This is a genomic window from Bacillus altaicus, assembly GCF_042136375.2.
In the GTDB taxonomy this organism is placed as follows: domain Bacteria; phylum Bacillota; class Bacilli; order Bacillales; family Bacillaceae_G; genus Bacillus_A; species Bacillus_A cereus_U.
In genome coordinates this window covers 4,374,995-4,432,110 of sequence record NZ_CM143394.1, presented here as the reverse complement: position 1 = coordinate 4,432,110, position 57,116 = coordinate 4,374,995, and the positions used below count along the sequence as shown (strand labels likewise).

Below are 57,116 nucleotides of genomic sequence, written 5' to 3'. Positions count from 1 at the left end.
TGTTTCCTACGTTTATGAATTTGAGTTGATGTGAGTCTGTATATTACAACTCGTGAGGGTAATTTTTGTTGCCCAACATAGGCATCTCGAATTTTATAAGTATCTCCTGGTTTTATCTGATGCATGATATCTTCAAGGTCAAGTAAAACATATAAAGATTGCTTTTTAACTGTCCCATCCCGAAAGAATTCGGGCGATTCATTTTTCACATATACTCTATTATTTAATTTCAACCGTGAAACATAGAATACCCCTCGTTGATCCATCTGGTCTAAATCCTTTAGAGAAAAGTATCCTAAATCTCGAATAAATGAAACTCATCTTGAATCGATAGAGTCATACAAAACGCCATCCTTTCTGTATATTTCTACAAAAAGAATAGCGTTTTTTTGATTATATGGATACAAATTTATCTTAGCTTGATAGCGATGTATGGTGACCCCTAATATGTAAAAAACGAAAATGATTGGTATTGGGGAATACTTAATCCAATGTGGGAATGGAGGATAGATGAGATGTACTTGGATGATGATTTTTAACAATCTAATGGAATAAAGCTTTCAGTTTTATAAAAAAATTTGGTCAAAACTCATTTGAAATTCTTTAATTGAAGAGATAAAGCATCGCAACTTTATTCAAAACTTCGCGTCTTTTTTTTAAAAACATCGTGACTCTATTTTAAATTCATAAATTTATCTTAGCTTGATGGGCATGTGTCGGTACCCAATGAGAAGAAGTGATACTTACTTGAATTTGAATATAAAGATAATATTTTGGACTGAAGTTTATTTTTAAGGTCACTGTTTTTTTTATTTTCCTTAGTATCCGTATTGTTGACATTAAGTTTTTTAATGGTCAAGTTCAACGGTGGTCTGAAGAGTAAAAAAACGCTTGACTTGGAGTTGACTCCAAGTTGTATCATAAGCTTGCGCACATCGGAAAGTAGGTGATGATAGGTGGGGGATACATTCTCTATAAAGCAAATAGCGGAACAAACTGGACTGAGTAAGGACACGATTCGTTACTACGAGAAGATTCAATTACTTCCACATGCTAAACGGAAAGCAAATGGTCATCGTGTCTATAGTTCAGCTGACAAAGATACCCTCAGTATGATTACTTGCTTGAAAAAAACAGGTATGTCATTGAACGAGATGAAGCCTTATTTGCAGTTTTCTCTTGAAAGTGACATTAAGTCGGTTTCAAAACTATACGACATGCTTCAGGATTACAAAAAAAATATTAAAAGTCAAATGGAGGAACTGCAAAAAATACTGGATCTTATCGATTATAAATTGGTCCATGGTGAGAAGTTCGGAGTACGAGATAGAGTAGGTCAAAATAATTAATAGGAGGATTACTTGATGATTTCTGAAGGACAAAATAAAATTGCACTGATAACTGGGGCCAACAAAGGAATTGGATTTGAAACAGCTCGACAGTTGGGAGCACAAGGCTTCACCATATTGGTAGGAGCAAGGAATACAGAAAGAGGAACAGAGGCCGCAGCTAAATTGCAAGCTGCAGGATCGGATGCTCACTTCATCAGAATCGAGGTCACGAATCAGGCCTCCATAGACTCCGCTGCCAAGAAAATAGAAGAGCGGTATGGTAAATTAGACGTTTTAATTAATAATGTAGGTGTGGCACTGGACAGAACCTCTACACTTGGTTTGGACATAAGCCTGTTGAAAGAAACCTTCGAAACAAACTTCTTCAGCATGTTTGCTGTATCCAAAGCAATGATCCCGCTCATTCACAAGTCTCATGCCGGCCGAATTGTGAACATGTCCAGCGCGTTGGGGTCATTAACGAAACATAGCGATCCCTCCTTTGAATTTTATAATGCAAAGGCGCTGGCTTACAACTCATCCAAAACTGCGGTTAATCAACTTACCGTTCATTTGGCCCACGAGCTGAAAGACACACCGATTAAAGTAAACTCGGCTTGTCCGGGCTTTACAGCAACGGATTTGAATCATTTTCAAGGAACACGTACGGTAGAAGAAGCCGCAACAGTGGTCGTTCGCCTTGCCACTCTCCCGGATAATGGACCTACGGGGCAATTTTTCGATGATACTGGAGCTTTGCCTTGGTAAACTATTTAACTGTAAGTATCCCCTTTTGTTTGATGTGTTCTGGTATTTGAGATACAATACGAATCATTTTAGGAGTGGATGGTCAGCTAATTATCATTCATTCACTTGTTTAAGCTCTTGGCACACCCATTTTTATGGGGATGCTACCACACATCCATTAACTTAGGTATTTAGGCTATTCTTAAAGTTAAAAGCACGTCTCTCTTTCTCTTATGTTAACGAGAAAGAGAGACGTGCTTTTTATGAATATGCATCAAAAATAAGCTGTTTTTTCGTTATGGGGAAAATTCTTTTTCTTAGCCTGATGGGCATGGGGGACCGTCAGGAAAATGCGGATTTACAACGCTAAGCCCATTTCCAAGACGATTCCCCTATTTTTAACAACGCTAAGAAAATTTCAATGGTCTTAGAGAATCTAATGAGACCACTTTCTCTGAATTAAAATGGTATTCTCCTAGTAAATTGATATGTTCCCAACCTAAAGGTGACATATGATGCAATAAGTTCTCATTAAAACTACCTATCCGTTTTTGATATTTAACTGCTTTTGTTAGATGTAAAGTATTCCAGATACTGATGGCATTGATAATTATGTTTAAGGCACTGGCCCTTTGCAATTGATGCTGTATGGTTCGTTTCCTAAGCTCACCTTGTTTACCGAAGAAAATAGCTCTTGCAAGTCCATTCATGGATTCTCCTTTAATTCGAATGGTGGCAGCACCTTTTATTAGAATTGTCCCCTTGGTTTAACAACTGCTTTTTTGTAAATAATATGTCTGTTAAAAAATTAATTAAGGGGGACTTGTATGCCACAGGATCGAAAAGCAAAAGTTCAAAACGATGCATACGAAGGAAAAGAGATCATGCCAGATAATCCACAATATCTACCGCGTCACGTGCAAATGGAGCTGCCTCACGAATTTTCTGTAAATCCTCTGTTTGCCCGCGAAGGAGAATCAGTCGTTCCGCGCTTTCACATGCCTGATGAAGGCATGTTACCAGAAACAGCGTATCAAATCGTCCATGATGAAATTGCTCTTGATGGCAATGCCCGCTTGAATCTTGCAACATTCGTTAGCACATGGATGGAGCCTGCCGCAGAGCACTTATATGCCAAATCATTCGACAAGAACATGATTGACAAGGATGAATATCCACAGACAGCCGAAATTGAGGAGCGGTGTGTCCGCATTTTAGCCAACCTCTGGCATTCGCCCACCCCCCTTACGACTATGGGCGTTTCAACAACTGGATCGTCGGAAGCATGTATGCTCGGGGGGCTTGCGTTAAAGAGACGCTGGCAAAATGCACGCAAAAGCGAAGGGAAGCCGGTGGATCGGCCCAATATTGTGTTTAGTTCTGCTGTTCAAGTCGTTTGGGAAAAATTCGCGAACTATTGGGAGGTTGAACCACGCTATGTGAAGGTTAGCCCAGAGCATCCCCGCTTGGATCCTCAGGGGGTCCTCGCTGCCGTGGATGAAAATACGATTGGTGTAGTACCGATTCTCGGTGAGACTTATACCGGGCTTTACGAACCGGTTGCCGCCATTGCGAAAGCGTTGGACGATTTACAGGAGAGGACGGGCCTCGACATTCCCATGCATGTGGATGCGGCTTCGGGGGGATTTATAGCACCGTTTCTTCAACCAGATTTAGTCTGGGATTTTCAATTACCGAGGGTGAAGTCCATCAATGTATCCGGACATAAATATGGATTAGTCTATCCTGGGTTGGGTTGGATAATTTGGCGGGAAGCTGAAGATCTCCCTGAGGATCTAATCTTCCGCGTCTCCTATTTGGGCGGGAACATGCCGACTTTTGCCCTGAATTTCTCTCGTCCTGGCGCACAAGTGCTCCTGCAATATTACAATTACCTGCGTTTAGGAAAAAGTGGGTACTATGATGTCCAAAGGGCTTCTCAGAAAGTCGCTCTTTTTCTTAGCAAGGAGATTCAGAAGATGGAACCGTTCGAACTTTTGTCCGATGGTTCGGATATTCCGGTTTTCGCTTGGCGACTGAAAGATGGTTACACATTAAACTGGAATCTTTATGATTTATCTCGACAATTGCGTGTGTTCGGCTGGCAAGTACCCGCCTATCCATTGCCTCCAGATATGGAAGCGGTGACGATTATGCGCGTTGTGGTTCGAAATGGATTTTCCATGGATCTCGCGCATTTATTTTTGAGGAACCTCAAACAGACCGTTGCCTTTCTGGATTCCCTGGACGGGCCTATGCCACATGATACGAAATGTGATAATGGGTTTCATCACTAAATGAAAAAAGCCTAATTTCTTCATATTTAATTGAGAAATTAGGCTTTTTAATATTGAAATTTCCTTAACGTTGTAAATCAGCATTTTTCTGTTGTTGTCCTTTATTAAGACTTTGTCTTATAAATAATTCTGCAATGATTAAATTTGGCACCCACGCTAACCAAGCAATAACAGCATAACTAAGTTCGAAATGCTTCAGTCCAAATAGCAATACAAATAAAGGTAGCCAAATTCTTAATGTAACTGCCGCAAAGGTTAAGGAATAATTTCTGATCATCCAATTCCGATGGTCTTGAATTTTTTTATTCTTAACTCTATTTAATGCTTGATATGCCGATGTTAGCCAAAATACGGATAACAAACCGAAACCAAGCTTTCCTACTAATCCTCCCGTAGCGTAAAAGGATAAATAAAGTCCTGAAACGCCGCCAAATAATACACCAATCATATAGATTTTTCCAATCATTCGATGGCGACTGATATTCTTTTCTCTAAATTTTGTGGATAATGTAAAAGGACCAATTACTAATGCTACTACACTAGTTGCAATATGTATAAATAACATAATGTACCAAAATGCACTCATTTTAGATAGAAACATAAGCTTCATTTGAATAAACCCTGCTTGAAATCCATCCATAATAAAATATTGGAAAACAGCATAACCAGCTACTAAAATAGCTGAAAAAGTAAATATAATCCAAATTTATTTGATTTGAAAATTTACTTCTATACAGATGGAGAAACAGAATTAATGAGAAGGTCTAGCCGTGATATTATTGAAAGAGGAGCCGATATTAATTACTTAAGGAAGTCTCATGAAGAACGTCGGATTCAGTATGAAGTGTTTATGCATCCGTATAGTCAACGTTTTAATATTATTATCAAAAATTCCAATGAAACAATACGTTTAGAAAAAAATACATTTGAGTTTTATAAAGTTTAAATGCAAATACTTTATTTACTAAAATAGCAAGTTAGTGAATAAATTGTTCATATTTTTTCGGAAGGAGGTTAAGCAATGAGAGCACCGTATCAAGTATTGATATTTCCTTATATAAAAACTGACGATTCCATTCAATATGCTATTTTTAATCGAAGTGATTATGGTTATTGGCAAGGAATAGCTGGTGGTGGAGAAGATGGTGAGACTCCTATTGAATCAGCAAAACGGGAAGCGTTTGAAGAGGCTGGTATTATAAGAGAATGTCCATATATAAAACTAGATTCTGTGTCTTCACTACCAGTAGAGGATGTAGTTGGTGGATTTCTTTGGGGAGAAGATGTTTATGTAATAAAAGAATTTTCTTTTGGAGTTAAAGTTCCTACAAAAAATATTGAATTATCCAAAGAACACTTCAATTATAAATGGCTGTGCTTTGAGGAAGCAGTAACACTTTTGAAATGGGATAGTAACAAAACAGCATTGTGGGAATTAAACAAAAGGCTGTTAAAACAATTAAAGTGTTAGTTAACAAAGCCGATAGTGGAGCGAGAATTAAACAACTTAAAAAAGCCTTGCTACATTACCTATGTAGCAAGGCTTTTTTCTTAGCGTACGAAATTGCGTTTTGTTGGCGGCACCCCATGCCCATCAACTTAAGAATTTAGAATTCCCCCAAAAATTATGAGTTTTTTGTTGCAAGTTGTCACAAAATTTCGTTTTTATGGTAGTTTTATTTTCTTAGCTTGATTGCGATGAGCGGTACCCCATAAAGGCCCCTGATACATAATTGATGTTCTGCCATTTGTAGAAAACAATCCACTTATACCATTTTAACAAGAAGAAATATCTCGTCCATGTTGTAATATTGGCTTACGTTAAGCTTGTGAAAAAATCATATTCATGTATAATACAATTGATGTATGATACATTAGTTGTAGGAGGGTGACCTTTTTGAAAAGAGAAGATGCCTTAAAACTAAGAACAGATATTAAGAAAATGATTATAATAACTGGGGTTTTTGAATCTCAAAATTTGCCCAATGGACCATTTGAAAAACCTTTACCAACTTCTCAAATGATGGCGTTAGAGGAACTAGAGGTGGAAAAATTAACTGTTTGGCAACTATCCAATAAACTTAGATTAGAGACTTCAACTGTAAGTAGATTGGTAGATAAGTTAGTAAAAAAGGGGCTTGTTTATCGTGAAGTAAATGAAAAAAATAGAAGAGAACTTTTTCTGCACCTCACAGAAAAAGGTCACATAACTGTTAATTGCTTAAGAGAGCAATCCATTACATTTTATCAAAGTATTCTCAATAATTTATCAGAATCAGAACAAAAAATAGTTGTGGATGGTTTTGAATTATTTATTGATTCTATTTCTAAGCCTTTTGATTAGAGTGAGGTAAATCATAACATTTGGAGGATAAAATGAGTTTGGATTTCGAACGTCCTATTATTGAATTAAAAGAGAAATTTGATGAATTAAAGAAAATTATGAAAGAAAATAATGTAGATTTATCGTCAGAAATTCATGTATTAGAAAAACGTTTAAATAAAATGCAAGATAAAATTTATTCTAATATTACACCTTTTCAACGAGTTCAAATTGCAAGGCTACGTAACCGGCCCACGACATTGGACTATATACCTTTATTGTTTACAAACTTTCTCGAACTTCATGGTGATCGATTATATGGTGATGATAAAGCAATGATAGGTGGTATTGCAAAATTTAAAGGGATGCCCGTTACGGTTATTGGTCATCAAAGAGGTAGAAATACAAAGGAAAGTATAGAAAGAAATTTTGGAATGGCACATCCAGAAGGTTATAGAAAAGCGCTAAGACTTATGAAACAAGCTGATAAATTTAATCGCCCTATTATTACATTTATTGATACAATAGGCGCCTATCCAGGGAAAGGGTCTGAAGAACGTGGAATTTCTGAAGCGATAGCTCGAAATCTATTTGAAATGGCTACACTTAAAGTGCCAATTGTTTGTATTGTAATTGGAGAGGCATCAAGTGGTGGAGCTCTTGGCCTTAGTGTCGGTAACCATATCCATATGTTAGAGTATTCATGGTACTCGGTAATTTCGCCAGAAGGAGCAGCATCTATCCTATGGAAGGACGCTAAGTATGCTCCAGAAGCTGCTGAACATATGAAAATTTCAGCAAAAGATTTAAAACATTTAGGAATTATTGATGAAATCATTCCTGAAATTAAAGGTGGAGCACAAAATGATATAAAATCACAGGCAAAAATGATTGAATCTGTAATCGAATCATCTCTAAAAAAATTGATACTATTATCCTCGGAAGAGCTTATACAACAGCGATATGAAAAGTATAGACAAATAGAGAATTATAAATGAAAATATTTAAAGTCTGTATTATATTTCGGAGGATTCTCACAAAAAAATTCTAAATGTTTTGTAAGTAACCTCTTAAACTGGGATATGCTGATACTATTACTCTACAAAAGATGTGTGATCGGTATGGAAAAGGAAAATTTGTTCAAATGGAAGCATTATCAGCAAGATATTATTTTGTTAACTGTACGTTGGTACGGTACAACTTAATTTTTCGTAATTTAGTAGAAATGATGAGGAACCAGGATTATCCTACCATTATGCTAGAAATATATATGTTATATTTTCTTTTCCATTACCTTTGCACCAGAACCAAAAAATACGCTATTCTTTCTGTAGAATCATAGGAAAGGATGGCGTTTTTGTATGTATCTATCAATTTCTGACGAATTACAATTATTTGCTGAAGAATTATATGAACATCTTACCCCTTCATTTTTGGAAAATCTCGCTAGAGAGCTAGGTTTTGTAAAGCGAAAACGTAAATTTTCAGGGTATGATTTAGCTACTATATGTGTCTGGATTAGTCAACGAGTAGCGAGTGATTCATTAGTCCGATTGTGTAGTCAGCTACATGCATCAACAGGAACTCTTATGAGTCCTGAAGGACTAAATAAGCGCTTTAATAAAAAGGCAGTGTTCTTTTTGAAACATATTTTCTCCACATTATTAAAAAATAAAGTTTGTGAAAAGTCAGCAATTCCAAGTGCTTCACTTACCTATTTTCAGCGAATTCGTATTTTAGATGCAACCATTTTTCACGTACCAAAACACTTGGCCAATGTATATCCTGGATCAGGTGGTTGTGCACAAACAGCGGGTATAAAAATCCAGTTAGAATATGATTTACATAGTGGTCAGTTTTTAAATTTCCAAGTGGAACCAGGGAAAAATAATGATAAAACCTTTGGAACAGAGTGTTTATCAACATTACGCCCTGGTGACCTATGTATCCGGGATTTAGGCTATTATTCACTGGATGATTTAGATCAAATGGATCAACGTGGTGTGTACTATATATCGCGACTCAAATTAAACAATAGGGTATATGTCAAAAATGAATTTCCTGAATACTTTCGAAACGGAACAATAAAAAAACAATCTCAGTACATCAAAGTTGATTTAGAGCACATCATGGATACCTTAAAACCAGGACAGTCCTATGAAATAAAAGAAGCTTATATTGGAAAGGATAAAAAACTATTCACTCGGGTGATTATGTATCGATTAACAGAAAAACAACTTCGTAAGCGTATGAAAAAACAAGTGTACACAGAAAGTAAAAAAGGGATTACATATTCGGAAAAAAGCAAACGATTAGCTGGCATGAACCTATATGTTACCAATACACCTTGGGAGATTGCTCCGATGGAACAAATCCATAATTTTTACTCTCTCCGCTGGCAAATTGAAATCATTTTTAAAACTTGGAAATCCTTATTTCAAATTCATCATTGGCAACATATTAAACAAGAGCGATTAGAATGCCATGTTTATGGAAAACTCATTGCCATTTTTCTATGTTCTTCTACTATGTTTAAGATGCGACAATTAATTTTACAAAAGAAGAAACAAGAATTAAGTGAATATAAAGCAATTGGAATGATTCAAGATCACTTATCAAGTTTGTATCAAGCCATACAACAAAACATCCAAGAAATAACAAAGATCCTAATCAGCCTGTTCCACCTCCTACAGAAGAACGGGAGAAAATCTCATCGATATGAGAAGAAGACTGTTTTTGATATTATGGGTGTTGTTTATGAGTATAATGGGTTGAAAAAACAAAAGAAAGTTGCATAATTTAAAAAAGGAAACCCGTTAGGGTTTATTTGGTATGCATATTATTAAGAGTATGCTTCTATTTTAGGAATGCTTTACCTCCACAAAATGAAAGTACACTTTGTTTTCATTTTTAAGTTGATGGGCATGTGGCGGCACCCCGCTAAGAGCATGCAAGATTTTATACAGTTTTTCGGCTAATCCAATAACAAACGAGAACCCTAAAACCGCGCCAGGATAGGAATGTATAAAAAAATGCATAGATCCATAGAACAAAAAAAGGAGATTTACTTGTGAGATTAGGGGTCCTCCTTATTATTGCTACCGATAATAGGACGTTATGTTAACTACACATGAATCTTTATTCATAAGTCAAATTAAAGAACATCTGAATCCAGATACCTTTTATTATTCAGAATCCTCTATATTTTTTTGAAACATAATTTATTCTGCTAAAGACATTATACCTATTGCATGTGAACCTGACGAAATCATGAATTTTATCAGGTTATTTCTGCATTCTGGCTCTTGTTAAATCAAAGTAATCTAATTAAAAATAAAAATATTTTATACTTTTATATAAGTTTACTTTACTTTTTGTAAAAAATTAGTTTATAATTTAATTCAAGAGGTGATGGTCATGAAGAAAGATTTTGGTGATTCAATATCAAATAAGGTTTATGAATATCGTGTACTTGCCAGAATGTCTCAGCAAGAATTAGCAGAAAAAGTCGGAGTTTCCAAACAAACCATCTTCGTAATGGAAAAAGGAAATTATATTCCAACTCTGCTGTTAGCTTTTCGAATTGCCGAATTTTTTAATGTTGATGTAAACGATATTTTTACTTATCTGAAAGGAAATGATAAAAATGGAAATTAAGTCGATCTCAGATATACCTAATGCAATTTTTTACCCTTTAAAATCCTGGGCTGAACAATCTACAGGAAATTGGAATAGTCTCGTTGGAGTTGGTTTTTTACTGCTCATGGGTAGTTTGATTTTTGCTTATGTATTTTATAAGAAGATTGGAAAAGACGACGAACGAACAAATACAATCTTTTTGAAAAGCAGTTGCTTTATGCTGTGTGCAATTATGCTATGTGACATGATTTTTCCAAAAGACTACATGTGGAACATTTTTTTCTTATTCAAATATACGCTAGCAATTTTAGCTGCTGGAATTTACATGGCTATCCAATATAAAAAGGATTTTTTATAAGGAAAGGTCAATTATTCTTGAATGTGAGTGCATTGATAACCCCTCTTTTTACTAGGTCATTTCCTTTTTTGGGTACGTAGAAAAAATTAATTAACTTCCAATAACGATAATTATGTAAATAAGCTGTCCATATGGGCAGCTTATTTTATTTTTTGTTTAGCAAGGGGATCTTTTCCGATAGTTTTTTAGCAGAAGCAAGCAGCTCCAACGATGATTAATAAAATAAACAATACAACTAATAAAGCAAATCCTCCAGCGAAGCAACAGTCGCCACAACTACCACCAAATCCCATAACAGTTCCTCCTTTAGATAGGAGGGGGAAAACAAAGATTCACTCATGTGTTTTAACGGATTCAATTTACTTTATGCATTTATGAATGGAGCAGGTCCTTTTGAAAATAAAGAAAAGACACCTTATAAGGTGTCTTCCTTCGATTTGAAACATTTTAAGTTTAATAATATACGGTCTCGCCACTGACCTATTAGGCTGGAATTTTATAGTGTTTCTGAACGAAATTTTGTGCTAATTTTGAACCCTTAAGTTGAGGGGGGTTCTTTTTACGTTTTGTCATTTTTAAAGAAATCCTTCATCATTTTAGCGTCTTTAATGTTCAATGTCACACCTTCTACTTTATCTTTCTTCTCATCTTTAGCGATCATAATTTGTTCTTTATTATCAACCCACACAAGAAATTCTTCTTTTGAGTCATCTTTATATGTAACGGTTATAGTAGAATGCGCAGATTGTTTCTTTTTTTGATCTAATGTGATTGTTTTCGGTGTTCCGTTTTGAACTGCTGAAGCGATTGATTGTATCATTTCCTCGTTATCTGTTTGAGATTTGGAACTAGTATTACTTGTTGTTCTAAGTAACTCAATATTTGTAATGTCTGCAGAGTTTAATTGAATGGCATTTTTCGTATTTTCTTGCTTAGTTTTTGGAGTATTATTTGTAGTAGAAGTGCTTGTACAACCTATTAAAGTTAAAGATAGAACACTTAGAGCACATATGTAAGTGATTTTTTTCATTTTATCTCCTCCTCTAATTTAATTATAACAATATTCTGTTAATTTAGGTAGTTATTGTAAGGAAAAGGTAAAATAATATTTCACCCTTACAAAATTGTCACATTCATGTAAGGTAATTCAATAGATTAGATACTTTTTCCATGTCATAATAAAGACATAAGAAAGCTAATTAAAACTACAACTTATTAGGAGAGTGTCAGTCATGATTGTAACAACAACGTCTGGAATTCAAGGTAAAGAAATTATAGAGTATATTGATATTGTAAATGGTGAAGCTATTATGGGTGCAAATATTGTCCGCGATTTATTCGCTTCAGTTCGTGATGTTGTCGGTGGTCGTGCTGGTGCTTATGAAAGCAAGTTAAAAGAAGCTCGTGATATTGCAATGGGAGAAATGAAAGAACTTGCAAAACAAAAAGGTGCGAACGCTATCGTTGGTATTGACGTAGATTATGAAGTTGTTCGTGATGGAATGTTAATGGTTGCTGTAAGTGGTACAGCTGTACGTATATAATTAAATAAAAAACAGGCTCACCCCTCGAAGCTTATGCTTTGAGGGGATTTTTATTGTGCAAATTTCAAAAAGATACATTAATTATGTAGCATTGTATGAATTGTAGAATTGATTTTCTAAATAAGTTATTAGGTACATAGTAATATAATAAAAAGACGCCCTTGTGAGCGTCTTTTTCCAACTTGAGATAGATGTATCATTATTGTTCTGCTAGGGTACATAATTCTCGTTTAAAGCTTTCTCACACAAATGATCTGTGTATCAATTTTTTTGATATACAGATCATTTGTATGATAATTCTTATAGATAATTGCTGAATAATAATTTTACATAAATGCTTTTAAAAGTTCTTGAACCAATGGAATTACTCCACCTACAAATTTTAAAACTGCCATTGCGATTTCCATATGATTGCCTCCTTTTTTTAATAGTAAGATGTAATGAATCTTTATATCCTCATTATAGTAAGCGCTTACAGATACATCAATGCATTTCGATATGCAATATTTCATATTTGTATTTGGTAATGAGGAATCAGTAATTTATCAAAAAGTAAGGCGCATCTTGTATAGTATAATATAATGGTGGAGGTCGAATATGAAAAAAATAAGTTCAAATATAGATTTGGATACAAATGTATTGGAAGCGGTATTTATTCCAAGAAGGTTTATTATTTTATGGATCACACTCGTATATATAGCTTCAATGCTTTTAGAATTTCGTAATAATATTTTCTCTATGGATAGTTTTTTCTTTACAATAGTCATTGTTATTCATACTATTTTTCATTGGTATTCGAGTTCATTAAAAAATAGGCAATTGTTGTACTTCTTTTTTGTACAACTTTTCATTGTGTTTTTGGCTGCATTTATTGCAACAAATGCTTCGATAGCAATTTTTGTTGGATTAACTCCTATTTTAATCGCCCAAAGTTTATATGTTTATCACAATATATTTAAAGTAATGATAGTTTTTACTCTTATGTATGCAATATTTTGTGCTGCAATTAGTATTAATTATGGTGTGAATAAATTAGCTATTCTTATCTCTATGTTTCTTTTAGTGTTAGCAATTATTATTCCTTTTTCTTATATTAATAAGCAGCAATTTGATGCACGTAATCGTATACAGAGCTATATTCAAGAGTTAGAGTCTGCATATATGAGAGTGGAAGAATTGACATTGGCTAATGAAAGGCAGCGTATGGCAAGAGATTTACATGATACGTTAGCGCAAGGTGTAGCGAGCTTAATTATGCAATTGGAAGCAATAGATGCCCATATGCAAAAAGGGAATACAGGACGATCTCAAGAGATTATGAAACAAACTATGGTAAGAGCGAGACAAACTTTACATGATGCAAGGTTGGTTATTGATGATTTGCGTCATACTACTAATTCATTTAATGAAGCAGTAAAGGAAGAGGTTCAACGTTTTTCTGAAGCTACGTCTATACATGTGAGACTTACTATTCAAAGTCCACCGTATATTTCAAGCGTAGTAAAAGAGCACTGTTTATATGTAATTAGTGAATGTTTAACGAATATCGCAAAACATTCGCAGGCAGCAGATGTAAATTTAAATGTTGAATATATCGATGATCTTGAAAAACTTACTATTGAAGTTGAAGATAATGGAATTGGTTTTGACACTGGATATATCGGTAAGAATCCTGGACATTATGGTTTAATTGGTCTAAATGAGCGTGTTCGATTGATTAAGGGAGAAATACATATATTGAGTGAAAAGATGAAAGGTACGAAAGTGTATATTCAAGTGCCTATAAATAAAGAAGGAGATAGCCATGAAGCATAACGTATTAATTGTAGATGATCATTTTGTTGTAAGAGAAGGTCTGAAATTAATAATAGAAACGAGTGATTCATTTCAAATTATAGGTGAGGCTGCAAACGGAGAAGAAGCCCTTTCTTTCATAGAAAAGAAGAAACCTGATGTCATTTTAATGGATTTGAATATGCCAAAAATGAGTGGTTTAGAAACGATTGAGGCTTTGAATGAAAAACAAAACCATACGCCGATTATTATATTAACTACTTATAACGAAGATGAATTAATGTTAAAGGGAATTGAGTTAGGGGCAAAAGGATATTTGCTAAAAGATACGGATCGTGAGAATTTGTTTCGAACATTGGAAGCGGCTATTCGAGGTGAGATTTTACTACAACCAAATATTATGGAAAAGATAGTGAAGTATAAAAGGAAAGAAGTACATGCTGATAAGGTTGCAGAAAATAACTTAACAGATAAAGAATTGTTTGTGTTGAAAGCTATTGCGCGCGGATATAAGAATAAAGAAATTGCATTTGATATGGGGATAGCTGAGCGAACGGTAAAAGCGCATTTAACAAATATATACAATAAATTAGGCGTTAACTCACGGTCAGAAGCAGTAGCTGTGTCTATTGAAAGGAAGTTAATTCATTTTTAAAACATTATATATGCCCAATCGTACATTATAGGCTTGCCCTTTTGTACGATTTTTTTATTTCTTCCTTATGTTATGCTTCAGAAAGTATGAGAGATCTAAGAACAGTACAATTACAGACTTTTTCTTTTATCCCAACATAGAACGTATTGCTGTAAATTCATTCAAAGATTGCAGTTGATAAGAAATGGGGGAGTTAACACAGATGTTTCTACCTATTACTACATTTGATAGGTTTAGTTGGCTGGGAAATGTTGCATTCTCTTCAGAAAAGATTAGCAGGAATCGAGCGCTTTCGAGGGCCGAAGAACTAAATGCTAATTTGTATGAAGAGAAATGTATAGATTCAGTTAGTAATATTCATGAGGAAATAACGATAGATTTTGTGAAATATGGTGATAATTATGTATCGGGTCATGCGGAACCTTATTCAACAATTGTCATAACGAGCGGCGATATGCTTGTTGGAAGTGGACGGGTTAATGAGTATGGAGAATTTAAAATATATACGAATAATCATCTGGAAGAGTATTTGATAATAAAAGTTCAGTCGATATTAGGTGGTTTTTATCAAGAGAGTATAATAGTAAAGGTAGATTGTTAATTTATAATGATTCCAGTTTTTATTTTCTAAATAAAAATGAAAGGAAGCAACAAATTGTTGCTTCCTTTTTCTATTAAGCCGAAGCTTTCTTCATTCTCTCAAGTAAACTAGATAAAATATGTGTACGATAAGATTCTAGTTTTTTACCTTCGTAAGTACGAATCCCTAATTTTTTAAGTTCTTTTACATACCAACCTTTGCTTCCGAAATACATGTGATCGCTCCCCTTCAACTTTGTTTATTTGTCCTGATTGTACTTGGAGGTACGGGTAATATAATGAAGGAAATGAATTTCGCGCGAAAATGGTTAACTTTGTTGCAAAAGACATATATACTAAGGGTAGTATATAACGAGGTGGGCAAGACGTGATTATAGAGAAGCACGAAATTCAAATTGACCAAATTACGAGCGGTAAAGTGAATATCTTTACTTTCTATAGAAATAGAAAGCAAGTTGATGATCATTTTTTACGATTGCAAGAACCATCGCTTACAGCAAACTACTTCTTCCATTTTCATTTTGATGCAGAGAGCTTGCATCTTCTGCAGGAAGAGTTTCCGGGCGTATATCCGTACGACCGTAGTGACACGATTCACGACTGGACGGAAAAGATGAAAGCGGAATTGCAACATCAGATCCAAACAGGTAAATGGAATAAACGCGTACGTATCGGTAATCGCATTCTAGATGTGGTGTTTACGTGGTGTGACGAAGATATAGTAGAGTGAAAAAGAAGCGGATGACGCTTCTTTTTTTAGCGCTGGAATAAAACGAGCTTACCTGCAGAAGATGTGCAGCGATGTGTTTTTTCGTACAATCCTTTTTCTTGTAAAATAGATTCACCTTTTGCTTTCGCTTCTTTTTCAGTTGCTGCCTCGAATGATTCGTCTAATGCTTTTGAACCATCTTTTTCAAAGACTGTTAGAACGTATACTCCCATGAAAATTCCCTCCAATAATTAAAATCAGAATCTTATAACTATTTTGGCATAAATCAATAGAATATGCAAAGAAATATATGACATTGCGTGTTACAATAAGGTGAAACTTTAATCAGTGGGGGATTTTTTATTTCCTGCTTATTACTAGTTTTCAACAATTGAGCATGTATTGTTTGTGTTCATGCGGATAAGATGAAACTTTTGAACTATAGAAAGGATCGTTATTTGTGAAACAAGTGAAGTTTATACATGCGGCTGATTTGCATTTGGATAGTCCGTTTAAAGGGATGGAGATGAATGTACCGCAGTCTGTTTGGGAGAGAATGAAGCAGAGTACGTTTGAATCGTTCGAGCGTATTGTTGATAAAGCGATTCAAGAGCGCGTTGATTTCGTATTACTAGCTGGGGATTTGTATGATGCGGAGACGAGAAGTTTGAGAGCGCAAGTGTTTGTGCGTGAGCAAATGAAGAGACTGTCGCAGTACGATATCCCTGTTTTTATTATTCACGGTAATCACGATCATTTAGGGGGAAGCTGGGCGGCAATTGAGTTTCCGGAAAATGTTCATGTGTTTACGGAGCCTTATGTAGAAGAGAAATCATTTTATAAAAATGGTGAGCTTGTAGCTTCTATTTACGGTTTTAGTTATTTGCAGCAAGCGGTAACGGATAATATGACAGCGCAGTATACGAAAATGAGTGATGCGCCTTTTCATATTGGAATGCTTCACGGAAGTGTGGAAGGGGATGCAGAGCATAATCGCTATGCACCGTTTCAAATTCGTGAGCTGAAGGAAAAGCAGTTTGATTATTGGGCTCTTGGCCATATACATAAACGTGAAATTTTATCAGAAGAGCCGTACATTGTTTATCCAGGTAATATACAAGGGCGTCATCGTAAGGAAACAGGGGACAAGGGTGCGTACCTTATTGAACTCACGAAACAAGGATCGCATTGTTCATTTTTCCATACGGCGGATGTTGTGTGGGATGAGATTGAAGTGAGTATCGATGGACTTGAAACTGTTGATGATCTTATGACGAGCGCGTCAAGTGCGATGAATGAATGCCGAAGAGAAGAGGAAGGCACGCTTTTAACTGTTGTATTTATAGGGCAGGGACCACTTTCTCCTTATTTACGTGAAGACAAGCGCGTGGAAGAGATTTTTCATATTTTAGCAGCGGGAGAAGAGCGGAAAGACTTTGTATATGCGATGAAGTGGAAAAACGAGACGGTTTCTTTTGCGGAAATCGAGCGTTTGAAAGAAGAAAATCATTTTGTCGGTAGTGTGCTGAAGGAGTTAGAAGCTTTCACAAATATGGACGGAGTGTTGCGCACGATTTGGACATCTCCTGTAGCGCGTAATAGTATTGAAGCTTTTACGGAAGAAGAGAAGAAAGAGATTCAAAAGGAAGCGGAAAATATTATTTTAGAGCAATTATTCCAGCAAGAGAGGGATAAAAAATGAGAATTGAAAAACTCCATATTTATGGCTATGGAAAACTAGAAAATGTGGAAATGGATCTTTCATTGCTGACGGTGTTGTACGGTGAAAATGAAGCGGGTAAATCGACAATTCGCTCGTTTATGAAAAGTATATTATTTGGTTTTCCGACGAGAGGACAGCGCCGTTATGAGCCGAAAGAAGGCGGGAAGTACGGCGGGGCGATGACTGTTCAAACAGAGAAGTACGGCCGTTTGAAAATTGAACGATTGCCAAAGACGGCAGTTGGTGAAGTGACCGTTTATTTTGAAGACGGGAAAACTGGCGGCGAAGATATTTTAAACGATATATTAAGCGGTGTGAATGAAAGCTTATTTGATTCAGTCTTTTCATTTGATATGCATGGTCTTCAAAATATTCATCAGCTCGGCGAAGCGGATATCGGTAATTATTTATTTTCGGCAAGTGCAGTCGGAAGTGATGCGTTATTGCAGTTAGATAAAAAGTTAGAAAAAGAAATGAATCAGCGTTTTAAGCCGAGTGGTCGTAATCCTGAAATTAACGTGTCACTGCAAGAGATGAAGAAAATTGAGGAAAAGATGAAAGAGTGGCAAGGGAAGATTGGCACGTATGAAAAACAAGTCGAGCAGTTAAAAGAAAGTGAAGAGAAACTTGCTGCTGTTCGTGCGGAAAAAGAGTCAGCCGAAAAACGAAAGCAAGACTATGAAATATTAGCAGCGCTTGAGCCTCTCGTTATTGAAAAGAGTGCGCACGAGAAAGTGTTAGCAAACGAGAACGGGCAGTTTCCTGTAAACGGAACGGCGCGCTATGAAGCGGTAAAGGCAAAGATGGAGCCGCTGCAAGTACAAGTAGATTCACTTCAAAAAAAGATAGAAACAGTCCAATCAGAAATTGATTCCATAGAAATAGATGAAGCATTTTTACAAAAAGAAAGTTACGTAGAAGAACTTCGTATGCAGCACATGTCTTATGAAAATGCACGCCAAGAAATGCGTGATATGACGGGAAGTATTGCGAATATAAAAGAAGAAATCGCAGAACTACAGCAACAAATTGGAGCCACTTTTGAACAAGAGACGGTTCTTTCATTTGATATAAGTTTAGCGACGAAAGAATTAATTACGCAAACTGTGCAAAAGGCGAGAGAGTTAGAAACGCAAAAAACGCAGCTTGATGATCGTTTCAAAACGGCTCAGGAGCAATTAGAAGAGCAAGAAGAAAATCTAAGACAAATAAGTCAGCAAATGTTAGCTGATGAAGAACGAAATACGTTAGTTGAGAGAGAAAAATCATTTCAAGATGCGGCATTTATCGGTATGGGCGCAGAGAGAATGAAGCGCAAGTATGAGGAAAAAGCAGGAGCGGCTATGCAAAAGAAAAAACAGTGGCAAAGAATTTGTCTTCTGTTACTTCTTATTAATACGCTTGTTTTATTCACGAGTTTATTTATAGATAACCGCGTGCTGTTATTTATTAGTGTTATTGTTTTTGTAGGGATTGTCCTTGCTCTCGTTTTATATAAAGATCCATCAGGTGGATTACAAGAAGAGCTTCTTACTCTTCAGCAAAGTGCTGGCGGGCGTCAAAGTGAAGAGGCGATGTCGGTTCGCTATCAGTTAGAAAAGGATGAAGAGATTCGAAAGTTATTTGAGCGAGAGTCTTATAAATTACAGCAAATGGAACGTGCTTATGATAAAGTCGTTTCATCTTATGAAGAATGGGAGAGAGAAACTTTCCGTACGGGAGAACAAGTAGATGTGTATAAAACGCGCTATATGTTCCCTGAATTTTATACGTATGCGCACATATTGCCGGCGTTTGAGCGTATTGAAAAAATGCATTCATTATATCGTGATTTAGAGAAGCAAAGCACGCGGAAATCTTCATTGTATGAAATGATTTCGCACTTTGAGCATAAACTAGAAACTGTTATCGGTAGTAAAGAGTATAGTAAATTGCATGAGGCGAAAAGTCGTATGCAAAATGAGAAAGAGAAGCGCCAAACTTGTAAGCAGCTGAAAGAGAAGCTGGCGGAATGGCAAGAAGAATATGAGTTCATGCAAGAGCAATTAAAGCAACTGTTAGTAGAGCGAGATGGGTTATGGAATATCGCAGATTCTACTGATGAAGAGATGTTTTTAGAAGCAGGAAAATTGGCGGAGAAACGTGAAGATGCGGATAAGCAAGTGGGGCGTTTATTACCTCAAATTAATCTTTTAGAACAGCGCTTAACGAGTTTGTCATTAGCTGAGCATTATGAAGCTGACGGTTATGATGAAAAATTAAAGCAAGAAATTACAGCCGCGCAAAACTGTCTTACACAAGAGAAAGAACTGACAGAGCGTATTGCGAAGCATCGAATAGAAATTGCGAATTTAGAAGAAGGCAGTACGTATGGTGATTTACTACATGAGTGGGAAATGAAAAAATCACAAGTGCGTGAACAAGTGAAGAAGTGGGCTGCATATGCGGCCGCGAAGACGGTGTTAACGAAAACGAAGCAGTATTACCATGAAGTGCATCTTCCGCGTATTTTACAAAAATCCGAAGAGTATTTCGTGTATTTAACAGGCGGACGATATAGTAAAATATTCTCACCGTCAGAGGCGGAACCTTTCATTGTCGAACGTAACGATGGTATGCGTTTTTACAGTCATGAACTAAGCCAAGCGACAGCGGAGCAGTTATATTTATCGTTACGATTTGCACTAGCGAAAACGTTTGAGCATGATTATCCATTTATTATTGATGATAGTTTCGTGCACTTTGATGCGGTAAGGACGAATCGAACGATTGAACTAATAAAGGAAATTGCGAAAGATAGACAAGTAATCTTTTTTACATGTCATGCGCATCTACTCACATATTTTACAGAAAATGAGATTATAAAATTAAAACGTAAGCGTAAAGAAAATGAGTTGTAGTATGCTATACTAAAAGTAACTGATTTGGTGGAGGAATTCGAATGAAAAAGAAAATTGTAGAATATGAAGTTGGTGAACAAGTCGATGTTTTCTTGTTAATTAAAACATCGACAAAAGGTCTCGCAAGCAATGGTAAGCCGTTTTTAACAGTAATCTTACAAGATCCAAGTGGAGATATTGAAGCGAAGCTATGGGATGTATCACCAGAAGTTGAGAAACAATATGTAGCGGAAACAATCGTTAAAGTAGCTGGAGATATTCTAAACTATAAAGGACGTATTCAATTACGTGTGAAACAAATCCGTGTTGCGAATGAGAATGAAGTAACGGACATTTCAGACTTTGTAGAAAAAGCTCCAATCAAAAAAGAAGATATGGTCGAGAAAATTACGCAATACATATTTGAAATGAGAAACCCGAACATTCAGCGTCTAACAAGACATTTGTTAAATAAGCACCAAAACGAATTTTTAGAATATCCAGCAGCGACGAAAAATCATCATGAGTTCGTATCTGGACTAGCTTACCATGTTGTATCAATGTTAGATTTAGCGAAAGCAATTTCTGAACTGTACCCATCTTTAGATAAAGACTTACTATATGCAGGCGTTATTTTACACGACCTTGGTAAAGTATTTGAGCTATCTGGCCCAATTTCTACGACGTATACGTTAGAAGGAAATTTACTTGGCCACATTTCAATTATGGTGAACGAAATTGGTAAAGCAGCAGAGGAACTACAAATCGATGCAGAAGAAGTATTAATCCTTCAGCACATCGTCCTTTCCCACCACGGAAAAGCAGAATGGGGTAGTCCAAAACCACCATTAGTAAAAGAAGCAGAAATTCTGCACTACATCGATAACTTAGATGCAAAAATGAACATGATGGACCGTGCATTAGGACGCACAAAACCAGGTGAATATACAGAGCGTGTATTTGCACTTGATAATCGTTCGTTCTATAAACCGACGTTCCATAATTAAGATTGTAAATAGGATGGTCTCATTAAGTGTTAATAAGCTTGATGAGGCTGTTTTTGTATGAATAACATATTAAAAAATATCTCGAATTCGAGATAAATCACTTGCTTTTTAATCACTTGAGTTGTAAAGTGATAGTAACGAAAGGAAATGAGTCATATGAGAAAGGTACACTTCGTTCTCTAAATTACTTTCGTATGAATTATTTTTTAGCTATCACTTGACTAGTAAAACGAAGTGATTACTTTAATAAATACGTGCCTCGTTAACCAGCGAGCAGAAATATAATCCTAAAAGATAAATTAAAACTATTGGAGGAATATATAATGAACCAATTAAAAGGAATACACCATGTTACAGCGATTACAAGTAGTGCAGAAAAGAACTATGAATTTTTCACTTATGTGTTAGGAATGCGTCTCGTTAAGAAAACGGTAAATCAAGATGATATTCAAACTTATCATTTATTCTTTGCAGATGATAAAGGTAGTGCAGGAACGGATATGACATTCTTTGACTTCCCGGGCGTTCCGAAAGGTGTACACGGTACAAATGAAATTTCAAAGACTTCATTCCGCGTTCCAAGCGATGCAGCATTAGCATATTGGGTGAAACGTTTTGACCGTCTTGAAGTGGAACATACAGGAATTAAAGAGCAATTCGGTAAGAAAACTCTTTCTTTCGTTGACTTTGATGATCAACACTATCAATTAATCTCAGATGAATTGGATAAAGGGGTGGAATCAGGTACACCGTGGCAAAACGGACCAGTTCCATTAGAATACGCAATTACTGGATTAGGACCTGTATTTATTCGTATCGCGAACTTTAGTTATTTCAAAGAAGTACTAAAAAAAGTTCTATTATTTAAAGAGATTGCTCAAGAAGGAGAATTCTACTTATTTGAAGTAAACGAAGGTGGAAATGGTGCATCTGCCATTGTAGAACATAATACGGTTCTTCCTGAAGCACAACAAGGTTTTGGTACAGTGCACCATGCAGCATTCCGCGTAGAGGATCGCGCTGTATTAGAAGAGTGGATTGAGCGACTAAGTCGAGTTGGACTCCCTTCATCTGGTTATGTAAATCGCCACTTCTTTGAGTCATTATACGCAAGAGTTGCACCGCAAATTTTATTTGAGTTTGCGACAGATGGCCCAGGTTTTATGGGAGATGAGCCATACGAAACACTTGGAGAAAAATTATCGTTACCTCCGTTCTTAGAGCCAAAGCGTGAAGAAATCGAAAAATTAGTTCGTCCGATTGATACAGTGAGAAGTACTAAGGAATTTATTAAAGAATAAAAATAGAGATAATAAGTAGAAGAGCAAGTAGTTTTAGCGAATAGCTGGAATTGCTTGCTTTTTTATTTGATCTGTAAAGTTTTCTGATAAATGTTTCTCAAGTTTTACAAAAGGGAATGTTTGGTATAATTCATTTAAATCATAAATTTTCTGACAATTATTTTTCAATACATATAAAAGGGTTGGTAATATACAATTTGGATAATTATATAAATATCCTAATTTTGTAAGTTTGGAGAAAAGGAGATGCGAGTGTATGGGAGCAGATGTAGTAACGAGGGAGCAAATGAAACATTCTTTAGATGATTGGTATTGTGTAATATTGCAGCAAGATTTTACGCAATCAAAATCTTTGAAAGAAGAAATTGAATCCAAAATTAATGATTTCAAAGAGGAAAAGAATATATCCTTTTTCTATTCTTTATTAAAATTTCGTTATCAAGTATTAGTTGATAGTCTAAGTGTTACAAATAGTAGCTTTGATAGAATTGATTCTTTATATATTGTTGATGATAATGTTTTAACATATTATTATCATTTCTTTAAAGCGATTAAAGAAACATTAGTGACGAATTATAAAGCTGCAAGTGAAGAATTTGAGAAAGCAAAATTAATGCTAGGGGATATTACAAATCCAGTAGAGCGTGCTGAGTTTTATTATCGACTGGGCTATTATTACTATCAATCATATCAACCAATTTTAGGAATTGATAATGTGAATAAGGCGAGGGAAGAGTTTGAAAGATATAGTGGGTACGAACTAAGTGTAGCGCTTTGTAAAAATATATATGGGTTGTGTAGTGTAGACTTAAAGCAATTTTCGCTGGCAGAAGAAAGTTTTGATTCTGCATTAAATATTTTCCAACATCAACAAGCAGAACGATACATTTTAATGGTGAAAAGTAATTTAGGATGGTTATATGGAAGTCAAAATCTTTCGGAATTATCAATCCGTCATATTTCTGAAGTTGTTGAAAAATCACCTAAGCATTATAAAGGGGTATTTACTTTAGCTGAAGAGAATTACAAACTAAACAGAGTAGAATTAGCGAATGAGTTTATCGAATTAGGATTAAAAGTTTGTAATGAATTGAAAAATCAAGAATTTCAATATCGTTTTATGATTTTAAAAGAATTGAATAAAAAATCCAATACAGCAGAATTAGAAAGAGTGGTCCTAGAAGGAATCTCATATTTTGAAAAGGAATCATTATGGGACTGTGTAGAAGAATATACTGAAAAGTTAGCAATACGATTTTATGAGGAATCAAATGATTCTAAAGCTAGTGAATATTTTTATATGAGTAATAAAGCGAGTAAAAAATACTTAGAAAAAGGAGCTTTGAAATAATGAAAAAATTAGGTGTGATAGTAACAGGATTAATAACAACGACTGTTTTAGCATTTGGTTTAAGTAGTTTGGGTGATCAGAGCCAGGCTTTAAATCGTGGTGACGGAGGGGCACCAGCAAGACCAGACTACGTTAGCTTTAATAAAGGCGATGGTGGCGGGGCACCAGCTAACTTCAATAAAGGAGATGGCGGAGCACCAGCAGATAATAGAGGCGACGGCGGTGGAGTAAGCCGACTATAATAACAAAGAAAGGGACTTCAACATGAAGTCCCTTTCTTTGTTATTAGGCCATGCAGAGAAAAGAATTGACTTACTTTAAATGTGTAACTATAATAGTTACAAAATAACCATCAGTAATAGAAGTGAGTAATATTTTTTTAAGATAATTGTAACTAACTTAGTTACAATTAAAATTAATCATAAAACAACCAAATAATGTAAAAACTTTAAATAGCAACATGAGAAAGGAGACGGGGATTTTGAAACGGTTTAAGTTTTATATGATTAGCGGTATTGTTCTTGTTTTATTAATAGTATGTAACTTCGTTGATAAGCCGATTGCGAAGGTTGAAGAAGTGAAGGATACTGTTATGATGAAGATAAATACGAAAGAGAGTATGGCGCAGATTGATGGGCAGACGATTTATTTTAAGCAAATTGGTGAGGGGAAGCCGCCGTTACTTATGCTTCACGGATTTGGTGGTTCTTCAGATGGATTTAATGATATTTATCCGGAACTTGTAAAGGACCACACGATTATAGCGGTTGATATTTTAGGATTTGGACGTTCTTCGAAGCCGGTTGATTTTCAGTATTCGTTCCCTGCGCAAGTGAATTTATATTATAAGTTAATGAAGCAACTTGGATATGATCAATTTGCGGTACTTGGTCATTCGATGGGTGGAGAGATGTCCCTTAATTTAGCGTATTTATATCCGGACGCGGTTACCCATCTCATTTTAGCGGATTCTACAGGGATTGAATCTTTCCAGCAACAAGAAAGTTATGAAATGCCGCCACTATCGACGGACTTACAAACTGTAACAGAGATTACGGATTATAATAAAAATGAAGTGAAAAATAGTCACGATGATAAAAAGCATTATGATGAGCTTACGAAAATGAGAGAGCGCCGTATTGCGATGGAAGCGGATAAAATTAAGGTGCCAACTTTAATTATTTGGGGTAGGCACGATAAGAGCGTTTCTTGGAAAAATGGTGAACTGTATCATCAGTTATTTGCCAATAGTACGTTTCATATTATTGAAAAAGGATACCACGCACCGTTCCGTCAAGAGCCAATCGAGTTTATGGAATATGTACAAGCGTTTTTTGCGAAGCATCCACAATAAAATTTCAAGCATAAATCCACTTCTTTCCTCATAAAGTGAAACTAATAAGGCTTGTCTAAGGAAAGGGATGAACGAAAGTGGAAATTTTACCATGGTGGATTTATCTTGTAATCATTGGGATTGTATTGAGTGGCTACATGGTTTTATATACTTCGAAAAAAGAGCAAGAGATGGATAACGATTTTATCGAAAAAGAAGGCGAAGTATATATGAAGCGCTTAGAAGAAGAACGAGAGAAACGTAATCAGGATAGTGATAAAGATTCGGTTTTATTGTAATTATGGGAGAGTGGATAACATGTAGTTATCCACTTTTTTATTTCCTGAAATATATCAACGATTTTTCAAATATATCTATCATAACTTCAAATATATCAACGATTTTTTCAATATATCAACGATTCGACATGGAATATCGACTTACCGACACAAAGCGACAATGTTAAGAGGTACGATTATTGTTCGGGAAATTATTATAGAAGAAAAGCATATGAAATCCACATGCTACATAGCGTACCTTAAGGTGTAACGAACAAGTTGCACAGGTTACGCAACGATAACTAGCTTTACTCTTCAGCATTTATTTGACCATACTAGACGTAGAGAGGTGATAAACACAGTATGATTTTTAGCGAACGCTTAAAAGAAGAAAGGGAAAAAAGAAATTGGTCGCAAAATGATTTGGCTGAAAAAATTCATGTGAGCAGGCAGTCTGTTTCGAAATGGGAGACGGGAAAGAACTATCCGAGCATTGAAATTATTATTCATTTAAGTGATCTGTTCGGTATTACAATTGATGAGTTATTGAGGAGTGATGAAGAGTTGACGCAGAAAGTAATTGAGGATAGTAAGCAATTAGCGTATCCAAAATGGAAGGTGTTTTTTGATAGTCTATTCATGCTGGGGGTATTTTTGTTTATTACAAAAATCGTTGTATGGATGTTAAATAAGTTTGCAGGAGCAAGTATTACAATTGTCGCAGATGCACCATATGTAATGAATTTTTTACCCCTCCTATTAATGATTATAGGTGGGACGGCTTCTGATAAGTTGAAGAAAATATATAGATAGAGGAAAGAAATTCCCCACACTAGCTGTTCTTTCTATTCAAATTGTGTACTATAAAGGATAGGTAGGAAGGGGACGTTTAGAATGGAATTTCATGAGCAAAAGATTTTGCCGGCAGTGAGGCAAATTAAAGATTTGGAAAAGCTATTACATAGTTCGTATGAGTATATTGTTATTTTAGATATTCATGTCGGTCAATTGAAGAGTGTTGTGTCACTTGCGAAGCAGCATAATAAAAAAGTATTTTTACATGTTGATTTGATCCATGGATTACAAAGTGATGGGCATGCGACGGAGTTTTTATGTCAGGAATATAAACCGTACGGGTTATTGTCGACAAAGGCGAGCGTAATTATGAAGGCGAAGCAAAAAGGTGTCGTCTCCATTCAACGCATCTTTTTAATTGATTCTAGCGCGATGGAAAAGAGCTGTAATTTGCTAGAAAAGACGAAGCCGGATTATATAGAGGTGCTTCCTGGTGCGTTAACGGGTGTCATTGCTGAGGTGAAAGAGCGTACAGGTGTACCGATTTTAGCAGGTGGTTTTATTCGAACTGTAGAAGACGTTGAAAGAGCGTTAAATGCTGGTGCGACAGCAATTACGACATCGAAAAAAGAATTATGGAAACATTACCAAAAAAAGTGACGAAAATGTGAAAAAATTCTGTTGACACCGCTTTCATTAGAGGTTAACATTATAGACAAGTTAATAAACGTGACGGAGAAAAGAAGAGATCCACATTTTATTGTTTCTATATATATTATATAGAAGCATGTAAGCTGTGGATCTTTTTCTTTTGAAAAAAAACGAATGGCCATTCATTTTACCTCTATCACTTTTCGAAAGCATTTAAATTGATTGTGGAGGGATTTTATGTCAGCATTTTTAGGGGAATTAATAGGGACAGCGTTGTTAATCTTACTTGGTGGCGGCGTTTGCGCTGGTGTAAGTTTAAAGAAATCGTTTGCGAAAGATTCTGGTTGGATTGTAATTACAATGGGTTGGGGTCTAGCGGTTGCTATGGCAGCGTATGCAGTTGGATCAATTAGTGGGGCACATTTGAATCCGGCTTTAACGATAGGACTTGCGTTTAAGGGAGCGTTCCCATGGAGTGACGTACCTATGTATATCGCAGCACAAATGATTGGGGCAATTATCGGGGCAGTTCTCGTATATTTACATTACTTACCACACTGGAAAGAAACAGAAGATCCAGGAACAAAGTTAGGTGTATTTGCAACAGGTCCAGCAATTCCGAATACATTTACAAACCTTTTAAGTGAAATGATTGGAACATTCGTTTTAGTATTTGGTATATTAGCAATTGGAGCAAATAAATTTGCAGATGGTTTAAATCCATTTATCGTAGGTTTCTTAATTGTAAGTATTGGTTTATCATTAGGTGGAACAACAGGATACGCAATCAACCCGGCTCGTGATTTAGGTCCGCGTATTGCACACTTCTTCCTTCCGATTGCAGGAAAGGGCGGTTCAAACTGGAAGTATGCATGGATTCCAGTAGTTGGTCCAATTCTAGGTGGATCACTTGCAGGATTATTCCATCAAGTTGTATTTGAAGGAAAACAAAATTCAGCACTTATTTATGTGATTATTACAACTGTGATTGTACTAACAATCTCTTATATGACAAGTAAAAAAAGTGAAACTACTACAAATAGTAGAAAAGTAGCATAGGGGGAAACTGATATGAAAAAATATATTCTTTCATTAGACCAAGGAACAACAAGCTCACGCGCAATTCTTTTCAATAAAGAAGGAAAAATCGTTCATTCAGCTCAAAAAGAGTTTACACAACATTTTCCAAAGCCAGGCTGGGTTGAGCATAATGCACAAGAAATTTGGGGATCTATTTTAGCAGTTATCGCAACTTGTTTAAGCGAAGCAGATGTGAAGCCAGAACAAATCGCTGGTATCGGTATTACGAACCAACGTGAAACAGCGGTTGTATGGGATAAAACGACTGGAAAACCAATTTATAACGCAATCGTATGGCAATCTCGTCAAACAGTTGAAATTTGTGATGAGTTAAAAGAAAAAGGTTATAGCGAGATGGTTCGCGAAAAAACAGGTCTTTTAATTGATGCATACTTCTCTGGTACGAAAGTAAAATGGATTTTAGATAACGTTGAAGGTGCAAGAGAAAAAGCGGAAAACGGCGAGTTGTTATTCGGAACAATTGATACATGGCTTGTATGGAAATTGTCTGGCGGGAAAGCGCACGTAACAGACTACTCAAATGCATCACGTACATTAATGTTTAACATTCACGATTTACAGTGGGATGATCAACTTCTAGACATGTTAACAGTACCAAAGAGCATGCTTCCAGAAGTACGTCAATCATCTGAAATATATGGAGAAACAATTGATTACCACTTCTTCGGTCAAAATGTACCGATCGCAGGTGTAGCTGGTGACCAGCAAGCAGCATTATTTGGACAAGCTTGTTTCGGTGAAGGTATGGCGAAGAACACTTACGGAACTGGTTGCTTCATGTTAATGAACACAGGCGAAAAAGCAGTAGCTTCTGAGCATGGCCTATTAACAACAATTGCATGGGGTTTAGATGGTAAAGTGAATTACGCATTAGAAGGAAGTATTTTCGTAGCAGGTTCTGCAATTCAGTGGTTACGTGACGGAATGCGCATGTTTAAAGATGCGAGTGAGAGTGAAGTGTATGCTAGCCGTGTTGAGTCAACTGAAGGTGTATACATAGTACCAGCATTCGTAGGATTAGGTACACCGTACTGGGATAGTGAAGTACGCGGCGCTATGTTTGGTGTAACACGCGGTACGACGAAGGAGCACTTCATTCGTGCGACGCTAGAATCTTTAGCATACCAAACGAAAGATGTACTATGCGCGATGGAAGCTGATTCAGGTATTAAACTGAATACATTACGTGTTGATGGCGGGGCAGTTAAGAATAACTTCTTAATGCAGTTCCAAAGCGATATGTTAGACGTTCCCGTAGAGCGTCCAGTGATCAGTGAAACGACAGCTTTAGGTGCAGCATACTTAGCTGGTCTTGCGGTTGGATATTGGAAAAATCAAGACGAAATTAAAGCGCAGTGGAATATGGATAAACGCTTTACACCAGCAATGGAAGCGGAAACAAGCGAAGAGCTATATGCTGGATGGAAAAAGGCAATTGAAGCAACTAAAGCTTTCAAATAATCATAAACAGTGTTATAATGATGACAAGTTAATAATTCGGTAGGAGATTTGGAGAGACCACAACACGCTATAGAGGCGAAATCTATAGCGGAGTTCGTGGTCTCTTTTTTCGTTATCAAAGGGAGGAATTACCATGAAATTTTCAAGTAAACAACGTAAAGACGTATTAAACGGAGTAAATAAACAAGAGTTAGATGTGATCGTAATTGGTGGAGGTATTACTGGTTCTGGTATTGCATTAGATGGGGCAACACGCGGTTTATCAACAATTGTGTTTGAAATGCAGGACTTTGCAGCAGGTACATCAAGTCGTTCAACGAAACTTGTACACGGCGGTTTACGTTATTTAAAACAACTTGAAGTGAAAATGGTAGCAGAGGTGGGGAAAGAGCGTGCGATCGTATATGAGAACGGTCCCCATGTAACAACACCAGAGTGGATGTTACTTCCGTTCCATACAGGCGGCACGTTCGGATCATTCAGTACATCAATTGGTCTTCGTGTATACGACTTCCTAGCAGGTGTAAAACGAAGCGAGCGCAGAAAGATGTTTAACCGTGAAGAAACGCTAAATAAAGAGCCTCTTGTAAAACAAGAAGGATTAAAGGGCGGCGGTTACTACGTAGAATATCGTACAGACGATGCGCGTCTTACAATTGAAGTAATGAAAGAAGCAATTGAACACGGTGCGAAAGCTGTTAACTACGCAAAAGTAGACAATTTCTTATATAAAGATGGAAAAGTATGCGGTGTACGTGTAATCGATTTACTAGACGGAGAAGTGTACGAAGTTTACGGTAAGAAAATTGTAAACGCAGCTGGACCTTGGGTAGATACACTTCGTGAAAAAGATAACTCGAAAAAAGGGAAAGTACTTCAGTTATCAAAAGGTGTGCATTTAGTAATTGATCAAAAACGTTTCCCATTAGGTCAAGCGATTTACTTTGATACACCAGATAAACGTATGGTGTTCGCGATTCCTCGCGAAGGAAAAACGTACGTAGGTACAACAGATACGTTCTATGATAAAGACGCAGCTGTACCGCACATGACAACAGAAGATCGCACATATATCATTAATGCGATTAACTACATGTTCCCAAGCGTGAAAATTACAGAAAAAGATGTGGAATCAAGCTGGGCTGGTGTACGTCCGTTAATTTATGAAGAAGGTAAGAATGCATCTGAAATTTCTCGTAAAGATGAAATTTGGACTTCTGAATCTGGTTTAATTACAATCGCAGGCGGTAAATTAACAGGATACCGCAAAATGGCTGAAATGGTAGTAGACTACGTAACGAATCTATTACAAAAAGAAGGTCATAGCGCATATCCGAAGAGCGATACGAAACATATGCCAATCTCTGGTGGTCATGTAAGTGGTTCACACGGATTCCCGGCATTTATCGCGAAAAAAGCAGGCGAAGGTACGAAATACGGTTTAACGACAGCGCAAGCGGAAAAATTCGCTAAATTCTACGGCTCTAACGTTGATGTACTGTTTGACTTAGCGAAAAAACATAAAGACGAAGCGAAAGAATACAACATGCCGCTAGACGTTCTTATCCCGCTTGTATACGCGATGGATTACGAAATGACAGCGAAACCAGTTGACTTCTTCGTACGCCGCAGAGGCGCTGTATTCTTCAACATCCACTGGGTATACGAGTGGAAAGAAGCAGTAATCAACTACATGGCTGCGAAACTAGGCTGGAGCAAAGAAGAGCAAATGAAATACACAGCTGAGCTAGAAAAAGCGTTAAGCGATGCTGTAATTCCTGTAGATCAACAAGAGCAAGCAGCTGCTTTAGCGTAAAATAGAGAACCACCTGAAGGAGGAGCCTTTAGGTGGTTTTTTGTTTATTATGCATGCATTAAAACTTTAACGATAATGTGTTTTAATTATAATAAAAGGTGATAATTTGAAAAAAATCCATCGTGTAGAATTTTTCCGATGAGAAAGTCCTATTAAATGAACGTTGGTAAAATAAAAGATTTACTCTCGGTAAAGAAAAATTAAGGTTTCAAAAAGCGGTATGGACATTACCAACCGTATTTTTTTATGGATTTATAAAACTTTTCCATGGCGTACGTCGTCTAATAAATGGGAAGGAGGAAATGATGTGGATGAATTAACGGTAGAAGCGTTTGAAATAGAAGATAAGGAAATCCTTATCGATGAAATAATGAACAAGTATGGACAGAAAATCTTACAGCTTGTTTATTCATATGTGAATAATAAAGAGGTTGCGGAGGGTTTAACGCAAGATATATTTGTGAAATGTTATAAGTCTCTTCATACATACAAAGGGAAATCAAATGTAAAAACGTGGTTGTGGAGAATTGCCATTAATCATTGTAAGGACTATATAAAAAGTTGGTATAACAAAAAGGTAATCGTGACAGAGGATGAATCTACGTATATTGGGAGTCAAAAAGAAAGTGTTGAACAAACTGTCATTCAAAATGCAGAAGACCGTAGGCTGGCTTCTGCAGTAATGAATTTACCGATAAAATATCGAGAAGTCATTTATCTATTTTATTATGAAGAATTATCAATTAAAGAGATTGCTATGGTAATAGAAGTGAAGGAAAACACGATAAAAACGAGACTGAAAAAAGCGAAGGAGCTTTTGAAGAAAGGATTGGAGGAATAATCAAATGGAAGATCGATTAAAAGGCCTACGAAAATCAATGGAGAATACAACGTTTAAACATTTGAGTTTTTCTGATCAACATCGAAAGCAGGTGCGCGAAAAAATCAATGCATCATACGAAAATGAAGAAGACATCCTTTTAGCAGTCTTACAACTTCTCATGAATGAAAAAACAGGGTACGAACTGATGCAGTTATTACGGGGGAGAGGGATTCAAAAATTCGAAGGAAATGAAGGGTTTTTATACACCGTATTACATCGTTTAGAACAGAATCGTTTTATCCAATCAAGCTGGGATCATTCAGGAGCTAAATATTATCAATTAAATGATAAGGGAAGAAAGATGCTACGAAAGGCAGAAAAAGATTCTACGAAGGCGCGATTTATATTAAAAGGATTAGTACAGGAGTGAGGCGGAATTGAACAAAAAAGGGGAGCGTTTTTTAAGCGAAGTTACCAATCATATTAAATCAAAAGAAGCAAAGAGCTTTGTGGCAACTGAACTAAATTTTCATATGAAACAGGCGAAGAATATGTGGATAGAAAAAGGGTTAAGTGAGGAAGTTGCTGAAGACAAAGCTGTTGAACAAATGGGAAGTCCAATCAAGCTTGGTCAGGAACTTAATAAACTTCATAAGCCAAAGATTGATTGGTTCCTAATTATTTTGTTAGTGGCTGCTATGGGATTAGGCTTTTTGCCACTAGTAGCTCTTGGTCATACGAATGATTTATTAATGAACAAAGTAATTTTTGTGATTCTAGGCATTGCAACAGCTCTTGGGATGATGCTGATTGATTATCGGAAATTAGAAAGACTCGGATGGTTGTTTTATACAATTGGCGTACTCATCCTGTTAATACTATACTGTTTTTCAAACGCTTCGATGACTGGAGAACCGTTAATGAAAATTGGTCCCATTGCAATTGACTGTTTAATGGCAGTGCCGTTCTTTTTTCTAGCCTGGGCTTCTTTTTTCAATAATAGTAGGTTAAAGGTTATGCATCTTGTAATTTTATATTTATTTTCTTTGTATTTATTTTTAATTGTATCAACCCTTTCAACAATTTTCATCTATATCACGATGGTATTCGTTATGCTTTGGTGGAGTAAGTTAGGAAAGAAAACGGCATTGATTATTACAATTGTACCAATTTGTTTATTGATTATAAGGGTATCCTTTTCCTGGTCCTCAGTAAAAGGATACCACTTGGATAGATTTCTAGGGTATTTAAATCCACAGCGTGATGCAGGTGGCTCAGGGTTTATGTATATACGTTTAAAAGAGGTAATGTCGTCAGCAGGTTGGTTTGGTGCATCTGAAAATATAAAGCCCATACCTGATCCAGATACTGATTTTGTGTTTGCAAGTTTGACTTACTATTATGGGTATTTGCTTGCACTGGTCCTGGTTTTAATTCTTTCTCTTTTTGTAGCAAGGATAATGGTCATATCTTATAAAATAAATGATCGGTATGGTAAATTGCTTCTCGTTGGAGGAATGACTCTTTTTGTAGTCCAGTTTATTTATAACGTTGGTATGATCATAGGTTTATTACCGATTGCTTCTATATCTTTACCCTTTATTAGCTATGGATTGATACCAACTCTGTTTCACGCATTTTTAATGGGTATTGTGTTAAGTGTGTATCGACGTAAAGATATTTCATTTAGAATGAGAAAAACACCTTAATACTTATATAAGTTGTATATAAAGGAATTCATTATTATGATCAAGTACAAACGTAGATAGATAGTAGAAGAGGGTTATGATAAAATAACCCTCTTTTCGTGTTTAAATAAAAGGATGTGCTTTCTGTTACTTTGTATGTATTTTTGCGTTTTAAGAAATTTAAGTAAGTGCTTGTTTGCATGCGTATCACTATTTTATGTACAATAAAAGAAAAACCTCTTATGAGATGGGGAGAGGAAAACCCATGTCCAGCCAACAATTAGTGAATTTACGCATTGATTTTGCTTTTAAACAATTATTTGGCACAAGTGGAAATGAAGATATTTTAAGTGCTTTTTTAAATGCGATGTTACAGGATTCTTTAGAATCACCCATTGTTTCGTTACAATTAGCAGATCCACATTTACACAGGGAACATGAAGAAGATAAGTTATCTATTTTAGATATTTCAGCTACATTAGACACAGGAACAAAAGTCAACGTAGAAATACAGCTCAATAATAATCATGATATGATTAAACGCAGTTTATATTATTGGGGAAGGCTATACGCATCTCAACTTCAAAAAGGAATGCCATACAGCTCTCTTCATAAAACAATTACAATCAATTTGTTAAATTTCGTTATGTTTCCTGAATACGAGGCATTCCATACAACAGGAGTCTTATGGAATCGACAACAACAGAAAATATTGAGTAGTGATATCGAAGTTCACATCGTAGAGATTCCGAAACTCATGCAACAGTGGCGGAATGAACAAGTAAATCCCTGGGAAGATTTGTTTGTTCGTTGGTTATTATTACTTCCGGCAAACGAGGATGAACAACTAACCCAAACATTGGAGGACATTGCGATGAACCAAGACCCGATTTTACAAAAAGCGATGAATAAGTGGGAGCGTATGAGTCAAGATTCTTCTTTCCGACAAGCATATGAAGCAAGAGAGAAAGCTTTGATGGATGAAGCCGCAAAGTTCGCTCATGCTCGTAATGAAGGAAAGAAAGAGGGGATTGAAGAAGGTAAGATTCAATTAATTCGTGGAATGCATAAAAATGGAATGCCGATCGAAGATATTGCAAAGTTTACAAATTTACGCTTAGAAGAAATACGAAGCATTTTACAAGTCTAAATGATAAAAAACACCTCCATTGAATTTGCATACTTAGTATGCGAATTCAGGAGGTGTTTTTTCATGTACAACTCTTTGGGTTCACTTCAAATTATCAAGGTGTTTTAGTTATTAACTCAAAACTTTCCAAATCAGCCCCCGTCACAAAAGGACTAACCTCACCAACGCTATAAAGCTGTAAATCATGCATTGCGCGTGTACAAGCAGTGTAGAACAATCTACGTAAGCTTCCATCACTGTACACATCTTTAGAGGCATTGTAAATAATGACAGCATCAAATTCGATACCCTTCGCTAAATAAGCAGGGATAATGACGATGCCTTGTTCATACTCAGCAGAGCTACTTTTCACAAGTTTAATATTCTCGATATGACTAAGTGCTTCGTAGGCAGCGGCACTTTCGGCTGCGGATTTACATATAATTGCGATCGTATTGTGCTGTTGTTTTTGTAGTTCTGCGACTTTGGAAGTGATACGATCATGCAGTTCGTTGTAATCAGAAACTTTAGTCACTGTAGGTTTCTCGCCGTCACGTTCAAAGGCGTTAATGTTCTTTCCTTCAGGTACGAGGTCCCGCGTAAATTCAATAATCGGTTTTGTTGATCGATAGCTACGAGTTAAGTTGATGCCGTTCGTTTCATCTGGTCCGTATAAGCTAGTAAGTGTATTGAAATTCACTGCTTCACTCGCATGGGCAAATATCGCTTGGTTAAAGTCCCCGAGTACGGTCATTTTTGCGGCAGGGAATAAGCGTTTTAAAAACTCAAATTGAAACGGCGAATAATCTTGCGCTTCATCTACGAGTACGTGTTTAATGGATCTGTTTGTTTGGAAGCCTTCAATTAATTCTTTTAAAAGTAAAAATGGAGTCGCATCTTCGTAATGTAGCTTTCCTTCATCTAACATGTTCAAAGTTAGTGAACAAATGTCGTCCCATTCTTTCGGTTTTTCTCCAGTAACCCATGATGCATCTGTGAAGAGCTGTTTATATATTCCTGTGAAATTGATGAAGCGCAATGTTTGAATACCTTTACGAAGCGGCTTCAATTTTTTACGGACAATCATCCGTCCGAGTACTTTCGTTTCTTTCTCATAATCATTAAAGGAATTGTCGTCAAACTCGCCTTTTTTCTGTAAGTATTTATAAGCTTTTTGGTATTCATCTTTACTAAGTAATTCAATTTCTTCTTCTACCCAAGGTTTTTTCAGTTCTGTTTTTTCGATTGTATCTATTTGTTTATTTAGCCAATCCGTTAACTTCTCGATTCTATTATGGAAGCGGAGGGAGGAATCAGTATTATAAAATTGCTCTGTAATTTCTTTAGCAGAGGCAATCAGTTTTCCTCTAAATTTCATTCCTCTAAATAGCATGCCTGAAGATTCAAGAGATTGTCTGTACGTTCTAATCATATCGAAAAATTGAGTAGATGCTTTAAATCGAATGCTCGCATTTCGAGTTTTATAGGCAGGACTATTCGTTTCCGTTAGCATATATTCTAATTGTTCATAAGGATCTTCAACGTCAAATGAATTGCTTAGTCTATGGTTTAAATATTCCTGGAATGTAACTTGCTGCATATTCTCTTCACCGAGTTCTGGCAATACGTTAGATACGTAGCTGTTGAACATGGAGTTAGGGGAGAAGAGAATGATTTGATCTGCTTTTAACCATTCGCGATATTTATATAGTAAGTAGGCGATTCGCTGCAGGGCAGCTGATGTTTTACCGCTACCAGCAGCTCCTTGAACGATAAGTAGTCGCCCTTCATCGTGACGAATAATTTCATTTTGCTCGCGCTGGATAGTAGCAACGATACTTTGCATATGTTTGTTTGTACCTTTTCCAAGCGCTTGTTGCAGGATTTCATCGCCAATTGTGAGGCTCGTATCGAACATGGAATCAATCTCGCCATTTTGAATAATATATTGTAATTTTTTCTCCACATTACCGCGGATTACGCCTCCTGGTGTACTGTACTCAGCCGGTCCTGGCGGATAATCGTAGTAAACACTTGAAATGGGTGCGCGCCAATCGTATATAAGAAAGTTTTCTCCACTTGCATCGGTAAGTGTAGCAACGCCGATATAAATTTGTTCCGCGCCAACTTCTCCTTCTTCTTTGAAATCGATTCGTCCGAAGTAAGGTGCTTTATGCATACGTCGTAGTGCGGCAAGTCGATTAAAGGTGTGCTTATGGGTAATTTGTGTTACGGCTAGTGACTGAGCTTGTTGTCTTAAGTTGATAACTGTTTCAAGATAATCGTCAAAAGTATCAGTGTTAACTTTTACATCATCCCAGAAGTGTTTACGAATGTTGATTACTTCTGCCCGGCGTCTGCCAGTGTCGCTTTCCAGTTTATCAATTTGCTCCGTAATAGTTTCTATTACGCTATCCAATCGTTGTTGCTCTTGATCAAGTTTTTTGTTCATACGATAGCACTCCTTTAAAAGTGAAAAATAGAGGTTGACTGAAGATGTGTTTTGGTGTACAATTAAGATACGGATAAATACATTCTCTTGTTTTTTAAGAATGCGTTTCTGTACTAATTTAACATAGTTTTTTAATTTAATCAATGATAATAAGATAAACCTTGGTTCCGTGTGTGATGGAACTGAGGTTTTTTTGTTGTCTTTTAAGAGGGAAGAGCGATCATTGTCAGTTTTTGTCGGTAAGTCGATATAATTGAAAAATCGCTGATATAATTAGATCCGGAGAACGGATCATATAATTTCATTTACCGAATCTGAACGTAATTTACCGCAAAGAGAGGGCATACAAAAAAAGCTCGGGCCTAAGCCCAAGCTTTTTTCACTTCATTATTTCTTTTCGTCTTTTTTAGCGTCAGCTTTTGGTTCTTCGAAAAGATCTTTCAAATCTTTATCGTCAACTTTTACGTCAGCTTTTTTGATTTCTTTCATCATAAGATCGTTCATAAATTGAGCATCTTGTGCTTTCTTTTGAACAAGGTCTTTTTTGATGTCGCCTTTTACTTCATCAAATGGTTTTTGTTCTTTAATATCTGTTACTTTAATGATGTGGTAACCGAATTGTGATTTTACAGGTTCGCTTACTTCATCTTTTTTCATTTTAAAAGCTGCGTCTTCGAATTCTTTAACCATTTTACCAGCTGTAAAGTAGCCAAGGTCTCCGCCTTTTTCTTTTGAACCAGTATCGTCAGAGTATTGTTTCGCTAACTCTTCGAAAGATTTACCTTGTCCAAGCTCTTCTTTAACCTTTTTCGCAGTAGCTTCATCTTTTACAAGAATGTGGCTTGCTTTAATTTCAGGCTTGTAGTTTTCTTTTAGTTCTTTATCAGTAATTGTTTTTTCAATCGCTTGTTCTTGAGCTAATGAAGCGCGAACGCCATTTTTAACTGTTTCTTCTTTAAGACCTTGTTGTTTCATTAGTGTATCGAATTGGTCACCGACTTGCTTTTTCATTTCATCGAACTTTTTGTCCACTTCTTTGTCATCGACTTTGTAGTTTTTAATAAGTACTTTTTCCATAACCATGTTATTTAGTACTTGTTTACCAGCTTGTGTCTTCATTTGAGTGTAGAACTCTTCTTTAGTGATGTCACCAGCTTTAGATGTAACAATTTTGTCTGATGATGATGGTGTTCCACATGCTGATAATGCGATTACACTTGTTGCGGCTAAGGCAAGCATAGCTTTCTTCATTCAATAAACACTCCTACTATTATGTATTTTTAATTTATCCCGTACAAATGAAGAAACGCCTTATGATAGGTTATTTTCGTTCATAAGAACCTGATTAAGTCTCACTGATGTCTTTGCTTTTTTTATATGTAAAAGCACGCTTAACAGGGCTTACCGAGGCTTTAGGATAAAGTTTAGATGCGTGTCGTTTATTTCATAGTATAAGCAATATGTACAAAATTTAATATATCATATTTCGACGAGTTTTCCTATTGATAAAGAAATTTTAACCAGTTTGTGTCAGATTTTGAAAGGGTACCATATTGGGCACATGTCGCATATACAGAAAAGAGGAGGGGATGGGGGATGAATTCAAAACTTATTTTATTACTTGTACTATTTATTTTATTAGTTATAGTAGGTATAATTTGCTTATAGAGGAAAAAATGAGGAAGGACTTCCTTCCTCACTTTCCATGAAATATAATTTCTACATAACTAGAAATTAATAGAATGGTAATACATACGTTAATAACTCGAAAGACACCGGGCTGGCGGCTCGCAGATATTTGTTTTCGCTCACACAGTGTATGTGTCATGAAATTCGTGTAAAATATAACAAGAAGTGCGAATGCGACAAAGACAACGGTTATAAGAGTCATGAGGCGAGACCTCCTTTTGGCTAAAATACATATACTTTATATATTGTATCATACGATATTTTGTTCGTGTTACAAAATTCAGAAATAGAAGACTTTGTGTTAGGAAGCGAGGGAGAAAATGGACGTTGTAAGAAGACTAGAACAAGCTGAATACTACGTAGACCTACTATTTAAAATGATTGATGAAGAAAAGTGTCCATTTTATTCTTTAATCATAAAGAAAAAAGCTCGTAAAAAAGACATTGAACGTATACTAAAACTTTGTGAAAAGCTGAACGAACAATATGTAGTGGAGAAAGCAGAAGGCCTTCTATTGTTTGATGCGCTATTAGATCAATTTGAAAAAGCGCTTCCACATCAGCTCGAAGTACACGAAACTGCGGAAGCGCTAGCAAAACAAGGTTTATTTAAGCCACTTATGAACGAATTCTTAAGCGTGATTGCGAAAAAATAAATAGATTATTTCTTAACTAACTTTTGATCGGATTCCGTAAAGTTCTCCTCGATATCTTCTAATGATTTCTCAAAAATATCGATGAAGTCTTGTCCATAAATATTACGCAGGATTGCAATCAGTTCGATATTTTCTGGGAATTTACCGTAAAAATTACGAAGTTCAAGTGCTCCATTAAAAACAGAATTATTTTCAGGATCATACTCCTCCATTAAGCGAAGTAGTAATTCTTCCCCTTTGTCTGTAATTTCAATGTACGTATTTCGTTTATCATCTTCTTTTTTTGAGAATATAAGATAGCCGCGTTCTTCAAGCTTTTTAGAGAAGTTAAACGCCGTTGATACGTGCATAACTCCAAACTTAGCAATCTCAGAAATAGAAGCCCCTTTTAAATGATAAGCGATGGTTAAAATATGATGCTCGTTAATGTTTAAATCGTAAGGTTTAATCCACTGTTGCCAATCTTTCTCTACGCATTTCCATAACGCTTTCGATAATTGAGCAATACGTTGGCTGAAAATCATCGCTTCTTTTACCGAGTAATTTTTTTCTCCACTTTTCATTTACTCACCCACTTTAACATTCTTTTTCATTATTATCTATTATGCCAGTAAAATAAAAATTAATAAAGTCTTTTTGTGAGAATTGTGAAAATTTTTCGGAAAAACAACATTCTATACAAATCATGCATAACTATGGAAGCGTTTTACGAGTCGAGAATACATGTGTTGTCTTTACATGTTAAGGGATAACATATATTGTAAATGCATAAAAACACGACATATCTATGTGATATGCCGTGTTAAGGTCAATTCGTATGAAAAATATTTGTTATATGCAAAAAACTAAGCAGGAATATGTTTACGCTTTTTCTGGAACGGCTTCTTGTAGTTTCTCAATTGACTTTTGAATGTCTAAAATTTCTTTTTCAATATGTCGTTTGTTTTGAGAAATATCGTGTTTCCAGTTAGAAAGCGTGTCATGCATATCGTCTTTTAGTTCTTGGAATACTTCTTTACCTTCTGAAGCAGTTTCAACGATTTGACGCTTTAATAACTTTGTATCAGCTGTAATATCAGCTAAAGTCTTTTTAATATCAGTTCCTTTTTCTTTCAGCTTACCGCGCATAGCTTTACCAGAAGAAGGAGTTGAGAAAAGAACGGCTAGCCCAGCAACTGCTCCGCCGCAAAGTACACCTGTAATAAAGGATTTAGCTTTTGACATAAAAGGAAACCTCCTTATTTTTCGTTCGTATTCATGATGTATAAAAGTGTGCATATCTTTAAGACAAGGGGAAGAAAAGTAAGCTTTTCTCTCTTGTACATGCTATGCACAAAAAATCATATCCCCGGCATTTTTTATGAAGAAATAAGCCATTCAATAAATGCCAGAGGAATCGGCTTGATATGTATTACTTCTTATTATAGTGGCACTATTTCACACTATTTGCAATTGTACTTGCGATGTTTTGTAAATTTTCCATTGTATATTCATTTTGGTGTGATTTCCAAACAGCACCGAAACCATCGTTTTCACCGTAGCGTGGAATTAAATGAAGGTGGAAGTGGAATACAGTTTGTCCAGCTTTCTCGCCGTTATTGTTAAGTAGGTTGAAGCCAACTGGATTAAATTCTGCTTTCATTGCATTTGCGATTTTTGGAACGACAGCAAAAATATGTGATGCAATTTCTGGCGTTAACGCAAAAATGTCTTGTTTGTGAACTTTCGGAATAACAAGAGTATGTCCTTTTGTTACTTGACTAATATCTAAAAATGCAAGTACATGTTCATCTTCGTATACTTTTGAGCAAGGGATTTGCCCGTCAATGATTTTACAAAAAATACAATTGTCCGCTGTATGATTCATCGATCTCATCCTTTCAAATAGTCTTAGCCGTATTTTACCATAATTACATAGGAGAACAAACACGAAAAACAGGAAGCTGACTCAGCTTCCTGTTTTCTGAAGAGGGATTGAAAAAACATTTTTTATAATTTACGGTTCGCAGACACCTCATTTATATAAGAAATACATGGTAAATCGGCTGAAATATCTACCGTAGACACCCCATTTTCAAGTGAAATGAAATTGCAATCTTTTATTAAATGAAATTGTTAGTGTTTAAAACAGTATATGCTCTTTCACAGACACCTCATTTATATAAGAAATACACGGTAAATCGGCTAAAGTCTCTGCCGTAGACACCCCATTTTCAAGTGAAATGAATTGCAATCTTTTTATAAAATGAAATTGTTTATTTTATAAAACAGTATATGCTCTTTCGGAGACACCCCGTTTCGAAAATGAAACAAATTATCTGGTTATGTGTAAATTTCATTGTCCAATTTGGACACCCCATTTCATGATGACTTCACTATGTTGTTGTACTCATCAATTGGTGGTTGCTTTTTCAAGTGTGTTCCTTCTTCCCTAATTATGATGTCCGCTTTCGTAAAAATATATGCGAAGAAATTTAAATTTTTTTTGGAGACATCGATACTATGTAGTACAGCGCAATTTTTGGTAAGATGAATATAGAATGAATATCAATGAAGAAAGTGGTGTCGTATGAGCGAGTTATTGCGTGTAGAAAATGTTACAGGAGGATATACGAAACGACCTGTACTGCAAAATGTTTCGTTTTCTGTTAATAAAGGCGAACTTGTCGGCTTAATCGGTTTAAATGGAGCCGGGAAGAGTACGACAATTAAACATATCATCGGTTTAATGGAACCGAAAAAAGGAACTGTCACAATTAACGGGAAAACAATTCGTGATGATATGACAGCGTACCGTTCTAGTTTCTCCTTCATTCCAGAAACGCCAGTATTATATGATGAGTTAACGTTAGAAGAGCATTTGAAATTAACAGCGATGGCGTACGGTGTAGATGAAAAACAATATGAAGAACGCGTAGGACAATTATTACAAGAATTTCGCATGAAAAATCGCTTGAAATGGTTTCCGTCTCATTTCTCAAAAGGGATGAAACAAAAAGTGATGATTATGAGTGCATTTTTAGTTGAACCATCACTGTACATTGTGGACGAACCTTTCGTTGGGCTTGATCCGTTAGCGATTCAATCACTTCTTCAAATGATGGATCAAATGAAAAAGAGTGGTGCGGGCATTTTAATGAGTACACATATTTTAGCGACAGCAGAGCGCTATTGTGATTCATTTATTATTTTGCATCAAGGTGAAGTGAGAGCGATGGGAACATTATCAGAACTGCAATCACAATTTAATATGCCTGGTGCAACGTTAGATGATATTTACATTGCATTAACAAAGGAAGAAGATTATGAATAGCACAGCGTTATGGAAAGAACGATTTCGGCAATTTCTAAAAGAAGTTCGTACATATAGTAAATACGTATTTAATGATCATTTGAAATTTATTTTCGTATTTATCATCGGCGCAGGAGCGTATTATTACCAGCAATGGTTACAAACGTTAACACCTTCGTTTCCGACAGCGATTGTTATGGCAGTCTTACTTGGCCTTGTATTAACAGCTGGATCCATACAAACGTTATTAAAAGAAGCGGACCTCGTTTATTTACTGCCAGTTGAAGAAAAGTTAAAGCCTTATTTTACGAAGGCATTTCTCTTTACGTTTATGATTCAGTTATACATAATCGCAATGGTAGCAGCTGCGCTTGCCCCGTTATACTTCCAGCAAATGAAACAAACAGGAGCGGCTTACATATGGATTGTAATCGCGTTTGTCATTGTAAAGGCGTGGAATTTATTCGTAGCGTGGGAAAAATCATTTTTAACAGATCAAAGCGTTCAAAAAGCAGATTGGTTCATTCGCTTTATCTTAAACGGCGTATTTGTGTACGTCCTTGTAGAACGTACTTCAGTCATTTTTACCGGTGTGATTGTCTTTTTAATGGCGCTATACCTTGCTGTTATGCATCAAAAGGTGAAGGGAAAGCCGCTAAACTGGGAGTATTTAATTTCTGAAGAAGGTAAAAAAATGATGCTGCTGTACCGCATTGCGAATATGTTCGTTGATGTACCAGCGTTAAAAGAGAGAGTATCACGCAGGAAATGGCTTGATTTCATTCTTTCGATAATTGGTGAGAACCGTACATATTTATACTTATATACGAGAACGTTTTTAAGATCAGGTAACTATTTCGGCTTATATATGCGTTTACTCGTTCTTGGTGGAGTCATTCTTTACTTCATCCCATTTTTATATGGACGCTTTATCGTAAGTCTTATTTTCTTATACTTAATCGGTTACCAGCTATTAACCCTTTGGAAACATCACCGCATGAAAATTTGGCTTGATTTATATCCAGTAGGTGGAGACGAGAAGAAGAGAGATTTTCTTACTTTATTAAATGCGATTCTTATCATTGGTAGCGTTGTATTTACAATTATATTTGCACTTGCGACGAAAGATTTCATAATGACCGGCATTTTATTTGTCGTAAGTATAATATTTAGTATCGGTTTCGTTTACCAGTACGGGGCGAAACGAATTGAGCGTTTAAACTGAAAGGAATGAACCTATGATTACATATGAAGAGAAGGTTATAAAAGAATTGGAGCAGTGGAAAGCTACATTCATGAAAGATTCTTCTATGATGACACGGTTCTCTAAAAAAGTGCAGGTGAAAGTGCAACAACTAGTGCCCGCGAAAGTGCAAAAGGTACTAACAGAAACGATTCGGATGATGGTGCAAACAATTAGCGCTGGATCAAACTTCATAAAACCGAAGCTAAAAGAAACGAACTGGTCACTGCAAAGAAGAGATGATGAAGTACGTAAAAAAATGGATGAGTACAAAAAAGTTGCAGCGGCAGAAGGGGCAGGAACAGGAGCAGGTGGTATTCTCCTTGGCCTTGCCGATTTCCCGTTATTACTTACTATTAAAATAAAATTTTTATTTGATGCAGCAACATTGTACGGGTTTGATACGAGTAAAAAAGAAGAGCGTCTTTTTATTCTTCACGTTTTCCAGCTTGCTTTTTCGAGTGATGACTATAGAAAAGAAGTATGGAAAGCAATTGAAACGTGGGATACAGAAGAAGAAAATCATATGGACTGGGAAAAGTTCCAAACAGAATACCGAGACTATATCGATTTAGCAAAAATGCTTCAGCTCGTCCCAATCATCGGCGCCCCGGTCGGAGCATACGCAAATTATCAATTATTGCAAAGGCTTGGGGAAGTGACGATGAATTGTTATCGTATGCGCTTGCTTAATAGAAATTAATTTGTTTTACAAAAAGCATCCTAAATTACACATTTAGGATGCTTTTTTTATTTTTATTCATATTTTTAATTTTTTTACCAATAATATACAAATAAAGTTACTTGAGCTTACTTTACTGTATTTAGGGGTGCAAAATATGAAAGTATCAATATTTATTACTTGTGTTGCAGATGTTTTTTATCCAGAAGTAGGGAAAGATGTTGTGGAAATTCTTGAAGATTTAGGGTGTGAAGTTGATTTTCCAAAAACTCAAACTTGCTGCGGACAACCTGCTTATAATAGCGGGTATGTTAAAGAAACAAAAACAGCTGCAAAACATATGATTGAAGCCTTTTCCAGTTCAGAATATGTTGTGGCACCATCGGGGTCTTGCGCTATGATGGTTCACGAGTTTTCTAGCTTATTTTCTGAAAGTGAAGCGGAGTGGAAGAAAAAAGCTACTAAACTTGCCAATAAAACGTATGAATTCACACAATTTCTCGTTGAAGTATTAGGGAAAGAAGACTTAGGTGCGGAGCTTCATAAAAAAGCAACGGTTCATACATCTTGTCATATGAGCCGATTAATGGGGATTAAGGAACCGCCGCAAAAATTATTAAAATGTGTAAAGGGACTGGAAGTTGTTTCACTGCCGCATAATTATGATTGCTGCGGATTTGGAGGGACATTCTCAGTGAAAATGCCAGAAATTTCTGAGCAAATGGTTGAGGAAAAAGTAAAGTATATTATGGAAACCGGTGCGGAAGTGTTAATTGGGATGGATTGTAGCTGTTTAATGAATATAAAAGGATGTTTAACACGCAATGGTTATCAGATTGATGTAAAACATATTGCTCAAGTATTAAATGAAGATCGAAAACAAGGGGGGATATAGAGATGGGAATGAAAATTGGGAACGATCCCTTTCATAAGCGCACTAAAACAGGCATTGGGGATCCATTTATGCGACAGGCTGTCAGGAAAGCGCAAGATGGTCTGAGAATCAAGAAATTAAAAGCTACTGAGAGTCTTGGAAACTGGGAAGAATGGCGAGCTTTAGGAGAAGAAATTCGAAAGCATACATTAGAAAACCTTGATTATTATTTATATGAGCTGAGTGAAAATATTGAGAAAAACGGTGGTTTTGTTTATTTCGCAAAGACTGCAGAAGACGCAAGGGAATATGTAAAAGGGATTGTAAAAAAGAAAAACGCGAAAAAAATTGTGAAATCAAAATCGATGGTAACGGAAGAGATTAGTTTAAATGAAGCGATTGAAGAAGCTGGAGCGGAAGTGTTAGAAACAGATCTTGCTGAATTTATTCTACAAGTGAACGACCACGATCCTCCATCACACATTGTTGTTCCGTGTCTTCACAAGGATAAAGAACACATTTGTGAAATATTTAAAACAAAGTTAAATTATACTGGAACATCTGATCCTACGGAAATGGCGAGGTTTGTAAGATCATATTTACGGGATGATTTTTTTGCAGCGGATATAGGGGTGACTGGATGTAACTTTGCTGTTGCAGAGTCGGGGTCAATTTCTATCGTAGCAAACGAAGGAAATGCAAGGCTTACTACGACACTTCCGAAAACGTTGATTACAGTTATGGGGATGGAACGTATTGTTCCGACATGGGAAGAGCTTGATGTTTTAGTAACACTGCTCTGCCGAAGTTCTGTAGGACAAAAGTTAACAAGTTATATTACAGGGTTAACTGAGCCTGGCGGGACAGATGGACCTGAGGAATTTCATTTAGTCGTTGTTGATAATGGTCGTTCCGATATTGTAGGAACAGAATTCCAAAGTGTCCTTCAGTGCATTCGTTGCGCGGCATGTATTAATGTGTGTCCTGTATACAGGCATATTGGTGGACATGCATATGGCTCTATTTATCCAGGACCAATTGGAGCTGTGTTAACACCGCTTTTAGGGGGATATGATGAATATAAGGATTTACCTTATGCATCTAGTCTTTGTGGTGCTTGTACAGAAGCGTGTCCAGTGAAAATCCCGTTACACGACTTATTAATTAAACATCGCAGCCGCATTGTAGAAGAAAAACAATCACCTGTAGCTTGGAACGTGGCTATGAAAGGTTTTGAAAAAGTGGTGAAGAGTCCTAGACTATTTTCTTTTGCTGCGAAGAGCGCTCCGTATGCATTAAAACCGCTCGCAAAAGGAGATAAGATTGAGCGCGGCATTGGACCGTTAAAAGCTTGGACGGACGCGAGAGATTTCCCAGTTCCGAAAAAACAACCGTTTCGAGAGTGGTTTGAAAAACACGTAAAGGAGAACGATGATGGCCATCCAAAATCGTGAGGAATTTTTACTCCAATTATCAGAAAAGCTTGGTAGGAAACGTCCAGAAGCAGTGGAAAAACCGAAATGGTCTTTTTCCCCGCAGTGGAATGTTTTTGACGGACTGGCGCAAGACGAACTTGTATTAAAGTTAATAGAGCACTGCGAAGTAATTCATACAGAAGTAAAGCGAACAACAAAGGAAAATCTTGTTGAAACATTGGGGTCTTTTATAAAAGAATGGAATATCAAATCTGTTATATGTTCGAATGATGAGCGCTTTAATGAGTATGGTCTTACGCCATGTTTCAGCAATGAAGGTACAACACATTTTCGTACATGGGGATTAGATCATAAAGAAGAGGACATAAAATTTGCGAAAGCTGCTGACCTTGGCATTACGTTCAGTGATATGACTTTGGCAGAATCAGGAACCGTTGTACTATTTAATGACGGGTTAAAAGGAAGACATGTGAGTCTTCTTCCGGAGTCATATATTGCAATCGTTCCTAAAAGTACGATTGTACCAAGATTAACCCAAGCTACAAAACTGATTCATAATCAAAATAAAGCGGGAGAAAACTTGCCGGCTTGTGTGAACTTCGTTTCTGGTCCGTCAAATAGTGCGGATATTGAAATGAACCTTGTCGTAGGTGTGCATGGGCCAATTAGAACAGCGTATATTATTGTGGATGATCAATAATGATTTACGTGTGCGAGTTGGAAATATAGATGAAGCATTATAAGAATACTGAAAATAGAAAGCGCTGGCTGTTAAATATAACCGGGGCTTTCTATTTTGTGTGCCCTTACTGGTGAAGAAATCTTAAGAAGGAAAATTTTAATCTCTGTTTCAGTTTTCTACGCTACTATAACTAACTGAATTGTGTCTTTTCTTAGAAGCTAAACACACTATAACTAGCTCCAATTATAATGAATACGATAAAGAGCAGAATGATTGACACTCCCACCCCTAAAGGGGCCAGCTGACTAACGTCAGTGGGATTCTTGCTACCAAAGGCGAAGTCCATTTCTGGTATCGCTGACGTGCAAGATTGCGGTGTGCCATCACCACTCCCACAACAGACCATATAGGTTCGTGGGCTACGGTACTGTGACCATACCGTACAGATTGTAGGTTCTCAAATGTTTTTACGTCTTTTGCATGACGACTTAATACATTTTACGGAGTAGAAAAATTGGCTACCCCAACCTCATATGTATTCTGTTTTCAGAGAACAGTCGTTTTAGAGTCTTTTGCATGACTATGGGTAAAGTATACCATGTTTTGCTATGCAAAAACGATGCTTTCATCCCACGTCTAAAGACGGACTAAAGTCCTGCGTGGGCTTTCCCGTATCGTAAATTCTGTAATAAAAGCCCACTACTACCACTCTTACCATCTTCACCGCCGCCGCTATCACCTTTACCGCCAGATCCCATATGAAAATCCTCCTTATCGTTATACATTGTTTTTACTTTATATTTTTCTAGGTTCATCAAGAAGTTCCTTTTAAAACTCTAATTAACTTGCAAATCATTCCTTTTCATTTTACAATTTATTTACCGACCGGTAAGTAAAAATAGAAGAGGTACAGTATGACAAAAAATTTACAAACATCGCAGCACATTGTAGAGGCATCATTTAAACTAATGGCCGAGCATGGCATTGAGAAGATGAGTCTTTCAATGATTGCGAAAGAAGTAGGCATATCAAAGCCAGCTATTTATTATCATTTTCCGTCTAAAGAAGCTCTAGTTGACTTTTTATTTGAAGAAATATTTTCTGGATATTATTTCGTCAATTACTTCGATAAAGAACAATATACGAAAGAAAACTTTGCAGAAAAGTTAATTGCAGATGGTTTACATATGTTGTCTGAGTATAAAGGTCAAGAAGGCATATTACGCGTCATAAATGAATTCATCGTAACTGCGACGCGAAATGAAAAGTACCAGAAACGCTTATTTGAAATACAAAAAGATTTCTTAAATGGATTCCACGATTTATTAAAGCAAGGTGTGGAACTTGGTGTTGTGTCACAACATGCAACAGAAGAAAACGCGCATACGTTAGCGCTCGTTATTGATAATATGAGTAATTACATATTAATAGGATTCCAGTTAAAGTATAAAGAAATTTGGATTCAAAATGTGAAAAACGTAATGAAGGGGGGATAAAGGTGAAAATGCAAAAAAACTGGTGGCTCGGTTTTCTGGGATTTGTGGGAGTGTATAAAATTCCAGGTATGATTGAAGCTTTTCAAGCGGATAAAGGTTGGTTCGCATTAATTAGTTTAGTTTGGCTACTTTGGTTCGGATATTTTATTCCTGAGAAAAAAGAGGGTAAACAATAAAATTTCAATTTTATGTAAAGTTATGTAAAATGTAGATTAAGAGAATTCATATATTAGATTACTAGACTTGGAGTGGTTATATGGAGGCATTGAAAAATGAAATTCACCCTGACATGATCAAGGTGTGGAAAGTTCGGGCATTAATTGAAGAAGGGATAGGTATTCTCGTCATTTTAGTATACCTTTTCCTCATGATAAAGTTTGATTGGTGGGCGTGGATTTTGTATGTGATGGTTGGATTAACAGTTGCGCTAGTACCATTTTCGTACTTCGTATTCCCGAAACTACGTCAGCGTTATTATAGCTATCAATTAAATGAAGAAGAGCTTGAAATTCAGCACGGTCTTTTCGTCGTAAAGCGCGTATTAGTACCGATGATTCGTGTACAGCACGTTACAATTGAACAAGGACCAATTATGAGAAAACATGGATTAGCAGAATTACATATTGCAACGGCAGCAACTTCTCATAGCATTCCCGGCTTAACGATGTATGAAGCAGAAATGTTGAAAACGAGAATCGCAGAATTAGCGAAAGTGAGTGATGAGGATGTATAAGAGACAGCATCCAATCACGATGTTATTAGAATTGAAATTAACAGATTTTATACCATTAATTATTTTCATGTTTAGTTTAAACGGAAAGTTCCCATTTTGGTATTTAATTCCCGCTGGATTCGGTTTACTCACCGTTTTTTCAGCGTTTGAAAAATGGTATTACACAACATACTGGGTTGAAAATAACGTATTACATGTTAAACAAGGGCTCTTTGTGAAGAAGGAGAGCTACTTAAATAAAGAACGTGTCCAAACGATTAATACGAGTTCAGGCATGCTGTATCAAGTGTTAGGACTAAAGAAAATTAAAATCGAAACAGCTGGCGGAGGCGATGATGCAGAAGTTAGCTTAGCTGGTATTACAGTAGAAGAGGCGACTGAGCTTATTGCAATGCTAAATGGGCCAACTCCAGAAGTGAAAGCAGAAGAAACATTAGAAGAAGTAGTAGAAACAGAAATTATTACAGAGGAAAAACAAGCGACAGAGTACAAGTTAACGTGGAAAGAAATTTTATTAGCGTCTATTACATCTGGTCAATTTGGATTATTATTCTCTTTAATATTTGTCGTTTATAACCAAGTGGATGAGTACATTCCGAAATGGATAAAAAATAGCGTAGAGTCGTATGTAATGGATCATGATATATATGGCTGGATTTACATGGTAGCCATTTTGCTCGTCGTTTCTTGGATTATATCCACAATTGGATATGCGTTAAAACATGGTAATTTCACAGTAAATCGAAAAAATGATGAAGTTCGTATTTCGCAAGGATTACTTGAAAGGAAAGAACTTGTACTAAAATTGCACCGTATTCAAGGGATTACGATAAAAGAAAGTATTTTACGTCAACCATTCGGTTATTGTGCTGTGCAAGTGGAAGTCATTCAAAGTAAGGGAATGGGAGAAGAGAATGACAAAGTTACACTGCATCCGATTATTCGAAAGAGTCGTGTGCAACAGTTACTCGCACATTTACAGTTACCATATGAACTGAATACAAACATTACATCATTACCAAAAGCAGCGCTGCGTCGTTACTTAATTGATAGTTTCATTTTCTTCGCAATGCTAGCAATCCCGCTTACAGGAATAAGCATATACTTTGAAAAGTATTACATCATGTGGGCTTTACTACCACTCGCTATCCTTATCTTTACACTTGGATACGCAACATTTAAAACAAATGGTTATGGTGTAACCGGAGAGCAAATTACAATGGTACATCGTAGTATTGGGAAACATACAGGACTTGTAAGAAGAAGACACGTCCAATCAATTGAAAAAACACAATCATATTTCCAGCGCCGAGCGGATTTATGTACGTATACGTTTTCTAGTGCATCATCGAATTATAAACTAGAGCATACGAGAGTAGAAGATGCGGAGAGAATGCAGGATTGGTATAAGAAGAGAATAAGTGAGAATTAATTGAAATGGCTTGCCTAGTATGAAGGGCAGGCTTTTTTGTTATAGAGAAATGAGTAGTTTGCAATTGGACTAGTTTTAGTACGCTTCTATTTCAGGGGAATTCGTGAAATTCCTGATATAAATGGTATACTAATATAGAGTAATTTTAGGAGGTTATATATGATAAGTCAGTTAAAAAGAGAAGCACTTGATGCATTAAGAGGAAAATGGGGATTAGCGGTAGGTGCAACGCTATTACTTGGAATCCTTATTGGAGCTGTTGAATTTCTAATCACAGGTGTTTTCTCAATGTTTTGGGGTTGGAAAGAAGCAAGTGATTCGCTTACAGTAAGTATTATTGCAATGCTTGTTATAGGTCCGTTAACACTGGGCGCCTATTATCTTGTTTTAAATGCAATCCGCGGGACTAGTGTTCGCATTGGTCATATATTTAGATGGTTTAGCGATGGAAGTAAGCTTCTGAAGTCGTTTTCAACATATTTATTAATGTATGTATACTTGATTCTATGGACATTACTTCTTATTATTCCGGGTATAATTAAATCATTTTCTTATGCTATGACGTATTTTATTTTGAATGATCATCCAGAATACACAGCGAATCAAGCAATTACCGAAAGTCGCCGTATGATGAATGGACATAAAATGGATTACTTTTTACTATGCTTAAGTTTCCTTGGCTGGTTCCTTTTAAGTATTCTTACGTTAGGAATCGGTTTCTTATGGTTAGCACCTTATTTCTACGCGACATCGGCAGCATTTTATGAAGAGATTTCAAAAGAATATTATAAAAAAGAAGGTACTACCTTCTAATAAACCACCTAAACCACTTATCCCCCTAAAGAATATAGGGAACAGATGGTTTAGGTGTTTTGATATGTGTTCTGTTTTCGGGTTCACTTCAGGATAAGGTATAGGTTTTTATCCCGAATTAACGGGCAGTAAAACTCCCACCTCAAAATTCAGGAGGGAGATCAACTGCCCGTAAAAGCCCGATTGGTGAAGGCTAATAATCAGTGGGGGATGAACAAAACCCCCACTGATTAAAGTTTCACTTTATATAGAAATTCTTCCCTCTATGTTTTATCATAGAGGGTTATTTTTTCATGTGAAAATGATAGAAAATAATGAATAATATATGTAAAGGAAAAAGTGAGGTGAATGAGAGTGAGCAAATTTTTAATTCCATATTCCCATTCTTTATTAAGCTTATTTATTTCAATGACGATGGTTCAAATATACGATGAGAAGGGGATTTTCGAAGGAGGGCTATTTTCTATTTTTACGAGTCTTTTTATTGCTATGGCCAACATGTTGGCTGCTACTTTGATAATTGGAATCCCTGTTGTTTTAGTTGGCTGTCTTCTTGGGGAGATATTGTTTAGGTGTGTTATTTTACCTGTAAAGCTACATTTTATTCCATCCTTAATTTTATATATTCTCTTAGCTATAAGTATTGTTTTTGGTTATGAAGTTATATCTGACGGGTTACCTACAATATATGAAAATACGCGTATTGTTGTAATGATGTACTTTATGGGACTAACTGTCATTTGCTCTATTACATTTTTAGTAAGCAGGACTACATATGAAGAGAAATAAGGTGATTATATGAAATACACGTGTCTATGCTGCGGATATAAAACATTAGAAGAAGAACCACCAGGTACATATGAAATTTGTAATATATGTTATTGGGAAGATGATCCTGTTCAGTTTAACGATCCTGACTATGAAGGCGGAGCAAATGAAGTTTCGCTAAGGCAAGCGCAGAAAAATTTCATTGCATTTGGTGCTTGCGAGGAATGTTGTGTTGGATCAGTTAGAAAGCCGGCTAGCGAAGATGTGAAGGATGCTAGTTGGAAGCAAATTTGTTAAGTGGTTTATAAGTAAAAATGATATAAAAAAAAGCATCTAGCAAAAGTACTAGATGCAAATAAAAAACACAAGGGAAGATAAATGTATTCCCTTTTCCCGTAAGTAATTATATCAAAAAAATTATAAAAAACTAGCTTTATTTTTAATATAATGAATGTGTGAAGCTATGAAAGTAAAAGATTACACTATTTTCGTAGTGTTTTATCCCGCATTAACTGCCCGTAAAAGCCCGATTGGTGAAGGCTAATAATCAGTGGGGGATGAACAAAACCCCCACTGATTATAGTTTCACTTTATTAAGAAAAGGAGTTGTGTCCATGGTTAATTTCAAACCAGAAAATTTAAACCGACTATTAAAAGTGATGCTGATTAGTGCGAATAAGTCTTATGATGCGATTAAAGAGTATGAATTTACAGGCGAAGCGGTAGTATTCCGTATAGATTTTGAGTATATAGATGTTGCTCTTATGGTTACGGATATGTTAGGAAGATCAGCTTCCAAATTTAATATTTTGCCATTTGCTCGTCCTAATACGAATGAACTAGATTACATTCAGTTTCAAGTGTATTCCATTAATGAAGGGAATTTTAAAGAAATGCTCGATACGATGTGATAACTATAATTTTACAAAACTGTATATAAAGCCTTATTTTCTGCTAATATATAATTAATAAATTCATATAATTGGAGTGATGAGATGCAGCCGTTAGAAAAGGAGATTCATTCTAATATGCTAAAAGTGTGGAGGATTCATGCTTTAATTGGGGCAGCGGTTATACTAGCAGTCGTAATTGCGTATTTCTTTTTTATGATTAACTTTAACTGGTGGGGCTGGTTGTTTGGATTGTTAGTAACGGGCGCTATTATATTTATCCCACTTGATTATTTTTTGTTTCAAAATTTACGTCAACGTTATTATAGTTACAGATTAAATGAAGAAGAGATTGAGATTCAAAAGGGAATGTTCGTTGTGAAGCGCGTACTTATTCCGATGATCCGCGTGCAGCATGTAACGATTGAACAAGGACCGATTATGAGAAAGTATAATTTAGCAGAATTACATATTTCAACAGCGGCAACTTCTCATAGTATTCCAGGTTTAACGAAAGAAGAAGCAGAGCAGTTGAAAAGCCAAATTGGAGAGCTTGCGAAAGTGAGTGATGAGGATGTATAAGAGGCAGCATCCAATCACGATTTTATTAGGTATTAGAATTGCGACTTTGTTGCCTTTTATTTTTCTTGTTCTATTTCGTTCAGATGGTGAAGTAGAGCCTTGGTATTTCTTACATCTTGTTCTTTTGGCTATATTATTTATTATGGCTATTTTTTCAGCTGTAAAATGGTATTTCAAAGTGTACTGGATTGAGAGTAATATTTTACATATAAAACACGGTGTTTTTGTGAAGAAGGAAAGTTATTTAAATAAAGACCGTGTGCAAAATATTAGTACATCTTCTAATATCATTTATCAAATGCTTGGACTTACAAAATTAAATATAGAAGTAGCGGGCGGCGGTAGTGAGCCAGAAGTGATGTTAGCTGGTATTAGAGAAGATAAAGCGAAGGAACTGATTGCTTTATTACATAAAGAGAGAAGCGTTGTGAGTGAAGAGGCGCCCGCAGAAGAAGAAAGTAAGACAGTGTATCAGTTAACAGCGAAAGAAATTTTATTCGCATCTATTACATCTGGCAGATTTGGATTAGTGTTTTCTATGTTAGTAATCCTTTACACAGAGTTTAATGAATTTCTTCCAAAATGGCTCATAAATAAAGTGGAAGCGTATGTGATGGATAACGGTGTATATGAATTAATCGTTATGGCCGCGATTTTAATGGCGGTTTCGTGGGTCGTTTCGACAGCTGGTTATGCGTTAAAATATGCTAATTTTAAAATAGAGCGAAAAGGAAATGAAGTTCGCATTGTACAAGGATTATTTGATAAGAAAGAGTTTGTTTTAAAACTACACCGCATTCAAGCGATTACTGTGAAAGAAGGAATTCTCCGCCAGCCTTTCGGTTATTGTTCTGTCGAAGTGGAAGTCATTCAAAGTATAGAATCTGCCGGGAATGAAGTGATGTTACATCCTTTTATGAAGAAGAAAGATGTACAGCAGTTACTTGCCTATTTACAGTTGCCGTATGAAATAGAAGAAGAAATCGTTCATTTCCCGAAGGCTGCATTGCGCCGTTATGTCGTAATGGGCTGGATTACAAGTGCTGTGCTCGCTGTGCCGATCGCCGGTGCGAGTATATATTTTAAACAACATACTGCGTTGTTCGTTCTTATACCGCTATTTATTGTATTTACGTTACTTGCATATGCTAAGTATAAAAGTGGTGGATATATGATACGAGAAAATCAGTTAGTAATGGTGTACCGAGGCCTTGCGAAATATACAGGAATCATGCGAAGAAGGCATGTTCAAGTAGTAGGATACAATCAGTCGCATTTTCAAAAGAAAGACGAGCTATGTACAGCTGCGGTATCGGTAGCGGGGCATAGGTATAAAGTGAAGCATATGCGAAAAGAAGACGCGCTTCACGTATATAATTGGTACAAAGAAAAAGGAAACACCGTGTAATGGTGTTTCCTTTATTTGTGTCATGATTTGTCGATAAGTCGATATATTCGAAAAATCGCCGATATAATTTCATGTACCGCGGTCTCTAAACCAAGAAACCTAAACTAACACATCAAAAGTAGTCACGAACGACGGGCGAGAGAAAATGCTTTTTTGCTGTTCTGCATGTGGATGCGCTTGTGCTTGTCCTTCTGCTTGTGCAGGATGTTTTTTATGAGCGTTTTCGAATGAACGTGATTCTGTCCAGTCTTTAAAGTTTTGCTCTGTTTCCCACATCGTTAAAATGACATATGTATCATTACTTAATGGGCGAAGAACGCGGATTGCTTGGAAACCTGGTTCGTTTTCAATAAGGCCAGCGCGGTTTTTAAAGCGGTTTTCAAATACAGGGCGACCTTCGTCTGTTACAGAAATGTTGTTACAAACGATGTAGCCAGGTTGTCCTTTAAATTCTCCAACAGCGTCTAATACGTCATACTGAAGTGCGGATTCTACAGATTCTTCAGTATTTTCTTTATAAAACATACCTTTTTCGTTATTTTTTGCAGTGAAATGTGCTTGTTCTAGAGGTGTTTCGTATGAAATAATAGCCTTCATTTTAATGCCCCCTTTATGATTTGTCTCTATTATATCAATTCTTGTGAAAAACTTCGAA

62 protein-coding genes and 4 pseudogenes (1 of these 66 cut by a window edge) are annotated in these 57,116 nt (G+C 36.2%); 50 read left to right on the top strand and 16 right to left on the bottom strand.

Features of this window, described 5'->3' with window-relative positions; genetic code table 11:
• Positions 1-308 (bottom strand): annotated as a pseudogene (locus tag ACE38F_RS23010) (transposase) (its annotated part extends 28 nt beyond the left edge of the window); the annotation flags it as partial.
• Positions 309-956: 648 nt separating this feature from the next.
• Between ACE38F_RS23010 and ACE38F_RS23005 the strand changes: the two are divergent.
• Together ACE38F_RS23005 and ACE38F_RS23000 are read left to right on the top strand one after the other, a co-directional pair.
• Positions 957-1,349, top strand: a complete 393-nt coding sequence (locus ACE38F_RS23005) for a MerR family transcriptional regulator (RefSeq protein ID WP_375370334.1) — start codon at positions 957-959, stop codon at positions 1,347-1,349.
• A 15-nt stretch (positions 1,350-1,364) separates the two neighbouring features.
• Positions 1,365-2,099 carry an SDR family oxidoreductase gene (locus ACE38F_RS23000; protein WP_375370333.1) on the top strand — a complete coding sequence of 245 codons (735 nt, stop codon included), beginning with the start codon at positions 1,365-1,367 and terminating at the stop codon, positions 2,097-2,099.
• Positions 2,100-2,485: 386 nt separating this feature from the next.
• Here ACE38F_RS23000 and ACE38F_RS22995 read toward each other — a convergent pair.
• Positions 2,486-2,800, bottom strand: a pseudogene (locus ACE38F_RS22995) (Tn3 family transposase); the annotation flags it as partial.
• 105 nt (positions 2,801-2,905) lie between these two features.
• Between ACE38F_RS22995 and ACE38F_RS22990 the strand changes: the two are divergent.
• A complete protein-coding gene (locus tag ACE38F_RS22990; protein ID WP_375370332.1) occupies positions 2,906-4,375 on the top strand; it encodes a glutamate decarboxylase in 1,470 nt (489 codons plus the stop codon).
• Positions 4,376-4,439: 64 nt separating this feature from the next.
• Here the strand turns inward: ACE38F_RS22990 and ACE38F_RS22985 are convergent, their stop codons facing one another.
• Entirely contained in the window at positions 4,440-5,015 is a 576-nt protein-coding gene (locus tag ACE38F_RS22985; protein ID WP_375370331.1) for a DUF2306 domain-containing protein, read from the bottom strand.
• A gap of 57 nt (positions 5,016-5,072) precedes the next feature.
• Here ACE38F_RS22985 and ACE38F_RS22980 point away from each other — a divergent pair.
• The 8 genes and pseudogenes from ACE38F_RS22980 to ACE38F_RS22945 all read left to right on the top strand — a co-directional run.
• Positions 5,073-5,321, top strand: a pseudogene (locus tag ACE38F_RS22980) (phosphoribulokinase); the annotation flags it as partial.
• Between the two features lie 75 nt (positions 5,322-5,396).
• Positions 5,397-5,846: an NUDIX hydrolase gene (locus tag ACE38F_RS22975; protein WP_199675584.1), complete on the top strand. Its 450-nt coding sequence runs from the start codon at positions 5,397-5,399 to the stop codon at positions 5,844-5,846.
• A gap of 426 nt (positions 5,847-6,272) precedes the next feature.
• On the top strand, positions 6,273-6,719 hold the full coding sequence (locus ACE38F_RS22970; RefSeq protein ID WP_002095873.1) for a MarR family winged helix-turn-helix transcriptional regulator: 447 nt from the start codon (positions 6,273-6,275) through the stop codon (positions 6,717-6,719).
• 32 nt (positions 6,720-6,751) lie between these two features.
• Positions 6,752-7,696, top strand: coding sequence for an acetyl-CoA carboxylase carboxyltransferase subunit alpha (locus ACE38F_RS22965; protein ID WP_002162311.1), 945 nt, complete (start codon positions 6,752-6,754; stop codon positions 7,694-7,696).
• Positions 7,697-7,819: 123 nt separating this feature from the next.
• Positions 7,820-7,938: pseudogene (locus ACE38F_RS22960) on the top strand (IS6 family transposase); the annotation flags it as partial.
• Positions 7,939-8,059: 121 nt separating this feature from the next.
• Positions 8,060-9,496 (top strand): IS4 family transposase, encoded by a 1,437-nt coding sequence (locus ACE38F_RS22955; protein WP_375370330.1) that lies wholly within the window; start codon positions 8,060-8,062, stop codon positions 9,494-9,496.
• Between the two features lie 619 nt (positions 9,497-10,115).
• Positions 10,116-10,355, top strand: coding sequence for a helix-turn-helix transcriptional regulator (locus ACE38F_RS22950; RefSeq protein WP_215571514.1), 240 nt, complete (start codon positions 10,116-10,118; stop codon positions 10,353-10,355).
• Positions 10,345-10,695, top strand: coding sequence for a DUF2178 domain-containing protein (locus tag ACE38F_RS22945; protein ID WP_375370329.1), 351 nt, complete (start codon positions 10,345-10,347; stop codon positions 10,693-10,695). Before ACE38F_RS22950 ends, ACE38F_RS22945 begins: the two co-directional genes overlap by 11 nt.
• A gap of 185 nt (positions 10,696-10,880) precedes the next feature.
• On the opposite strand, the gene ACE38F_RS22940 is transcribed toward ACE38F_RS22945, so the two are convergent.
• Both ACE38F_RS22940 and ACE38F_RS22935 read right to left on the bottom strand, forming a co-directional pair.
• Positions 10,881-10,988 carry a YjcZ family sporulation protein gene (locus ACE38F_RS22940; RefSeq protein WP_375370328.1) on the bottom strand — a complete coding sequence of 36 codons (108 nt, stop codon included), beginning with the start codon at positions 10,986-10,988 and terminating at the stop codon, positions 10,881-10,883.
• A gap of 266 nt (positions 10,989-11,254) precedes the next feature.
• Positions 11,255-11,725 (bottom strand): hypothetical protein, encoded by a 471-nt coding sequence (locus tag ACE38F_RS22935; protein ID WP_375370327.1) that lies wholly within the window; start codon positions 11,723-11,725, stop codon positions 11,255-11,257.
• Between the two features lie 202 nt (positions 11,726-11,927).
• Here ACE38F_RS22935 and ACE38F_RS22930 point away from each other — a divergent pair, with 202 nt between their 5' ends.
• Positions 11,928-12,239, top strand: coding sequence for a heavy metal-binding domain-containing protein (locus ACE38F_RS22930; protein WP_000637508.1), 312 nt, complete (start codon positions 11,928-11,930; stop codon positions 12,237-12,239).
• 326 nt (positions 12,240-12,565) lie between these two features.
• On the opposite strand, the gene ACE38F_RS22925 is transcribed toward ACE38F_RS22930, so the two are convergent.
• Positions 12,566-12,751, bottom strand: coding sequence for a hypothetical protein (locus ACE38F_RS22925; RefSeq protein WP_375370326.1), 186 nt, complete (start codon positions 12,749-12,751; stop codon positions 12,566-12,568).
• 85 nt (positions 12,752-12,836) lie between these two features.
• On the opposite strand from ACE38F_RS22925, the gene ACE38F_RS22920 reads away from it, so the two are divergent.
• The 3 genes from ACE38F_RS22920 (at position 12,837) to ACE38F_RS22910 (ending at position 15,289) form a co-directional block, all read left to right on the top strand.
• The gene (locus tag ACE38F_RS22920; RefSeq protein WP_375370325.1) at positions 12,837-14,054 is read left to right on the top strand and encodes a sensor histidine kinase; all 1,218 of its coding nucleotides are present in this window, start codon (positions 12,837-12,839) and stop codon (positions 14,052-14,054) included.
• Entirely contained in the window at positions 14,044-14,688 is a 645-nt protein-coding gene (locus tag ACE38F_RS22915) for a response regulator (RefSeq protein ID WP_375370324.1), read from the top strand. The genes ACE38F_RS22920 and ACE38F_RS22915 overlap by 11 nt, the downstream gene beginning before the upstream one ends.
• Positions 14,689-14,890: 202 nt before the next feature.
• Entirely contained in the window at positions 14,891-15,289 is a 399-nt protein-coding gene (locus ACE38F_RS22910) for an Ig-like domain-containing protein (RefSeq protein WP_375370323.1), read from the top strand.
• 73 nt (positions 15,290-15,362) lie between these two features.
• Here the strand turns inward: ACE38F_RS22910 and ACE38F_RS22905 are convergent, their stop codons facing one another.
• Positions 15,363-15,503, bottom strand: coding sequence for a YflJ family protein (locus tag ACE38F_RS22905; protein WP_000273535.1), 141 nt, complete (start codon positions 15,501-15,503; stop codon positions 15,363-15,365).
• 152 nt (positions 15,504-15,655) lie between these two features.
• Here ACE38F_RS22905 and ACE38F_RS22900 point away from each other — a divergent pair, with 152 nt between their 5' ends.
• Positions 15,656-16,018, top strand: coding sequence for a hypothetical protein (locus ACE38F_RS22900; protein ID WP_002064091.1), 363 nt, complete (start codon positions 15,656-15,658; stop codon positions 16,016-16,018).
• A gap of 26 nt (positions 16,019-16,044) precedes the next feature.
• On the opposite strand, the gene ACE38F_RS22895 is transcribed toward ACE38F_RS22900, so the two are convergent.
• On the bottom strand, positions 16,045-16,230 hold the full coding sequence (locus ACE38F_RS22895; protein WP_000539551.1) for a YhzD family protein: 186 nt from the start codon (positions 16,228-16,230) through the stop codon (positions 16,045-16,047).
• A gap of 227 nt (positions 16,231-16,457) precedes the next feature.
• On the opposite strand from ACE38F_RS22895, the gene ACE38F_RS22890 reads away from it, so the two are divergent.
• The 17 genes from ACE38F_RS22890 to ACE38F_RS22810 all read left to right on the top strand — a co-directional run bounded on the left by ACE38F_RS22890 (position 16,458) and on the right by ACE38F_RS22810 (position 35,354).
• The gene (locus ACE38F_RS22890) at positions 16,458-17,699 is read left to right on the top strand and encodes a metallophosphoesterase family protein (RefSeq protein WP_375370322.1); all 1,242 of its coding nucleotides are present in this window, start codon (positions 16,458-16,460) and stop codon (positions 17,697-17,699) included.
• On the top strand, positions 17,696-20,620 hold the full coding sequence (locus ACE38F_RS22885; protein ID WP_375370321.1) for an ATP-binding protein: 2,925 nt from the start codon (positions 17,696-17,698) through the stop codon (positions 20,618-20,620). The genes ACE38F_RS22890 and ACE38F_RS22885 overlap by 4 nt, the downstream gene beginning before the upstream one ends.
• 41 nt (positions 20,621-20,661) lie before the next feature.
• Complete coding sequence (gene yhaM, locus ACE38F_RS22880; RefSeq protein WP_375370320.1) at positions 20,662-21,606, top strand: 3'-5' exoribonuclease YhaM; 945 nt, start codon at positions 20,662-20,664, stop codon at positions 21,604-21,606.
• 323 nt (positions 21,607-21,929) lie between these two features.
• Entirely contained in the window at positions 21,930-22,907 is a 978-nt protein-coding gene (locus ACE38F_RS22875) for a ring-cleaving dioxygenase (protein ID WP_375370319.1), read from the top strand.
• A gap of 256 nt (positions 22,908-23,163) precedes the next feature.
• Positions 23,164-24,258, top strand: coding sequence for a response regulator aspartate phosphatase (locus ACE38F_RS22870; RefSeq protein WP_375370318.1), 1,095 nt, complete (start codon positions 23,164-23,166; stop codon positions 24,256-24,258).
• Positions 24,258-24,500, top strand: coding sequence for a Phr family secreted Rap phosphatase inhibitor (locus ACE38F_RS22865; protein ID WP_375370317.1), 243 nt, complete (start codon positions 24,258-24,260; stop codon positions 24,498-24,500). The genes ACE38F_RS22870 and ACE38F_RS22865 overlap by 1 nt, the downstream gene beginning before the upstream one ends.
• A gap of 239 nt (positions 24,501-24,739) precedes the next feature.
• The gene (locus tag ACE38F_RS22860; RefSeq protein ID WP_375370316.1) at positions 24,740-25,612 is read left to right on the top strand and encodes an alpha/beta fold hydrolase; all 873 of its coding nucleotides are present in this window, start codon (positions 24,740-24,742) and stop codon (positions 25,610-25,612) included.
• Between the two features lie 77 nt (positions 25,613-25,689).
• Positions 25,690-25,890, top strand: coding sequence for a sporulation YhaL family protein (locus tag ACE38F_RS22855; protein ID WP_002064098.1), 201 nt, complete (start codon positions 25,690-25,692; stop codon positions 25,888-25,890).
• 342 nt (positions 25,891-26,232) lie between these two features.
• On the top strand, positions 26,233-26,682 hold the full coding sequence (locus ACE38F_RS22850; RefSeq protein WP_215555467.1) for a helix-turn-helix domain-containing protein: 450 nt from the start codon (positions 26,233-26,235) through the stop codon (positions 26,680-26,682).
• An 81-nt stretch (positions 26,683-26,763) separates the two neighbouring features.
• A complete protein-coding gene (glpP, locus tag ACE38F_RS22845) occupies positions 26,764-27,324 on the top strand; it encodes a glycerol uptake operon antiterminator GlpP (RefSeq protein WP_000394293.1) in 561 nt (186 codons plus the stop codon).
• Between the two features lie 228 nt (positions 27,325-27,552).
• Entirely contained in the window at positions 27,553-28,374 is an 822-nt protein-coding gene (gene glpF, locus ACE38F_RS22840; protein WP_002087184.1) for a glycerol uptake facilitator protein GlpF, read from the top strand.
• Between the two features lie 12 nt (positions 28,375-28,386).
• Positions 28,387-29,877, top strand: coding sequence for a glycerol kinase GlpK (glpK, locus tag ACE38F_RS22835; protein WP_375370315.1), 1,491 nt, complete (start codon positions 28,387-28,389; stop codon positions 29,875-29,877).
• A gap of 133 nt (positions 29,878-30,010) precedes the next feature.
• Complete coding sequence (gene glpD, locus ACE38F_RS22830) at positions 30,011-31,693, top strand: aerobic glycerol-3-phosphate dehydrogenase (RefSeq protein WP_375370314.1); 1,683 nt, start codon at positions 30,011-30,013, stop codon at positions 31,691-31,693.
• A 307-nt stretch (positions 31,694-32,000) separates the two neighbouring features.
• On the top strand, positions 32,001-32,534 hold the full coding sequence (locus tag ACE38F_RS22825; RefSeq protein ID WP_375370313.1) for a sigma-70 family RNA polymerase sigma factor: 534 nt from the start codon (positions 32,001-32,003) through the stop codon (positions 32,532-32,534).
• Between the two features lie 4 nt (positions 32,535-32,538).
• Positions 32,539-32,946 (top strand): PadR family transcriptional regulator, encoded by a 408-nt coding sequence (locus ACE38F_RS22820; protein WP_375370312.1) that lies wholly within the window; start codon positions 32,539-32,541, stop codon positions 32,944-32,946.
• 7 nt (positions 32,947-32,953) lie between these two features.
• Positions 32,954-34,225 (top strand): FtsW/RodA/SpoVE family cell cycle protein, encoded by a 1,272-nt coding sequence (locus tag ACE38F_RS22815; protein WP_375370311.1) that lies wholly within the window; start codon positions 32,954-32,956, stop codon positions 34,223-34,225.
• A gap of 244 nt (positions 34,226-34,469) precedes the next feature.
• A complete protein-coding gene (locus ACE38F_RS22810; protein ID WP_375370310.1) occupies positions 34,470-35,354 on the top strand; it encodes an Rpn family recombination-promoting nuclease/putative transposase in 885 nt (294 codons plus the stop codon).
• Between the two features lie 94 nt (positions 35,355-35,448).
• Here ACE38F_RS22810 and helD read toward each other — a convergent pair whose 3' ends face one another.
• The 3 genes from helD to ACE38F_RS22795 all read right to left on the bottom strand — a co-directional run bounded on the left by helD (position 35,449) and on the right by ACE38F_RS22795 (position 39,676).
• Complete coding sequence (gene helD / locus ACE38F_RS22805; RefSeq protein ID WP_375370309.1) at positions 35,449-37,785, bottom strand: RNA polymerase recycling motor HelD; 2,337 nt, start codon at positions 37,783-37,785, stop codon at positions 35,449-35,451.
• 387 nt (positions 37,786-38,172) lie between these two features.
• Complete coding sequence (prsA, locus tag ACE38F_RS22800) at positions 38,173-39,036, bottom strand: peptidylprolyl isomerase PrsA (RefSeq protein WP_375370308.1); 864 nt, start codon at positions 39,034-39,036, stop codon at positions 38,173-38,175.
• 445 nt (positions 39,037-39,481) lie between these two features.
• Complete coding sequence (locus ACE38F_RS22795; RefSeq protein ID WP_000172693.1) at positions 39,482-39,676, bottom strand: hypothetical protein; 195 nt, start codon at positions 39,674-39,676, stop codon at positions 39,482-39,484.
• Positions 39,677-39,794: 118 nt separating this feature from the next.
• On the opposite strand from ACE38F_RS22795, the gene ACE38F_RS22790 reads away from it, so the two are divergent.
• Positions 39,795-40,130, top strand: a complete 336-nt coding sequence (locus ACE38F_RS22790; RefSeq protein ID WP_375370307.1) for a DUF1878 family protein — start codon at positions 39,795-39,797, stop codon at positions 40,128-40,130.
• Positions 40,131-40,135: 5 nt separating this feature from the next.
• Here the strand turns inward: ACE38F_RS22790 and ACE38F_RS22785 are convergent, their stop codons facing one another.
• The 3 genes from ACE38F_RS22785 to ACE38F_RS22775 form a co-directional block, all read right to left on the bottom strand.
• Complete coding sequence (locus ACE38F_RS22785; RefSeq protein WP_002134805.1) at positions 40,136-40,693, bottom strand: HTH-type transcriptional regulator Hpr; 558 nt, start codon at positions 40,691-40,693, stop codon at positions 40,136-40,138.
• Positions 40,694-40,991: 298 nt separating this feature from the next.
• Positions 40,992-41,354: a YtxH domain-containing protein gene (locus tag ACE38F_RS22780; RefSeq protein WP_375370306.1), complete on the bottom strand. Its 363-nt coding sequence runs from the start codon at positions 41,352-41,354 to the stop codon at positions 40,992-40,994.
• A gap of 208 nt (positions 41,355-41,562) precedes the next feature.
• Positions 41,563-41,997: an HIT family protein gene (locus ACE38F_RS22775; protein WP_001016832.1), complete on the bottom strand. Its 435-nt coding sequence runs from the start codon at positions 41,995-41,997 to the stop codon at positions 41,563-41,565.
• A 702-nt stretch (positions 41,998-42,699) separates the two neighbouring features.
• On the opposite strand from ACE38F_RS22775, the gene ecsA reads away from it, so the two are divergent.
• From ecsA to ACE38F_RS22745, 6 genes are all read left to right on the top strand, one after another.
• A complete protein-coding gene (gene ecsA, locus ACE38F_RS22770) occupies positions 42,700-43,443 on the top strand; it encodes an ABC transporter ATP-binding protein EcsA (RefSeq protein ID WP_105586545.1) in 744 nt (247 codons plus the stop codon).
• The gene (locus ACE38F_RS22765; RefSeq protein ID WP_375370305.1) at positions 43,436-44,647 is read left to right on the top strand and encodes an ABC transporter permease; all 1,212 of its coding nucleotides are present in this window, start codon (positions 43,436-43,438) and stop codon (positions 44,645-44,647) included. Before ecsA ends, ACE38F_RS22765 begins: the two co-directional genes overlap by 8 nt.
• 13 nt (positions 44,648-44,660) lie before the next feature.
• On the top strand, positions 44,661-45,368 hold the full coding sequence (gene ecsC, locus ACE38F_RS22760; RefSeq protein ID WP_002011122.1) for an ecs operon protein EcsC: 708 nt from the start codon (positions 44,661-44,663) through the stop codon (positions 45,366-45,368).
• Positions 45,369-45,504: 136 nt separating this feature from the next.
• On the top strand, positions 45,505-46,242 hold the full coding sequence (locus ACE38F_RS22755) for a (Fe-S)-binding protein (RefSeq protein WP_375370304.1): 738 nt from the start codon (positions 45,505-45,507) through the stop codon (positions 46,240-46,242).
• Positions 46,243-46,244: 2 nt separating this feature from the next.
• Positions 46,245-47,675, top strand: coding sequence for a LutB/LldF family L-lactate oxidation iron-sulfur protein (locus ACE38F_RS22750; protein ID WP_375370303.1), 1,431 nt, complete (start codon positions 46,245-46,247; stop codon positions 47,673-47,675).
• Complete coding sequence (locus ACE38F_RS22745; protein ID WP_375370302.1) at positions 47,656-48,357, top strand: LutC/YkgG family protein; 702 nt, start codon at positions 47,656-47,658, stop codon at positions 48,355-48,357. The genes ACE38F_RS22750 and ACE38F_RS22745 overlap by 20 nt, the downstream gene beginning before the upstream one ends.
• 629 nt (positions 48,358-48,986) lie before the next feature.
• Here ACE38F_RS22745 and ACE38F_RS22740 read toward each other — a convergent pair.
• Positions 48,987-49,097, bottom strand: a complete 111-nt coding sequence (locus ACE38F_RS22740; protein WP_375370301.1) for a sporulation protein YjcZ — start codon at positions 49,095-49,097, stop codon at positions 48,987-48,989.
• Between the two features lie 156 nt (positions 49,098-49,253).
• Between ACE38F_RS22740 and ACE38F_RS22735 the strand changes: the two genes are divergently transcribed.
• From ACE38F_RS22735 to ACE38F_RS22690, 10 genes are all read left to right on the top strand, one after another.
• Positions 49,254-49,835 carry a TetR/AcrR family transcriptional regulator gene (locus ACE38F_RS22735; protein WP_375370300.1) on the top strand — a complete coding sequence of 194 codons (582 nt, stop codon included), beginning with the start codon at positions 49,254-49,256 and terminating at the stop codon, positions 49,833-49,835.
• Between the two features lie 2 nt (positions 49,836-49,837).
• The gene (locus tag ACE38F_RS22730; RefSeq protein ID WP_375370299.1) at positions 49,838-50,011 is read left to right on the top strand and encodes a hypothetical protein; all 174 of its coding nucleotides are present in this window, start codon (positions 49,838-49,840) and stop codon (positions 50,009-50,011) included.
• Between the two features lie 80 nt (positions 50,012-50,091).
• Entirely contained in the window at positions 50,092-50,568 is a 477-nt protein-coding gene (locus ACE38F_RS22725; protein WP_375370298.1) for a PH domain-containing protein, read from the top strand.
• Positions 50,561-52,000 carry a PH domain-containing protein gene (locus tag ACE38F_RS22720; protein WP_375370297.1) on the top strand — a complete coding sequence of 480 codons (1,440 nt, stop codon included), beginning with the start codon at positions 50,561-50,563 and terminating at the stop codon, positions 51,998-52,000. The genes ACE38F_RS22725 and ACE38F_RS22720 overlap by 8 nt, the downstream gene beginning before the upstream one ends.
• A 159-nt stretch (positions 52,001-52,159) precedes the next feature.
• On the top strand, positions 52,160-52,813 hold the full coding sequence (locus tag ACE38F_RS22715; RefSeq protein WP_375370296.1) for a DUF975 family protein: 654 nt from the start codon (positions 52,160-52,162) through the stop codon (positions 52,811-52,813).
• Positions 52,814-53,167: 354 nt separating this feature from the next.
• A complete protein-coding gene (locus tag ACE38F_RS22710; protein WP_375370295.1) occupies positions 53,168-53,602 on the top strand; it encodes a hypothetical protein in 435 nt (144 codons plus the stop codon).
• Between the two features lie 9 nt (positions 53,603-53,611).
• Positions 53,612-53,878 (top strand): CPCC family cysteine-rich protein, encoded by a 267-nt coding sequence (locus ACE38F_RS22705; protein ID WP_375370294.1) that lies wholly within the window; start codon positions 53,612-53,614, stop codon positions 53,876-53,878.
• Positions 53,879-54,195: 317 nt separating this feature from the next.
• Complete coding sequence (locus tag ACE38F_RS22700) at positions 54,196-54,492, top strand: protoporphyrinogen oxidase (protein WP_215555487.1); 297 nt, start codon at positions 54,196-54,198, stop codon at positions 54,490-54,492.
• 84 nt (positions 54,493-54,576) lie between these two features.
• Positions 54,577-55,053, top strand: coding sequence for a PH domain-containing protein (locus ACE38F_RS22695; protein WP_375370293.1), 477 nt, complete (start codon positions 54,577-54,579; stop codon positions 55,051-55,053).
• A complete protein-coding gene (locus ACE38F_RS22690; protein WP_375370292.1) occupies positions 55,046-56,461 on the top strand; it encodes a PH domain-containing protein in 1,416 nt (471 codons plus the stop codon). Before ACE38F_RS22695 ends, ACE38F_RS22690 begins: the two co-directional genes overlap by 8 nt.
• 99 nt (positions 56,462-56,560) lie before the next feature.
• Here ACE38F_RS22690 and hmoB read toward each other — a convergent pair whose 3' ends face one another.
• Positions 56,561-57,058, bottom strand: coding sequence for a heme-degrading monooxygenase HmoB (gene hmoB / locus ACE38F_RS22685; protein ID WP_375370291.1), 498 nt, complete (start codon positions 57,056-57,058; stop codon positions 56,561-56,563).
• Positions 57,059-57,116: the final 58 nt, after the last annotated feature.

Excerpts from the sequence above, each read along its gene's own strand:
- ACE38F_RS23000 (WP_375370333.1), top strand. The coding sequence starts at position 1,365 with ATGATTTCTGAAGGACAAAATAAAATTGCACTGATAACTGGGGCCAAC.
- ACE38F_RS22990 (WP_375370332.1), top strand. The coding sequence starts at position 2,906 with ATGCCACAGGATCGAAAAGCAAAAGTTCAAAACGATGCATACGAAGGA.
- ACE38F_RS22985 (WP_375370331.1), bottom strand. The coding sequence starts at position 5,015 with ATGGATGGATTTCAAGCAGGGTTTATTCAAATGAAGCTTATGTTTCTA.
- ACE38F_RS22975 (WP_199675584.1), top strand. The coding sequence starts at position 5,397 with ATGAGAGCACCGTATCAAGTATTGATATTTCCTTATATAAAAACTGAC.
- ACE38F_RS22965 (WP_002162311.1), top strand. The coding sequence starts at position 6,752 with ATGAGTTTGGATTTCGAACGTCCTATTATTGAATTAAAAGAGAAATTT.
- ACE38F_RS22955 (WP_375370330.1), top strand. The coding sequence starts at position 8,060 with ATGTATCTATCAATTTCTGACGAATTACAATTATTTGCTGAAGAATTA.
- ACE38F_RS22950 (WP_215571514.1), top strand. The coding sequence starts at position 10,116 with ATGAAGAAAGATTTTGGTGATTCAATATCAAATAAGGTTTATGAATAT.
- ACE38F_RS22945 (WP_375370329.1), top strand. The coding sequence starts at position 10,345 with ATGGAAATTAAGTCGATCTCAGATATACCTAATGCAATTTTTTACCCT.
- ACE38F_RS22940 (WP_375370328.1), bottom strand. The coding sequence starts at position 10,988 with ATGGGATTTGGTGGTAGTTGTGGCGACTGTTGCTTCGCTGGAGGATTT.
- ACE38F_RS22935 (WP_375370327.1), bottom strand. The coding sequence starts at position 11,725 with ATGAAAAAAATCACTTACATATGTGCTCTAAGTGTTCTATCTTTAACT.
- ACE38F_RS22930 (WP_000637508.1), top strand. The coding sequence starts at position 11,928 with ATGATTGTAACAACAACGTCTGGAATTCAAGGTAAAGAAATTATAGAG.
- ACE38F_RS22925 (WP_375370326.1), bottom strand. The coding sequence starts at position 12,751 with ATGAAATATTGCATATCGAAATGCATTGATGTATCTGTAAGCGCTTAC.
- ACE38F_RS22920 (WP_375370325.1), top strand. The coding sequence starts at position 12,837 with ATGAAAAAAATAAGTTCAAATATAGATTTGGATACAAATGTATTGGAA.
- ACE38F_RS22915 (WP_375370324.1), top strand. The coding sequence starts at position 14,044 with ATGAAGCATAACGTATTAATTGTAGATGATCATTTTGTTGTAAGAGAA.
- ACE38F_RS22910 (WP_375370323.1), top strand. The coding sequence starts at position 14,891 with ATGTTTCTACCTATTACTACATTTGATAGGTTTAGTTGGCTGGGAAAT.
- ACE38F_RS22905 (WP_000273535.1), bottom strand. The coding sequence starts at position 15,503 with ATGTATTTCGGAAGCAAAGGTTGGTATGTAAAAGAACTTAAAAAATTA.
- ACE38F_RS22895 (WP_000539551.1), bottom strand. The coding sequence starts at position 16,230 with ATGGGAGTATACGTTCTAACAGTCTTTGAAAAAGATGGTTCAAAAGCA.
- ACE38F_RS22885 (WP_375370321.1), top strand. The coding sequence starts at position 17,696 with ATGAGAATTGAAAAACTCCATATTTATGGCTATGGAAAACTAGAAAAT.
- yhaM (WP_375370320.1), top strand. The coding sequence starts at position 20,662 with ATGAAAAAGAAAATTGTAGAATATGAAGTTGGTGAACAAGTCGATGTT.
- ACE38F_RS22875 (WP_375370319.1), top strand. The coding sequence starts at position 21,930 with ATGAACCAATTAAAAGGAATACACCATGTTACAGCGATTACAAGTAGT.
- ACE38F_RS22870 (WP_375370318.1), top strand. The coding sequence starts at position 23,164 with ATGGGAGCAGATGTAGTAACGAGGGAGCAAATGAAACATTCTTTAGAT.
- ACE38F_RS22865 (WP_375370317.1), top strand. The coding sequence starts at position 24,258 with ATGAAAAAATTAGGTGTGATAGTAACAGGATTAATAACAACGACTGTT.
- ACE38F_RS22850 (WP_215555467.1), top strand. The coding sequence starts at position 26,233 with ATGATTTTTAGCGAACGCTTAAAAGAAGAAAGGGAAAAAAGAAATTGG.
- glpP (WP_000394293.1), top strand. The coding sequence starts at position 26,764 with ATGGAATTTCATGAGCAAAAGATTTTGCCGGCAGTGAGGCAAATTAAA.
- glpF (WP_002087184.1), top strand. The coding sequence starts at position 27,553 with ATGTCAGCATTTTTAGGGGAATTAATAGGGACAGCGTTGTTAATCTTA.
- glpK (WP_375370315.1), top strand. The coding sequence starts at position 28,387 with ATGAAAAAATATATTCTTTCATTAGACCAAGGAACAACAAGCTCACGC.
- glpD (WP_375370314.1), top strand. The coding sequence starts at position 30,011 with ATGAAATTTTCAAGTAAACAACGTAAAGACGTATTAAACGGAGTAAAT.
- ACE38F_RS22820 (WP_375370312.1), top strand. The coding sequence starts at position 32,539 with ATGGAAGATCGATTAAAAGGCCTACGAAAATCAATGGAGAATACAACG.
- ACE38F_RS22810 (WP_375370310.1), top strand. The coding sequence starts at position 34,470 with ATGTCCAGCCAACAATTAGTGAATTTACGCATTGATTTTGCTTTTAAA.
- helD (WP_375370309.1), bottom strand. The coding sequence starts at position 37,785 with ATGAACAAAAAACTTGATCAAGAGCAACAACGATTGGATAGCGTAATA.
- prsA (WP_375370308.1), bottom strand. The coding sequence starts at position 39,036 with ATGAAGAAAGCTATGCTTGCCTTAGCCGCAACAAGTGTAATCGCATTA.
- ACE38F_RS22795 (WP_000172693.1), bottom strand. The coding sequence starts at position 39,676 with ATGACTCTTATAACCGTTGTCTTTGTCGCATTCGCACTTCTTGTTATA.
- ACE38F_RS22790 (WP_375370307.1), top strand. The coding sequence starts at position 39,795 with ATGGACGTTGTAAGAAGACTAGAACAAGCTGAATACTACGTAGACCTA.
- ACE38F_RS22785 (WP_002134805.1), bottom strand. The coding sequence starts at position 40,693 with ATGAAAAGTGGAGAAAAAAATTACTCGGTAAAAGAAGCGATGATTTTC.
- ACE38F_RS22780 (WP_375370306.1), bottom strand. The coding sequence starts at position 41,354 with ATGTCAAAAGCTAAATCCTTTATTACAGGTGTACTTTGCGGCGGAGCA.
- ACE38F_RS22775 (WP_001016832.1), bottom strand. The coding sequence starts at position 41,997 with ATGAATCATACAGCGGACAATTGTATTTTTTGTAAAATCATTGACGGG.
- ecsA (WP_105586545.1), top strand. The coding sequence starts at position 42,700 with ATGAGCGAGTTATTGCGTGTAGAAAATGTTACAGGAGGATATACGAAA.
- ACE38F_RS22765 (WP_375370305.1), top strand. The coding sequence starts at position 43,436 with ATGAATAGCACAGCGTTATGGAAAGAACGATTTCGGCAATTTCTAAAA.
- ecsC (WP_002011122.1), top strand. The coding sequence starts at position 44,661 with ATGATTACATATGAAGAGAAGGTTATAAAAGAATTGGAGCAGTGGAAA.
- ACE38F_RS22755 (WP_375370304.1), top strand. The coding sequence starts at position 45,505 with ATGAAAGTATCAATATTTATTACTTGTGTTGCAGATGTTTTTTATCCA.
- ACE38F_RS22750 (WP_375370303.1), top strand. The coding sequence starts at position 46,245 with ATGGGAATGAAAATTGGGAACGATCCCTTTCATAAGCGCACTAAAACA.
- ACE38F_RS22745 (WP_375370302.1), top strand. The coding sequence starts at position 47,656 with ATGGCCATCCAAAATCGTGAGGAATTTTTACTCCAATTATCAGAAAAG.
- ACE38F_RS22740 (WP_375370301.1), bottom strand. The coding sequence starts at position 49,097 with ATGGGATCTGGCGGTAAAGGTGATAGCGGCGGCGGTGAAGATGGTAAG.
- ACE38F_RS22735 (WP_375370300.1), top strand. The coding sequence starts at position 49,254 with ATGACAAAAAATTTACAAACATCGCAGCACATTGTAGAGGCATCATTT.
- ACE38F_RS22725 (WP_375370298.1), top strand. The coding sequence starts at position 50,092 with ATGGAGGCATTGAAAAATGAAATTCACCCTGACATGATCAAGGTGTGG.
- ACE38F_RS22720 (WP_375370297.1), top strand. The coding sequence starts at position 50,561 with ATGTATAAGAGACAGCATCCAATCACGATGTTATTAGAATTGAAATTA.
- ACE38F_RS22715 (WP_375370296.1), top strand. The coding sequence starts at position 52,160 with ATGATAAGTCAGTTAAAAAGAGAAGCACTTGATGCATTAAGAGGAAAA.
- ACE38F_RS22705 (WP_375370294.1), top strand. The coding sequence starts at position 53,612 with ATGAAATACACGTGTCTATGCTGCGGATATAAAACATTAGAAGAAGAA.
- ACE38F_RS22700 (WP_215555487.1), top strand. The coding sequence starts at position 54,196 with ATGGTTAATTTCAAACCAGAAAATTTAAACCGACTATTAAAAGTGATG.
- ACE38F_RS22695 (WP_375370293.1), top strand. The coding sequence starts at position 54,577 with ATGCAGCCGTTAGAAAAGGAGATTCATTCTAATATGCTAAAAGTGTGG.
- ACE38F_RS22690 (WP_375370292.1), top strand. The coding sequence starts at position 55,046 with ATGTATAAGAGGCAGCATCCAATCACGATTTTATTAGGTATTAGAATT.
- hmoB (WP_375370291.1), bottom strand. The coding sequence starts at position 57,058 with ATGAAGGCTATTATTTCATACGAAACACCTCTAGAACAAGCACATTTC.